This is a genomic window from Streptomyces sp. NBC_00986 (genome assembly GCF_045162565.1).
GTDB lineage: Bacteria > Actinomycetota > Actinomycetes > Streptomycetales > Streptomycetaceae > Streptomyces.
Genome location: NZ_CP108733.1, coordinates 9,377,241 through 9,432,543, shown reverse-complemented (window position 1 = coordinate 9,432,543; position 55,303 = coordinate 9,377,241). Strand labels below are relative to the sequence as shown.

The 55,303-nt window shown below is 70.2% G+C and carries 53 protein-coding genes and 7 tRNA genes (1 of these 60 running past the window's edge); 16 read left to right on the top strand and 44 right to left on the bottom strand.

All coding sequences use genetic code 11. The features are described 5' to 3' along the window. The 10 genes from ruvB to pgsA form a co-directional block, all read right to left on the bottom strand. A protein-coding gene (gene ruvB, locus OG504_RS42425) for a Holliday junction branch migration DNA helicase RuvB (RefSeq protein WP_019059776.1) crosses the window boundary here: on the bottom strand, window positions 1–701 show its 5' portion. 370 nt of this gene lie to the left of the window's left edge; the window shows 701 of its 1,071 coding nt (coding positions 1–701); it begins with the start codon at window positions 699–701; its stop codon lies off the left edge, out of view. A gap of 11 nt (window positions 702–712) precedes the next feature. Beyond that, window positions 713–1,321, bottom strand: a complete 609-nt coding sequence (gene ruvA, locus OG504_RS42420) for a Holliday junction branch migration protein RuvA (protein WP_405994527.1) — start codon at window positions 1,319–1,321, stop codon at window positions 713–715. Continuing rightward, window positions 1,318–1,929: a crossover junction endodeoxyribonuclease RuvC gene (ruvC, locus tag OG504_RS42415; protein WP_366495512.1), complete on the bottom strand. Its 612-nt coding sequence runs from the start codon at window positions 1,927–1,929 to the stop codon at window positions 1,318–1,320. Before ruvC ends, ruvA begins: the two co-directional genes overlap by 4 nt. 126 nt (window positions 1,930–2,055) lie before the next feature. After that, entirely contained in the window at window positions 2,056–2,808 is a 753-nt protein-coding gene (locus OG504_RS42410; RefSeq protein ID WP_200686521.1) for a YebC/PmpR family DNA-binding transcriptional regulator, read from the bottom strand. Between the two features lie 51 nt (window positions 2,809–2,859). Continuing rightward, a complete protein-coding gene (gene pdxT, locus OG504_RS42405; RefSeq protein WP_328684491.1) occupies window positions 2,860–3,474 on the bottom strand; it encodes a pyridoxal 5'-phosphate synthase glutaminase subunit PdxT in 615 nt (204 codons plus the stop codon). 6 nt (window positions 3,475–3,480) lie between these two features. Further along, window positions 3,481–4,392 (bottom strand): pyridoxal 5'-phosphate synthase lyase subunit PdxS, encoded by a 912-nt coding sequence (gene pdxS, locus OG504_RS42400; protein WP_405994526.1) that lies wholly within the window; start codon window positions 4,390–4,392, stop codon window positions 3,481–3,483. Between the two features lie 166 nt (window positions 4,393–4,558). Further along, a complete protein-coding gene (locus tag OG504_RS42395; protein WP_405994525.1) occupies window positions 4,559–5,101 on the bottom strand; it encodes a hypothetical protein in 543 nt (180 codons plus the stop codon). A gap of 173 nt (window positions 5,102–5,274) precedes the next feature. After that, window positions 5,275–6,435 (bottom strand): glycosyltransferase family 4 protein, encoded by a 1,161-nt coding sequence (locus OG504_RS42390; RefSeq protein ID WP_405994524.1) that lies wholly within the window; start codon window positions 6,433–6,435, stop codon window positions 5,275–5,277. After that, entirely contained in the window at window positions 6,432–7,343 is a 912-nt protein-coding gene (locus OG504_RS42385) for a phosphatidylinositol mannoside acyltransferase (RefSeq protein WP_405994523.1), read from the bottom strand. Before OG504_RS42385 ends, OG504_RS42390 begins: the two co-directional genes overlap by 4 nt. After that, the gene (gene pgsA / locus OG504_RS42380) at window positions 7,340–8,077 is read right to left on the bottom strand and encodes a phosphatidylinositol phosphate synthase (protein WP_405996572.1); all 738 of its coding nucleotides are present in this window, start codon (window positions 8,075–8,077) and stop codon (window positions 7,340–7,342) included. Before pgsA ends, OG504_RS42385 begins: the two co-directional genes overlap by 4 nt. 233 nt (window positions 8,078–8,310) lie before the next feature. Between pgsA and OG504_RS42375 the strand changes: the two genes are divergently transcribed. Next, window positions 8,311–10,506 (top strand): elongation factor G-like protein EF-G2, encoded by a 2,196-nt coding sequence (locus tag OG504_RS42375; RefSeq protein ID WP_405994522.1) that lies wholly within the window; start codon window positions 8,311–8,313, stop codon window positions 10,504–10,506. Between the two features lie 208 nt (window positions 10,507–10,714). Beyond that, a complete protein-coding gene (locus OG504_RS42370) occupies window positions 10,715–12,382 on the top strand; it encodes a hypothetical protein (protein WP_405994521.1) in 1,668 nt (555 codons plus the stop codon). 150 nt (window positions 12,383–12,532) lie between these two features. On the opposite strand, the gene OG504_RS42365 is transcribed toward OG504_RS42370, so the two are convergent. Beyond that, a complete protein-coding gene (locus tag OG504_RS42365) occupies window positions 12,533–13,093 on the bottom strand; it encodes an HIT domain-containing protein (protein WP_033282250.1) in 561 nt (186 codons plus the stop codon). Window positions 13,094–13,160: 67 nt separating this feature from the next. On the opposite strand from OG504_RS42365, the gene OG504_RS42360 reads away from it, so the two are divergent. After that, window positions 13,161–13,817 (top strand): potassium channel family protein, encoded by a 657-nt coding sequence (locus OG504_RS42360; protein WP_405994520.1) that lies wholly within the window; start codon window positions 13,161–13,163, stop codon window positions 13,815–13,817. 52 nt (window positions 13,818–13,869) lie between these two features. On the opposite strand, the gene thrS is transcribed toward OG504_RS42360, so the two are convergent. The 3 genes from thrS to OG504_RS42345 form a co-directional block, all read right to left on the bottom strand. Next, window positions 13,870–15,846 carry a threonine--tRNA ligase gene (gene thrS, locus OG504_RS42355; protein ID WP_405994519.1) on the bottom strand — a complete coding sequence of 659 codons (1,977 nt, stop codon included), beginning with the start codon at window positions 15,844–15,846 and terminating at the stop codon, window positions 13,870–13,872. Between the two features lie 147 nt (window positions 15,847–15,993). Next, window positions 15,994–17,226, bottom strand: a complete 1,233-nt coding sequence (locus tag OG504_RS42350) for a hypothetical protein (protein WP_405994518.1) — start codon at window positions 17,224–17,226, stop codon at window positions 15,994–15,996. Continuing rightward, window positions 17,223–17,789, bottom strand: a complete 567-nt coding sequence (locus tag OG504_RS42345) for a DUF4365 domain-containing protein (RefSeq protein ID WP_200689140.1) — start codon at window positions 17,787–17,789, stop codon at window positions 17,223–17,225. Before OG504_RS42345 ends, OG504_RS42350 begins: the two co-directional genes overlap by 4 nt. A gap of 169 nt (window positions 17,790–17,958) precedes the next feature. On the opposite strand from OG504_RS42345, the gene OG504_RS42340 reads away from it, so the two are divergent. Beyond that, a complete protein-coding gene (locus OG504_RS42340) occupies window positions 17,959–18,687 on the top strand; it encodes a 3'-5' exonuclease (RefSeq protein ID WP_405994517.1) in 729 nt (242 codons plus the stop codon). Window positions 18,688–18,747: 60 nt separating this feature from the next. Here OG504_RS42340 and OG504_RS42335 read toward each other — a convergent pair. Together OG504_RS42335 and OG504_RS42330 are read right to left on the bottom strand one after the other, a co-directional pair. Continuing rightward, window positions 18,748–18,819 (bottom strand) — tRNA-Val (locus OG504_RS42335). Between the two features lie 53 nt (window positions 18,820–18,872). Then, window positions 18,873–19,319 (bottom strand): SRPBCC family protein, encoded by a 447-nt coding sequence (locus tag OG504_RS42330; protein WP_405994516.1) that lies wholly within the window; start codon window positions 19,317–19,319, stop codon window positions 18,873–18,875. Between the two features lie 65 nt (window positions 19,320–19,384). Here OG504_RS42330 and OG504_RS42325 point away from each other — a divergent pair, with 65 nt between their 5' ends. Then, a complete protein-coding gene (locus OG504_RS42325) occupies window positions 19,385–21,823 on the top strand; it encodes an SCO7613 C-terminal domain-containing membrane protein (protein WP_405994515.1) in 2,439 nt (812 codons plus the stop codon). A gap of 7 nt (window positions 21,824–21,830) precedes the next feature. Here OG504_RS42325 and OG504_RS42320 read toward each other — a convergent pair whose 3' ends face one another. From OG504_RS42320 to OG504_RS42290, 7 genes are all read right to left on the bottom strand, one after another. Beyond that, window positions 21,831–24,566 (bottom strand): Tat pathway signal sequence domain protein, encoded by a 2,736-nt coding sequence (locus OG504_RS42320; protein WP_405994514.1) that lies wholly within the window; start codon window positions 24,564–24,566, stop codon window positions 21,831–21,833. A gap of 112 nt (window positions 24,567–24,678) precedes the next feature. Then, complete coding sequence (locus tag OG504_RS42315; RefSeq protein WP_405994513.1) at window positions 24,679–25,269, bottom strand: hypothetical protein; 591 nt, start codon at window positions 25,267–25,269, stop codon at window positions 24,679–24,681. 4 nt (window positions 25,270–25,273) lie between these two features. Beyond that, window positions 25,274–26,149 carry a carbohydrate ABC transporter permease gene (locus tag OG504_RS42310; protein WP_405994512.1) on the bottom strand — a complete coding sequence of 292 codons (876 nt, stop codon included), beginning with the start codon at window positions 26,147–26,149 and terminating at the stop codon, window positions 25,274–25,276. Next, window positions 26,146–27,114 (bottom strand): carbohydrate ABC transporter permease, encoded by a 969-nt coding sequence (locus OG504_RS42305; protein WP_405994511.1) that lies wholly within the window; start codon window positions 27,112–27,114, stop codon window positions 26,146–26,148. Before OG504_RS42305 ends, OG504_RS42310 begins: the two co-directional genes overlap by 4 nt. Next, on the bottom strand, window positions 27,114–28,400 hold the full coding sequence (locus OG504_RS42300) for an ABC transporter substrate-binding protein (protein WP_405994510.1): 1,287 nt from the start codon (window positions 28,398–28,400) through the stop codon (window positions 27,114–27,116). The genes OG504_RS42305 and OG504_RS42300 overlap by 1 nt, the downstream gene beginning before the upstream one ends. Before the next feature lie 344 nt (window positions 28,401–28,744). Continuing rightward, window positions 28,745–28,816 (bottom strand) — tRNA-Val (locus OG504_RS42295). A 77-nt stretch (window positions 28,817–28,893) separates the two neighbouring features. After that, window positions 28,894–29,358 (bottom strand): TIGR02611 family protein, encoded by a 465-nt coding sequence (locus OG504_RS42290; RefSeq protein WP_405994509.1) that lies wholly within the window; start codon window positions 29,356–29,358, stop codon window positions 28,894–28,896. A 191-nt stretch (window positions 29,359–29,549) separates the two neighbouring features. Between OG504_RS42290 and OG504_RS42285 the strand changes: the two genes are divergently transcribed. Continuing rightward, entirely contained in the window at window positions 29,550–29,963 is a 414-nt protein-coding gene (locus OG504_RS42285) for an SsgA family sporulation/cell division regulator (protein WP_004002642.1), read from the top strand. A 277-nt stretch (window positions 29,964–30,240) separates the two neighbouring features. After that, entirely contained in the window at window positions 30,241–30,801 is a 561-nt protein-coding gene (locus OG504_RS42280; RefSeq protein WP_033282237.1) for a CGNR zinc finger domain-containing protein, read from the top strand. 73 nt (window positions 30,802–30,874) lie between these two features. On the opposite strand, the gene OG504_RS42275 is transcribed toward OG504_RS42280, so the two are convergent. Together OG504_RS42275 and OG504_RS42270 are read right to left on the bottom strand one after the other, a co-directional pair. Beyond that, window positions 30,875–31,027 carry a hypothetical protein gene (locus OG504_RS42275; protein ID WP_019059824.1) on the bottom strand — a complete coding sequence of 51 codons (153 nt, stop codon included), beginning with the start codon at window positions 31,025–31,027 and terminating at the stop codon, window positions 30,875–30,877. Between the two features lie 169 nt (window positions 31,028–31,196). Further along, the gene (locus OG504_RS42270) at window positions 31,197–31,646 is read right to left on the bottom strand and encodes a hypothetical protein (RefSeq protein ID WP_405994508.1); all 450 of its coding nucleotides are present in this window, start codon (window positions 31,644–31,646) and stop codon (window positions 31,197–31,199) included. 465 nt (window positions 31,647–32,111) lie between these two features. Between OG504_RS42270 and OG504_RS42265 the strand changes: the two genes are divergently transcribed. Next, window positions 32,112–32,627, top strand: coding sequence for a DsbA family protein (locus tag OG504_RS42265; RefSeq protein ID WP_405994507.1), 516 nt, complete (start codon window positions 32,112–32,114; stop codon window positions 32,625–32,627). A 15-nt stretch (window positions 32,628–32,642) separates the two neighbouring features. Here OG504_RS42265 and OG504_RS42260 read toward each other — a convergent pair whose 3' ends face one another. The 3 genes from OG504_RS42260 to OG504_RS42250 are packed head-to-tail and all read right to left on the bottom strand — an operon-like array spanning window position 32,643 to window position 35,382. Further along, window positions 32,643–33,467, bottom strand: a complete 825-nt coding sequence (locus OG504_RS42260; protein ID WP_405994506.1) for a GNAT family N-acetyltransferase — start codon at window positions 33,465–33,467, stop codon at window positions 32,643–32,645. Window positions 33,468–33,520: 53 nt separating this feature from the next. Beyond that, entirely contained in the window at window positions 33,521–34,342 is an 822-nt protein-coding gene (locus OG504_RS42255; RefSeq protein WP_405994505.1) for an aminotransferase class IV, read from the bottom strand. Further along, window positions 34,339–35,382: a chorismate-binding protein gene (locus OG504_RS42250; protein ID WP_405994504.1), complete on the bottom strand. Its 1,044-nt coding sequence runs from the start codon at window positions 35,380–35,382 to the stop codon at window positions 34,339–34,341. Before OG504_RS42250 ends, OG504_RS42255 begins: the two co-directional genes overlap by 4 nt. A 179-nt stretch (window positions 35,383–35,561) precedes the next feature. On the opposite strand from OG504_RS42250, the gene OG504_RS42245 reads away from it, so the two are divergent. From OG504_RS42245 to OG504_RS42225, 5 genes are all read left to right on the top strand, one after another. Then, window positions 35,562–35,634 (top strand) — tRNA-Gly (locus tag OG504_RS42245). A 40-nt stretch (window positions 35,635–35,674) separates the two neighbouring features. Further along, window positions 35,675–35,748, top strand: a tRNA-Cys gene (locus OG504_RS42240). Between the two features lies 1 nt (window position 35,749). Beyond that, window positions 35,750–35,821: transfer RNA gene (locus OG504_RS42235), tRNA-Val, on the top strand. Between the two features lie 19 nt (window positions 35,822–35,840). Then, window positions 35,841–35,912 (top strand) — tRNA-Val (locus OG504_RS42230). Between the two features lie 34 nt (window positions 35,913–35,946). Next, window positions 35,947–36,018, top strand: a tRNA-Val gene (locus tag OG504_RS42225). A 53-nt stretch (window positions 36,019–36,071) separates the two neighbouring features. Here the strand turns inward: OG504_RS42225 and OG504_RS42220 are convergent. From OG504_RS42220 to OG504_RS42205, 4 genes are all read right to left on the bottom strand, one after another. Further along, window positions 36,072–36,371 (bottom strand): zf-TFIIB domain-containing protein, encoded by a 300-nt coding sequence (locus tag OG504_RS42220; RefSeq protein ID WP_078652509.1) that lies wholly within the window; start codon window positions 36,369–36,371, stop codon window positions 36,072–36,074. An 80-nt stretch (window positions 36,372–36,451) separates the two neighbouring features. Further along, complete coding sequence (locus tag OG504_RS42215) at window positions 36,452–37,390, bottom strand: phosphotransferase family protein (RefSeq protein WP_405994503.1); 939 nt, start codon at window positions 37,388–37,390, stop codon at window positions 36,452–36,454. A gap of 526 nt (window positions 37,391–37,916) precedes the next feature. Further along, window positions 37,917–38,126, bottom strand: coding sequence for a hypothetical protein (locus OG504_RS42210; RefSeq protein WP_317888187.1), 210 nt, complete (start codon window positions 38,124–38,126; stop codon window positions 37,917–37,919). Between the two features lie 212 nt (window positions 38,127–38,338). Beyond that, on the bottom strand, window positions 38,339–38,614 hold the full coding sequence (locus tag OG504_RS42205) for a hypothetical protein (RefSeq protein WP_405994502.1): 276 nt from the start codon (window positions 38,612–38,614) through the stop codon (window positions 38,339–38,341). Window positions 38,615–38,810: 196 nt separating this feature from the next. Here OG504_RS42205 and OG504_RS42200 point away from each other — a divergent pair, with 196 nt between their 5' ends. Beyond that, window positions 38,811–40,199 (top strand): protein kinase domain-containing protein, encoded by a 1,389-nt coding sequence (locus OG504_RS42200; protein WP_405994501.1) that lies wholly within the window; start codon window positions 38,811–38,813, stop codon window positions 40,197–40,199. Window positions 40,200–40,387: 188 nt separating this feature from the next. Here OG504_RS42200 and OG504_RS42195 read toward each other — a convergent pair whose 3' ends face one another. The 11 genes from OG504_RS42195 to OG504_RS42145 form a co-directional block, all read right to left on the bottom strand. After that, window positions 40,388–40,783, bottom strand: coding sequence for an NUDIX domain-containing protein (locus OG504_RS42195; protein ID WP_405994500.1), 396 nt, complete (start codon window positions 40,781–40,783; stop codon window positions 40,388–40,390). 8 nt (window positions 40,784–40,791) lie between these two features. Next, window positions 40,792–41,610 (bottom strand): RNA methyltransferase, encoded by an 819-nt coding sequence (locus OG504_RS42190; RefSeq protein ID WP_019059837.1) that lies wholly within the window; start codon window positions 41,608–41,610, stop codon window positions 40,792–40,794. A gap of 64 nt (window positions 41,611–41,674) precedes the next feature. Then, entirely contained in the window at window positions 41,675–42,907 is a 1,233-nt protein-coding gene (cobA, locus tag OG504_RS42185; protein WP_405994499.1) for a uroporphyrinogen-III C-methyltransferase, read from the bottom strand. A gap of 277 nt (window positions 42,908–43,184) precedes the next feature. Next, a complete protein-coding gene (gene cobT / locus OG504_RS42180) occupies window positions 43,185–46,925 on the bottom strand; it encodes a nicotinate-nucleotide--dimethylbenzimidazole phosphoribosyltransferase (protein WP_405994498.1) in 3,741 nt (1,246 codons plus the stop codon). A gap of 384 nt (window positions 46,926–47,309) precedes the next feature. Next, window positions 47,310–48,533: a precorrin-6y C5,15-methyltransferase (decarboxylating) subunit CbiE gene (cbiE, locus tag OG504_RS42175; RefSeq protein WP_405994497.1), complete on the bottom strand. Its 1,224-nt coding sequence runs from the start codon at window positions 48,531–48,533 to the stop codon at window positions 47,310–47,312. Between the two features lie 116 nt (window positions 48,534–48,649). After that, a complete protein-coding gene (locus OG504_RS42170; RefSeq protein ID WP_405994496.1) occupies window positions 48,650–49,288 on the bottom strand; it encodes a GNAT family N-acetyltransferase in 639 nt (212 codons plus the stop codon). Between the two features lie 143 nt (window positions 49,289–49,431). After that, window positions 49,432–50,265 (bottom strand): MetQ/NlpA family ABC transporter substrate-binding protein, encoded by an 834-nt coding sequence (locus OG504_RS42165; RefSeq protein ID WP_405994495.1) that lies wholly within the window; start codon window positions 50,263–50,265, stop codon window positions 49,432–49,434. A gap of 32 nt (window positions 50,266–50,297) precedes the next feature. After that, window positions 50,298–51,134, bottom strand: a complete 837-nt coding sequence (locus OG504_RS42160) for a MetQ/NlpA family ABC transporter substrate-binding protein (RefSeq protein WP_405994494.1) — start codon at window positions 51,132–51,134, stop codon at window positions 50,298–50,300. A 79-nt stretch (window positions 51,135–51,213) separates the two neighbouring features. Then, window positions 51,214–51,918, bottom strand: coding sequence for a methionine ABC transporter permease (locus OG504_RS42155; protein WP_393765462.1), 705 nt, complete (start codon window positions 51,916–51,918; stop codon window positions 51,214–51,216). Next, the gene (locus OG504_RS42150) at window positions 51,915–52,949 is read right to left on the bottom strand and encodes an ATP-binding cassette domain-containing protein (RefSeq protein ID WP_365308052.1); all 1,035 of its coding nucleotides are present in this window, start codon (window positions 52,947–52,949) and stop codon (window positions 51,915–51,917) included. Before OG504_RS42150 ends, OG504_RS42155 begins: the two co-directional genes overlap by 4 nt. Before the next feature lie 319 nt (window positions 52,950–53,268). Continuing rightward, window positions 53,269–53,919, bottom strand: a complete 651-nt coding sequence (locus OG504_RS42145; RefSeq protein ID WP_405994493.1) for an HAD family hydrolase — start codon at window positions 53,917–53,919, stop codon at window positions 53,269–53,271. 50 nt (window positions 53,920–53,969) lie between these two features. Here OG504_RS42145 and OG504_RS42140 point away from each other — a divergent pair, with 50 nt between their 5' ends. Beyond that, a complete protein-coding gene (locus tag OG504_RS42140) occupies window positions 53,970–54,329 on the top strand; it encodes a hypothetical protein (protein ID WP_393765456.1) in 360 nt (119 codons plus the stop codon). A 1-nt stretch (window position 54,330) separates the two neighbouring features. Next, window positions 54,331–54,780: a hypothetical protein gene (locus tag OG504_RS42135; protein ID WP_405994492.1), complete on the top strand. Its 450-nt coding sequence runs from the start codon at window positions 54,331–54,333 to the stop codon at window positions 54,778–54,780. On the opposite strand, the gene OG504_RS42130 is transcribed toward OG504_RS42135, so the two are convergent. Then, the gene (locus OG504_RS42130) at window positions 54,770–55,267 is read right to left on the bottom strand and encodes a GNAT family N-acetyltransferase (protein WP_405994491.1); all 498 of its coding nucleotides are present in this window, start codon (window positions 55,265–55,267) and stop codon (window positions 54,770–54,772) included. The genes OG504_RS42135 and OG504_RS42130 overlap by 11 nt on opposite strands. Window positions 55,268–55,303: the final 36 nt, after the last annotated feature.

Genomic DNA, 55,303 nt, shown 5'->3' with positions numbered 1-55,303 from the left:
AGCCGGTTGGCGATGCGGGGGGTGCCGCGGGAGCGGCCGGCGATCTCGGCGGCGCCGGCGGGGTCGATCTCCACGTCGAGGAGGTTCGCCGAGCGGTGGATGACGCGCTCCAGCTCGGTGGGCTCGTAGAACTCCATGTGCGCGGTGAAGCCGAAGCGGTCGCGCAGCGGGGGTGGCAGCAGTCCCGCGCGCGTGGTGGCGCCGACCAGGGTGAACGGCGGCAGTTCGAGCGGGATCGCGGTGGCGCCGGGGCCCTTGCCGACGATGACGTCGACGCGGAAGTCCTCCATCGCCATGTAGAGCATCTCTTCGGCGGGCCGTGACATGCGGTGGATCTCGTCGAGGAAGAGGACCTCGCCCTCCTGGAGGGAGGAGAGGATCGCGGCGAGGTCGCCGGCGTGCTGGATGGCGGGCCCGCTGGTGATGCGGATCGGGGCCTCCATCTCGGCCGCGATGATCATCGACAGGGTGGTCTTGCCGAGGCCGGGGGCACCGGAGAGCAGCACGTGGTCGGCGGTGGCGCCACGCGCGCGTGCGGCGCGCAGCACCAGGTCGAGCTGTTCGCGGACCTTCTCCTGGCCGATGAACTCGCCCAGGTCCTTGGGGCGCAGGGCGGCCTCGACGGCCTGGTCCTCGCGGTCGGCGACCGAGCCCACCAACCGCTCGGCGGCGGTCTCGTCGGTCGTGTCGTCCCAGTTCACTGACGGTTCTCCTAGCGGGCGCGGTTCAGGGTCTGCAGGGCCGCCTTCAGCAACTGCCCGACCTGCGGCGTGCCTTCGGCGGCCTCGGCCTGCGGTGCTACGGCGGCCACGGCCTCGTCGGCCTCGCGGGTGGCGTACCCGAGGCCGATGAGGGCGGCGTGCAGCTGATCGCGCCAGCCGCTGGTGACCGGGGCGCCGATCGCCGGGGCGGACCCCACCGGTGCGCCGAGCCGGTCCTTGAACTCCAGCAGCAGCTTCTGGGCGCCCTTCTTGCCGATGCCCGGAACGGCCATCAGCGCCTTCTCGTCCCCGGCGGCCACCGCTCGGCGCAGCGCGTCCGGGGTGTGCACCGCGAGCATCGCCTGCGCGAGCCGGGGGCCGACGCCCGTCGCGGTCTGGAGCAGTTCGAAGATCTGGCGTTCGTCGTCGTCCACGAAGCCGTACAGGGTGAGCGAGTCCTCGCGGACGACGAGCGAGGTGGCGAGCTTGGCGGGCTTGCCGAGGCGGAGCGTGGACAGCGTGTTCGGCGTGCACTGGACGGCCATGCCGACACCGCCGATCTCGACGACCGCGGTGTCCGGGGCGAGAGCGGCGACCGTGCCACTGACGAAGGCGATCATGCGGTACGGCCTTTCGATGCGTGCGGGGTCTTGGGTGCTTGCGGGGCTTGCGGTGCTTTGCGCGCGCCGGCCGCGTGTTGGGCGACCGCCTGTTGCAACCGGTTCTGGGCGACGGCCTGTTGGAGACGGTTGGTCGCGGGCCCGCGCCAGATGTGACAGATGGCCAGCGCGAGGGCGTCGGCCGCGTCGGCGGGCTTCGGGGGCGCGTCGAGCCGCAACAGCCGGGTGACCATCGCCCCGACCTGGGCCTTGTCGGCGCGACCGCTTCCGGTGACGGCGGCCTTGACCTCGCTCGGGGTGTGCAGGGCGACGGGGATGCCGCGGCGGGCTGCGCACAGCATGGCTACGGCGCTGGCCTGGGCGGTGCCCATCACCGTACGGACGTTGTGCTGGCTGAACACCCGCTCCACGGCGACGAATTCGGGCCGGTGTTCGTCCAGCCAGGCCTCGATGCCCTGCTCGATGGCAACGAGGCGCAGCCCCAACTCGGCGTCCGCCGGGGTCCGTACGACACCGACGCCGACCATGGTGAGCGGCCGGCCCGCGACGCCTTCGACGACGCCGACACCGCATCGGGTCAGTCCGGGGTCGACACCCAGTACCCGCACTCCAACCCCCCTCGTTCGATCGCCTGTTTGTGCAGGCTATCGGGTGTCACTGACAAAGCGACGGGCCGACGGGGTGTGTCCCGTCGGCCCGTTGAACCGCTTGTTCGACTTCAGCTCGCGGCAGCGCTACGCGTCGACCTTCTCCATGACCTCGTCGCTGACGTCGAAGTTGGCGAAGACGTTCTGCACGTCGTCGCTGTCCTCCAGGGCGTCGATCAGCTTGAAGATCTTGCGGGCACCGTCCTCGTCGAGCTCGACCTGCATGGTCGGGACGAAGTTGGCGTCGGCGGAGTCGTAGTCGATGCCGGCTTCCTGGAGCGCGGTGCGGACCGCGACCAGGTCGGTGGCCTCGGAGATGACCTCGAAGGTGTCACCCAGGTCGTTGACCTCTTCGGCACCGGCGTCGAGCACGGCACCGAGGACATCGTCCTCACCCAGCTCGCCCTTGGGGACGATGACGACGCCCTTGCGGTTGAAGAGGTACGAGACGGAACCGGGGTCGGCCATGTTCCCGCCGTTGCGGGTCATGGCGACACGCACGTCCGAGGCGGCGCGGTTGCGGTTGTCGGTGAGGCACTCGATGAGCACCGCGACACCGTTCGGGCCGTAACCCTCGTACATGATCGTCTCGTAGTCGGCGCCACCGGCCTCGAGACCGGCGCCGCGCTTGACCGCGGAGTCGATGTTCTTGTTCGGGACCGAGCTCTTCTTGGCCTTCTGGATGGCGTCGAACAGCGTCGGGTTGCCGGACACATCGGCACCACCGGTACGGGCCGCGACCTCGATGTTCTTGATCATCTTCGCGAAGAGCTTGCCGCGCTTGGCATCGATCACGGCCTTCTTGTGCTTCGTCGTAGCCCATTTAGAGTGGCCGGACATCTGCCTGTCTCCTTCGCGTAACCCAACTCTTTACGAACCCCAGAGATCCTACTAGGACCCCGGAGCCAGGTTCGCGCGCACCATGTCGACGAACAGGGAGTGCACGCGGTGGTCGCCGGTCAGTTCCGGGTGGAACGACGTGGCGAGCGCGTTGCCCTGGCGGACCGCGACGATGTGGCCCTCGTGTTCGGCGAGGACCTCGGTCTCGGCACCGACGGACTCGACCCAGGGGGCGCGGATGAAGACGCCCTCCACAGGATCGCCCTCAATGCCCCGGACGTCGACAGCTGCTTCGAAGGACTCGTTCTGACGTCCGAAGGCGTTGCGGCGCACGATCATGTCGATGCCGCCGATCGTCTCCTGGCCCGAGCGCGGGTCGAGGATCTTGTCGGCGAGCATGATCAGGCCGGCGCAGGTGCCGTAGACAGGCATTCCGGCACGCACGCGTGCGCGCAGCGGATCCATCACTCCGAAGAGGACGGCCAGCTTGGAGATGGTGGTCGACTCACCCCCGGGGATGACGAGACCGTCCACCTCGGCGAGTTCCTCGGGGCGCCTGACCTGCCTGGCCACGGCGTCGGCCGCGGCCAGGGCGATCAGGTGCTCCCGTACGTCGCCCTGGAGAGCGAGGACGCCGATGACAGGGGCTGAAGAAACATCCGCCATGGGTGGTTACCAGCCGCGGTTGGCGTAGCGCTCGGTCTCGGGGAGGGTGTCGCAGTTGATGCCGACCATGGCCTCGCCGAGGTTGCGGGACGCGTCCGCGATGATCTTCGGGTCGTCGTAGAAGGTGGTCGCCTTCACGATGGCGGCGGCGCGCTTGGCCGGGTCGCCGGACTTGAAGATGCCGGAGCCGACGAAGACGCCCTCGGCACCGAGCTGGCGCATCAGCGCGGCGTCGGCGGGGGTGGCGACGCCACCGGCGGAGAACAGCACGACCGGGAGCTTGCCCAGTTCGGCGACCTCGCGGACGATCTCGTACGGGGCGCGCAGCTCCTTGGCGGCCGCGTACAGCTCGTTGTTGTCGAAGCCGCGCAGCTTGGCGATCTCGTTCTTGATCTGGCGCAGGTGACGGACCGCCTCGACGACGTTGCCGGTGCCGGCCTCGCCCTTGGAGCGGATCATCGCGGCGCCCTCGGCGATCCGGCGCAGGGCCTCGCCCAGGTTGGTGGCACCGCAGACGAAGGGGGTCGTGAAGGCCCACTTGTCGGAGTGGTTGGCCTCGTCGGCCGGGGTGAGGACCTCGGACTCGTCGATGTAGTCGACGCCGAGGGACTGCAGGACCTGGGCCTCGACGAAGTGGCCGATGCGGGACTTGGCCATGACCGGGATGGAGACCGCCTCGATGATCTCCTCGATCATCGTCGGGTCGGACATCCGGGCCACGCCGCCGTCCTTGCGGATGTCGGCGGGGACCCGCTCCAGGGCCATGACGGCCACGGCACCGGCGTCCTCGGCGATCTTCGCCTGCTCGGCGTTGACCACGTCCATGATCACACCGCCCTTGAGCTGCTCGGCCATCCCGCGCTTCACGCGCGCGGTGCCGGTCTCGGGAGTCTGGGCGGAGCTGGGGGTGCTGGACACGGGGTGACCTCACTCGGTGAAAGAGGGTTTCTGCAGTACCGAGCAAACGCGAGAGGTGCAGGCCACAGCAAGGGCCAATGGGGAGGCGGTGGATCGTTTTCGAACCCCCGTGCCTTACGGCTGTGCCCTACGCCGGTCTTCTACGGCTGTGCTGCACCGCTGGTTTCTATGCGGCCCGGTCCACCAGCGCCGCCGGTGGCTCGTCGTCCATCTCGAAGGCCATCGGGAAGGGCGCGTGTCCGGCCAGCCGGAACCAGCGGACCTTGCGGTGCCGGCGCAGGGCGCGGGCCGCGCGTACGGAGTCATTGTGGAAACGCCGGGCCATGGGCACCCGCCGTACCGCCTCGGTGAGTTCGTGGGCCGCCGACTCTCCCCCGGGTGCCTCGCGGACGCCCTCGACCTGCGGGGCCTCGGCGAAGACGGCGCGCAGGGCCTGGCTCAACTCGCTCTCGGCGACCTCCCGTTGCTCCTCCTCGGCCTGCCGGGCAGCGTGCGCGGCTTCGTAGAGGACGATCGAGGCGGCCGGGTCGAGGACGCCAGAGGTGGCCAGTTCCTGGGTCACCGAGGCGCGGCGCAGGAGTTGGGCGTCGAGTGCCGCGCGGGCCGCGTCGATCCGGGCGTGCAGCCGGTCGAGCCGTCCCGCGGTCCAGCTCAGGTACAGGCCGATCGCCACGACGGCGACGAGGATCCAGATCAGGGTTGCGGTCACGGGCGGCAAGCCTACGGGGCCGTTCCACTTGGGTTGACCGGGATTCGTGCGGGGGGTTGGTGTGGGCGTTGGGGGGGCTGCCGCCCCCACGCCCCCGCTTCGGCCTGGACGGCCTCGTCCTCAAACGCCGGACGGGCTGGATATACCGGCCCGCATCAAGAAGTTGCCGCTCCTCAGTCCCGCGCCAAGCCGAACCTTGCCCGGAGTCCGGTGCGTTCGTCGGTGGCGACCGCCGCCGCCCCCGCTGTCACCGTCTCGTACACCGACAGGATGTCCGCCCCGACCGTCGACCAGTCGAAGCGGCGTACATGGGAACTCCCGCTCCGGCGCAGCTCCGCCAGGCGCTTGGGGTCCCCCAGTAGTCGTACGGCGGCCTCGGCCAGGGCGTCCGCGTCCTCGTTGGGGAACAGTTCGCCGGCGACGCCCTGGTCGAGGACCTGGGCGAAGGCGGGGAGGTCGGAGGCGAGGACCGGGGCGCCTGCCGACATGGCCTCCACGAGGATGATGCCGAAGCTCTCGCCGCCGGTGTTGGGCGCTACGTAGAGGTCGATGCTGCGCAGGAAGCGGGCCTTGTCGTCGTCGCTGATCATGCCGAGGAACTCGACGCGTGAACGCAGTTCCTTGGGGAGCGATTCGACGGCTTCCTCCTCGTCGCCGCGGCCGGCGACCAGGAGTCGGGCGTTCGGGCGCTCGGCGAGGATCTTCGGGAGGGCGTTCATCAGCACCGGGAGGCCCTTGCGGGGCTCGTCGATGCGCCCTATGAAGCCGATGGTCTCGCCCTGCCATTCCGGCTTGGGTTCGGCTCGGGCGAAGAAGTCGACGTCGACGCCGTTGGGGATCACCACCGCGTCGCCGCCCAGGTGTTCGACGAGCGTGCGGCGCGCGTATTCGCTCACGGCGATCCGCGCACTGATCTTCTCCAGGGCGGCCTGGAGGATGGCGTACGCGGCGATCATCGCCCGGGAGCGCGGGTTCGAGGTGTGGAAGGTGGCGACGATCGGGCCCTGTGCGGCCCAGCAGGCGAGCAGGCCGAGGGACGGCGAGGTCGGTTCGTGGATGTGGATGACGTCGAACTCGCCGTCGTGCAGCCAGCGTCGGACCCGGGCGGCGGAGAGGAAGCCGAAGTTCAGCCGGGCCACCGAGCCGTTGTACGGCACCGGGACGGCGCGGCCGGCCGAGACGACGTACGGCGGCAGCGGGGTGTCGTCGTCGGCCGGGGCCAGGACGGAGACCTCGTGGCCGAGCCGGATGAAGTACTCGGCGAGGTCCCTGATGTGGAACTGGACGCCGCCCGGCACGTCCCAGGAGTAGGGGCAGACGATGCCGATCCTCACGAGGGCCCCTTGGTCGGATCCAGGTCCGCGAGCCACAAGCGCTGGAGCATGTGCCAGTCCTCCGGGTGGTCGGCGATGCCGGTGGCGAAAGCGTCTGCCAGCGCCTGTGTGATGACAGACGTCTTCTCGGCCCGGTCACCTGACTCGGGCACCTCGACCGGTGGATGGACCCGGCCCTTCATGACCGGAGAGTCGTCGTACCAGAGCGTCACGGGGAGCAGGAGTGCGCCGGTCTGCTGGGCCAGGAGGGCCGGTCCCGCGGGCATGCGGGTGGTCTCGCCGAAGAACTTGACCTCGACGCCTGAGGCGGACAGGTCGCGTTCGGCGACCAGGCAGACCAGGCCGCCGTCACGCAGGCGGCGGGCGAGCGTGCCGAAGGCGGTGCCGCCGCTGTGCGGGAGGACCTCCATGCCGAGGCCCTCGCGGTAGGCGACGAAGCGGTCGTAGAGCGTCTCCGGCTTGAGGCGTTCGGCCACCGTGGTGAACGGGGTCTCCAGCTTGGTGGTGACCCAGGCGCCGGCGAGGTCCCAGTTGGCCATGTGGGGCAGCGCGAGGATGACACCGCGGTCGGAGGCGATGCCGTCGGTCAGGTGGTGGACGTCCTTGGGCTCGAAGCCGGTGCGGATCCGTTCGGCGCTCCAGGCGGGGAGCCGGAAGGACTCCATCCAGTAGCGCAGGTACGACCGCATTCCCGCGCGCGAGAGCTCGGCGAGCCGCTCGGGGCTCGCGTCGGGCACCACGCGCGCGTAATTGCTCTCCAGCCGTCGCACACCCTTGCCGCGCCGCTTCCAGGCGAGGTCGGCGACGGTGCGGCCGAGCCGGACGGCGGCCGGCTCGGGGAGCTTCTTGACGGCGCCCCAGCCCAGGCCGTAGAGCGCGTCCGTCAGCCGCTCCTGGGCACTGCTCACGGAGTCGCCCCGCTGCTGTGCTGTTCCGGGGCCTCCTGGGCCGCCGCGGCGTCCGCCTCGGCGGCCTCCCGGCGGACCGTGACGACGCGCTGGATCAGCGTGACCAGACTGCCGACGGCGACGATCCACAGCGCGATGGGCAGCAGCCACTGGATGCCCGGGACGCCGAACTTGTGCAGACCGGCGAGACCGCAGGCGACGAGGGAGATCACCAGTCGCTCGGCGCGCTCGACCAGGCCGTTGACGGCGACCGGCAGGCCGATCGACTCGCCGCGTGCCTTGGTGTACGACACCACCTGGCCGCTGGCCAGGCAGAAGATCGAGACGGCGCACAGGGCGATGTTGTCGCCGCCGCCCGCGTACCAGAGGGCCAGGCCGCCGAAGACCGCGCTGTCGGCGACCCGGTCCAGCGTGGAGTCCAGGAAGGCACCCCAGCGGCTGGAGCGGCCCAGCTGGCGGGCCATGTTGCCGTCGACGAGGTCGGAGAACACGAACAGCGTGATCACGACCGTGCCCCAGAAGAACTCGCCCATGGGGTAGAAGACCAGCGCGCCCGCGACCACTCCGGCGGTGCCGAGGAGGGTGACCGTGTCGGGGCTGACGCCCCGGCGGATCAGAAACGCGGCGAACGGCGTGAGGACACGCGTGAAGAATGCACGCGCGTACTTGTTCAGCATGGCCTTCCCGAGGGTCGGTGTCGCCGCGCGGCCCCTGCTGGCCACCGGCTGGCCCATCGTAGCCACGCGCGCGCGTGGGCGACGGCCGGGCACCCGTGCGCCCATGATTTGAATGGCTGCAGCACGACTCGATGGCATCGGTGCCGGCGGCCGGATCGCGTCCGCTGTATGGACGCACCGTGACCGGAGTGGAAAGCTCGAACCACCGCGGGCGTCATCGGAGCCGCCACCGCACGCGGCTGCGTGTGTCCGCGCCCACAGTGACCTCACCGTGTACGGGAGGCAAGGCCATGGGCGACAAGGCGAACGCACACCCCGGAGCCGCCGGCAGGGCTACAGCGGCCGACCAACCCGCGTCCGTACGGAATGTGGTGCTGGTCGGCCACTCCGGATCGGGCAAGACGACTCTGGTGGAGGCCCTCGCACTGACCGCGGGAGCGGTGAACCGGGCGGGCCGCGTGGAGGACGGCGGCACCGTCTCCGACTACGACGAGATCGAGCACCGGCAGCAGCGCTCGGTGCAGCTCTCCCTGGTGCCCGTCGACTGGGACGGGTACAAGGTCAATCTTCTCGACACCCCCGGGTACGCCGATTTCGTCGGCGAGTTGAGGGCCGGTCTGCGTGCGGCGGACGCGGCCCTCTTCGTCGTCTCGGCCTCCGACGGCGTGGACGGCTCGACCCGCATGGTGTGGGAGGAGTGCGCGGCGGTCGGTATGCCGCGCGCCATCGTCGTCACACATCTGGAGTCCGCCCGCGCGGACTTCGAGTCGATGACCCGCACCTGCGCGGGGGCCTTCGGCGCGGACGACCCCGACGCCGTACTCCCGCTGTATCTGCCGTTGCACGGCGCGCCGGGGCCGGACGGGCACGCGCCCGTGACGGGTCTTGTCGGGCTGCTGTCGCAGAAGCTGTTCGACTACGCGTCCGGGGAGCGCAAGGAGTCCGAGCCCGGGGCCGAGCAACTGCCCGGGATCGAGGAGGCGCGCAACCGGCTCATCGAGGGGATCATCGCGGAGAGCGAGGACGAGACCCTCATGGACCGCTATCTCGGCGGCGAGGAGATCGACGTCAAGACGCTGATCGGGGACCTGGAGCGGGCCGTGGCGCGCGGGGTCTTCTTTCCCGTTCTGGCGGCCGCTCCGGCCGCCGAGGGAGCCCGGCAGGGTCTCGGCACCGTCGAGCTCCTGGAGCTGATCACAGGCGGCTTCCCGACACCGCTGGAGCGCGCGGCGCCCGGGGTCACCACGGTCGACGGCAGGGCGCGGGAGCTCAAGCCGTGCGACCCGAACGGTCCGCTGGTCGCCGAGGTCGTGAAGACCGCCTCCGACCCGTACGTCGGCCGGGTCTCCCTGGTGCGCGTGTTCTCCGGGACGCTGCGGCCCGACGCGACCGTCCATGTCTCCGGGCACGGCCTCGCCGACCGCGGGCACGAGGACCACGACGTCGACGAACGCGTCGGCGCCCTCTCCGCGCCCTTCGGCAAACAGCAACGCGCGCTCACGCACTGCATCGCGGGCGACCTCGCGTGCGTGGCGAAGCTGGGCCGCGCGGAGACCGGGGACACCCTTTCGGCCAAGGACGACCCGCTCCTCATGGAGCCCTGGGAGATGCCCGACCCCCTGCTGCCGCTCGCCATCCAGGCGCACAGCAAGGCGGACGAGGACAAGCTCTCGCAGGGCCTGAGCAGGCTCGTCGCCGAGGACCCCACCATGTGCCTGGAACAGAACCAGGACACCCACCAGGTCGTCCTGTGGTGCCTCGGCGAGGCCCACGCGGACGTGGCCCTGGAACGGCTGCGCAGCCGCTACGGCGTCCAGGTCGACCTCGTGCCGCACAAGGTCTCCCTACGGGAGACGTTCGCCGCCAAGGCGCAGGGACGCGGCCGGCACGTCAAACAGTCCGGCGGGCACGGGCAGTTCGCGATCTGCGAGATCGAGGTCGAGCCGCTGCCGGGCGGCACGGGCATCGAGTTCGTGGACAAGGTCATCGGTGGCGCGGTGCCGCGGCAGTTCATCCCGTCGGTGGAGAAGGGCGTAAGGGCCCAGGCGGCAAGGGGAGTTGCGGCCGGGCATCCGCTTCTCGACGTACGGATCACGCTCCTGGACGGCAAGGCGCACTCGGTGGACTCCTCGGACGCCGCGTTCCAGACGGCCGGCGCGCTGGCCCTGCGGGAGGCCGCGATCGACGCGAAGATCCATCTCCTGGAACCGGTGGCCGAGGTGACCGTGCTGGTCGGCGACGACTACGTGGGCGCCGTGATGAGCGACCTGTCCGGGCGGCGGGGCCGCGTGCTCGGCACCGAGCAGACGACCGGCGGGCGCACCCTGATCCGCGCCGAGGTGCCGGAGATAGAGATCGGCCGCTACGCCGTGGACCTCCGCTCCCTCTCCCACGGCACCGCGCGCTTCAACCGCGCCTACGCCCGCCACGAACCGATGCCTCCACAGATCGCCGAACGGATCCGCGAAGAGGCGGGCGACGCCTAGGAGTTGATGCCGAGAGGCTCACTTGTGGCGTGCGACGACCCACAAGTGACTTAAACGGAACGCTTTCCTCCGGGTCAGCGGGCGGCTTCGGTCGTCCGCTGACGAATGTCAGTGGCTGCCGATACGCTGATGACCTGATCAACAGGTGTGCGGAGCACGGAAGTCGGGAAAGCCGCAGAAGCGGGAACAGCGGCGATCGGGGGCGGGAATGACCGTTGACAGCGGTTACGCGGACATCTTCGGACCACAGGTGCCGCGTACCGGCGACGAGGGGCAGACGGCGACCTTCGCGCTGGCCTCGGCGGCCTACCGGGACAACCCGGTCGCCGACATCAAGAAGGCCGACAACGAATGGCACCAGACGGCCGTCAACGCTGGCCGCAAGTGGGCGACGATCTTCCGCCCCAACCTCGGTGAGGCGTTCTCCGGCGCCCTGGTGGCCCGCATGCTCGGCCCCGGACGCAAGCCGCTCATCCAGTCGTTCGGCACCGAACCGCAGTCCGTCGTCGAGCACGCCCTGGCGGCCAACAACATCCGCCGCGCGCGGGACAACAGGCTGTCCATGATCATGGTGCTGTGCGGCCTGCTCTTCCTGCCCGGGCTCGTCGTCTGGCTGCTGGTCTTCCAGCTGCGCAGCCTGGTCGACAAGCGCACCCAGACCAACAAGAGGGCCGGCGCGATCGCCACGACCCTGCTCGTCGCGGTGGGCGCCGTCGCCGTGATCTTCCTGATCAAGATGCCGTTCCACGGCTTCTGGTCCTGGTACGCACGCGCGTGCGTCATCCTGCCCGTGGTCGGCTGGCTGTGGGCGAAGCAGGTCTGCGAGAACACCGCGAAGGACCTGCGCGGGCGCTGGGACAGCCTGCTGTCCGGGAGCAGCGTCGGCGCCAAGGTCCCGGAGGCGGTGCCGACCAGCCCCGGCGAGACGCAGGCCGAGCAGCTCCGCCAGTCCCTGGCCACGCTCAGCGCCGAGCAGCAGTCCAACTCCATCTTCTACGCAGGTCCCAAGGGCATCCTCGGCATGGGCACCCGCTGGGGCAGCTGGCAGCTCGCCGAGGACCTGATCGCTCGGGACGCCTCCCGGGAGATCCACCCCTTCCGCAGCTGGGACGTCATCCGCAACATCCATGACGACCTGCGCATGCTGGAGCGGAACACGATCAACACCGGCGGCTTCCCGAAGGCGTCCATACGCCACTGGGTCGTCACGCCGATCGGCGAGGGCGCCAAGGCCGTGTCCCGGCCCGGGGGCACGGACGTCGACGCGTACCAGGTCAAGACGCACGCGATACAGGACATCTGCAACAAGCAGCAGTTCGGCGCCGGCGACCGCCACTACCTGGGCGTCCAATGGACGCTCTGGGAAGGGCAGTTGGTCATCACGATGATGATCACGGTCACCGTGCTGCACAAGACGCTGCGCATCGAGATCACCGGACACGCCCTGGGACCCGTGAACTCCCTGTTCACCGGAAAGCCCGAGGCCCCCTCGAAGGACGTCCAGAAGACCCTCAAGCCGTGGGAGACCCGCAAGGTCAAGCTCCCGCTCGTGCCCGCCGACGAGGTGGTACGCCTCGCGGTCCGCGCCCCGATCACCTGGTACCCGCCACTGCTGAACTGGCTCGGCGGTTCCATATCCCTGCCCGAGCCCTTCGGCCTGCGGCACGCCTGGGCCGACCAACCCTGGCGCCACCGCTTCATGGCGGACGACGCGCTGCGCGCCGCGACCCCGGTCCTGCGCGTGGTCCACACCGCGGCGATCCGCGTCCTGGAGGAGAACGGCGTGGACACGGAGAAGTTCGGCAACCGCTCGTCGTTCCTCAGCACGAGCGTGCAGGACGCGTCACCGAGGAAGGCCGACCTGTACGACGCGTAGGCCTCCGGCGGTTGAGCAGGTCGCGTGCGGGTACGTCGGGGCCGGCCTCTGGGGGCTGCGCCCCCGGCCCCCCGGTGTCGGCCTGAACGGCCTCGTCCTCAATCGCCGGACAGGCTGGATGATGCCGACCCGAGGGTCAAGCCCCTTGGCTCACGCCGTGGGCCACGCATCGGCGAGCATCTTCCGCGTGTCCGCGAGGAGTTGGGGCAGCACCTTCGTGTGGCCGACCACCGGCATGAAGTTCGTGTCGCCGCCCCAGCGCGGGACGATGTGCTGGTGCAGGTGGGCGGCGATACCCGCGCCCGCCACGCTCCCCTGGTTCATGCCGATGTTGAAGCCGTGGGCGCCGGACGCGGTGCGCAGGGCCGTCATCGCCTGCTTGGTGAGAGCCGCCAGTTCCACGGTCTCCGCGTCCGTCAGGTCGGTGTAGTCCGCGACGTGACGGTACGGCACGACCATCAGATGGCCGCCGTTGTACGGGTACAGATTGAGCACCCCGTACACCAGCTCACCGCGCCTGACGATCAGCCCGTCCTCGTCCGATTTCGCCGGAATCGAGCAGAAGGGGCAACCGTCGTCGGCACCGGGGCCGGTCGGCTTGTTCTCGCCCTGGATGTAGGCCATCCGGTGGGGCGTCCAGAGGCGCTGGAACGCGTCCGGCGTGCCCACTCCGATCTGCTGCTCCGGCTCACTCGTCATGCAGGGAAGCATATGGCTTCGCCCGTTCGCGGCGTGTCGCCGGGGTTGCGCGAAACCCCTCCCGCGCCAAGCTGGGCCGATGGACGACGACAGCCGCAAGGCCCGCTGGGAGCAGCGCACGGAGGTCCCCCTCGCCGTGGCGTCGCTGGTCTTCCTCGCCGCGTACGCGGTGCGCATCCTGGCCCACGGCCTGCCGGACACCTGGCAGGACCTCTGCCTCGCCGTGCTGTTCGCCGCCTGGGCGCTCTTCGCCGTGGACTACGCGGTCCGCTGGCGACTGAGTCGCCAGCACCTCCGCTTCGTCCGCACGCACTGGCTGGACACCCTGGTCCTGCTCCTGCCCCTCCTCCGACCGCTGCGCGTCGTCAGGGTGTACGAGGCCGTCCAGCGACGGCACGGACAGCCCCGACTCGCCCTGCACGCGCGCGTGATCGTCTACGCCGGCCTGTCCACCGTCCTGCTCGGTTTCGCGGGCGCCCTCTCCGTCTACCACGAGGAACACGCGGCCCCGGGCGCGACGATAAAGACGTTCGGCGACGCCGTGTGGTGGACCTGCGCGACCTTCGCGACCGTCGGCTACGGCGACGTGGCCCCCGTCACCCCACTCGGCCGGCTGATCGCCGTAGGCATGATGGCCATCGGTCTGGCCCTGCTCGGCGCGGTCACCGGAACCTTCGCCTCCTGGCTGCTCCAGGTCTTCACGCGGGAGGACGACGAGAGGCCCCCGGGGATCTGAACTCCCCGAGGGCCTCCCGAACAACAGCGGACTCAGACCCGCGACAGCGGACTCAGACCTGCGCCCGGTCCGCCACGACCTGCTCGATCTTCGCGATGGCGTCGTCGAACGCGATGCCGTTCTCCTGCGAGCCGTCGCGGTAACGGAAGGACACCGTCCCGCCGTTCATGTCCTCGTCGCCGACGATGACCATGAACGGGACCTTCTGCTTCTGCGCGTTGCGGATCTTCTTCTGCATCCGGTCCGAGGACGAGTCGACCTCGACGCGCAGCCCCTTCTTCTTCGCCGCCACGGCGAACTTCTCCAGGTACTCGACGTGCCCGTCCCCGATCGGGATGCCGACCGCCTGCACGGGCGCCAGCCACGCCGGGAACGCACCCGCGTAGTGCTCAAGCAGTACCGCGAAGAACCGCTCGATGGAACCGAACAGCGCCCGGTGGATCATGACCGGCCGCTGCTTGGAACCGTCAGGACCGGTGTACTCCAGGTCGAAGCGCTCCGGCAGGTTGAAGTCCAGCTGGACCGTGGACATCTGCCAGGTCCGGCCGATCGCGTCCTTCGTCTGGACGGAGATCTTCGGGCCGTAGAAGGCAGCACCACCCGGGTCCGGAACGAGCGGCAGGCCCTGCTTCTCGGCAACCTGGCGCAGCGTCTCCGTGGCCTCTTCCCAGACCTCGTCCGAGCCGACGAACTTCTCCGGGTCCTTGGTCGACAGCTCCAGGTAGAAGTCCGTCAGGCCGTAGTCCCGCAGCAGGTTGAGGACGAACGTGAGCGTCTTGTCGAGCTCGTCGGCCATCTGCTCGCGTGTGCAGTAGATGTGCGCGTCGTCCTGCGTGAAGCCCCGCGCGCGGGTCAGACCGTGCACGACGCCCGACTTCTCGTACCGGTACACGGTCCCGAACTCGAAGAGCCGCAGCGGCAGTTCACGGTACGAGCGGCCGCGCGCGTCGAAGATCAGGTTGTGCATCGGGCAGTTCATGGGCTTGAGGTAGTAGTCCACGCCCTCGTCGAGCTGCATGGGCGGGTACATGCCGTCGGCGTACCAGTCCAGGTGCCCGGACGTCTCGAAGAGCTTCCCCTTCGTCGCGTGCGGGGTGTAGACGAACTCGTAGCCCTCCTCCTCGTGCCGGCGCCGCGAGTAGTCCTCCATGACCCGGCGGACGACACCGCCCTTGGGGTGGAAGACGGCCAGGCCCGAGCCGATCTGCTCCGGGATGGAGAACAGGTCCAGCTCGCTGCCCAGCTTGCGGTGGTCGCGCTTCTCGGCCTCGACCAGGAAGTCGAGGTGCGCCTTCAGCTCCTCCTTGGAGGGCCATGCAGTGCCGTAGATGCGCTGGAGCATGGGGTTCTTCTCGCTGCCGCGCCAGTAGGCGGCCGCGTTGCGCATCAGCTTGAACGCCGGGATGTTGCGCGTGGTGGGCAGGTGCGGACCGCGGCAGAGGTCCTTCCAGCACAGGTCGCCGGTCTTGGCGTCGAGGTTGTCGTAGATCGTCAGCTCGCCGCCGCCGACCTCGACGTCCGCGCCGTCGTCCGTGGACGCGGAGCCCTTGATGCCGATGAGTTCGAGCTTGTACGGCTCGCCCGCCAGCTCCTCGCGGGCGTCCTCGTCGGTGACGACGCGGCGCGAGAACCTCTGCCCCCGCTTCTGGATCTCCTGCATCTTCTTCTCGATGGCCTTGAGATCCTCGGGCGTGAACGGCCGCTCGACGTCGAAGTCGTAGTAGAAGCCGTCCTTGACCGGCGGGCCGATACCGAGCTTGGCCTCGGGGAACAGCTCCTGCACGGCCTGCGCCATGACGTGCGCGGTGGAGTGGCGCAGGATGTTCAGGCCGTCGGTGGAGGAGATCTCGACGGGCTCGACCTCTTCCCCCTCGGAGACGACATACGCCAGGTCCTTGAGCTCCCCGGCCACACGCGCGGCGATGATCGAGCGCTCGCCGGCGAAGAGCTCCGCGGCCGTGGTGCCCGTCGTCACCGTGCGCTCTTCCCGCTCGGAATCGCGTTGGATGATCACACGGACGTCTGACACGGGTCTCTCCTGACTACAGGGTGGGTGCGGCGCCATACCGTGAGCGCGCGCAATAGGGGATCGTACCGACCCTAAGGGGCCCACCGCGAAACGGTTGCCCCGGGCCCGAGCCCAGGACCGGCCCGGCCCCCACTCCCCTCCGCTCCCTCAGTCCTCCTCCCCGCTGCACGCCTCCTCGAAGAAGTCGAGGTTCTCCTGGAGGGACTTCATCAGCCGGTCCCGCTCCGCCTCGTCCACCTGCACGGGTACGACCCCGGAGGCACCGGTCAGCCGACGGAAGCCGCCCCGGCTCTCCAGCCGCCCGTGCACGCGCACCGGCAACCCGACGAGATGAGCGTGCCCGGCTATGCGGTACGACTCCTCGTCCAGGGTCATCCGGACGTGCCCGACCTCGGCACCGGCGATCACCTGCATCCGCACGGTGCCCTCGCCGCGCGGCCCCGACCGGCGCATCCGCACCACCGAGCCGGTGATCCGGACGGGCATGGACGGTTCCTCGCGCAGATAGCGGGCCCCGGCCGCGCGCAGCACGGGCAGGTCGCCGGGCGAGAACTCGACGGCCTCGGCGGGCGCGGCACAGCCCTCGGGGACACCCGCGCCGGGTGCCCACTCGACGGCGATCCGGGCGCCCTCGGTGCCACGCACGAGCGCGACGACGGCTTCGGTCAACTCCCGGCTGACGCCCGCCTCCACGGCCCCGTCGAAGGCGTCCATGCCGCCGGTGGCCCGCTCGTAGTCGATGGCCTCGCGGGTGGCGTACAGGGCCTGGTGGAGGCGTACGGCGAGGGCGCGGCCGGTGTCGACGGGGACGAACGCGGTGAGCTGGCGGCCGCCGGGTGCGGAGCCGACGAGGACGTGTTCCAGGGACGCGGCGGCGGGGCGGCGGTGGCGGGCGCCGTAGTAGCCGGCACGCGCGCGTGTGGCGAGTGCGGCGGCGAGCAGCATCTGGCGGGCGGCGGCGCGGAGTTGCTCTTCGACCGTCCAGGAGGCGGCGCCTGCCGGTCCGGTCGGGATGTCGCGCCACCAGCGGATCTCGTCGCTCGGTACGGCGAGGCCGACGAGGACCTCGCGGGCGGAGGGGGTGTTGCTGCGGGCGAGTGCGATGAGCGCCTCGCCGAGGAGGTCGTCGCTGTCGGGGAAGGCCCGGCTCTCGGGGACCAGCAGGCTGGTGCCCGAGCCGCCGGGCCCGGGTGGGGTCCAGCGGCCGTACCGTCCGGCGGCGCCGCCGCGCCGCTGCCAGCCGTGCCGGCGCAGCAGGGCACCGAGGACGGCGGGGTCCACCTCGTCGGGTTGGGGCGCGCGGTCCCAGGACGTGTCGGCCCGGTCCTCGGGATGGGGTCGTACCGTCCGCAGGTGTTCCTCGACCGAGCGGTGCCTCATGGCCTGCCTCCCGTCCCGACCCGCGTCATGATCTCGCACAGCGCCCGGTCGTCGAAGATGCGCGAGGTCGGTATTCGCACGGTGGTCCGGGTCCGGCCGGTGATCGCGTGACCGGCGAGGTTGACCCAGTAGCAGCAGTGCCGCAGATCGAGCCGGTCGTGGCTGGCGCGCAGCCAGTCGTCCTGGGAACGCGGGACGAGCATCACGACCAGGATCTTGTGCACCGAGACCGGTGTGCGGGCGAGCTTGCGCAGATGGTCGTTGTCGAGCGTGAAGGAGAAGGAACGTCCCGGCGGATTCGGCGGGATCTGGTAAGTGCACTTGAGCTGCACTTTTATCGTGACCTCGTCGTCCACCGTGTGCCCGGGCGAGCCGTGACTGACGTGCCAGTCGATGCCGTTGTCCGGAAAGGGTTGCGACAGCGAGCAGCCGGCCGCAGCGGCGACGGCGTGCAGATAGCCCACCTGCAGTGTCTCCATGCAGGCGGTGGTGGCGAGCGATCCGCGATGGGGTGCCGTCCGTTCGGGCAGCAGCCCGCCCCGCTCGGGCTGCGCTATCACCATGGCCAACAGCCTTCCAAGTTCAGGTGTATCCCGGTGCCGGGTCGCTGAACTGCAAAGACCCGTACTCCTGTTGTCTCCTTCCGGCGTACGGCGCAAACAGCCCGGGTATCACCAAACAGGCAGAAGACGGTACGTCAGCTGCCGTGGGTGAACGAGGAGTTGTGTACGTATGACGTGCTGGTACGAGGGCCCGTTGGCCGCGTTCGACACGGAGACCACGGGCGTGGATGTGGAGACCGACCGGATCGTGTCGGCCGCGATCGTCGTCCAGGACGCCCCTGGTACCCGGCCCCGGGTGGCCCGGTGGCTGGTGAACCCGGGGGTGCCGGTGCCCGCCGGGGCGACGGCGATCCATGGACTGACGGATGAGCATCTTCAGCGCAACGGCCGCTGGCCTGCGCCGGTGATGCACGAGATAGCCGACGAGCTGGCCGAACAGGCCGCGATGGGACGCCCGTTGGTGGTCATGAACGCACCGTTCGACCTGACCCTGCTGGACCGCGAACTGCGCCGCCACCGCGCGTGCTCGCTGGACCGGTGGTTCGAGTCGACGCCCCTACAGGTCCTGGATCCCCGGGTCCTCGACAAACACCTGGACCGCTACCGCAAGGGCCGCCGCACCCTCACCGACCTGTGCGCGCACTACGGCGTCGAGTTGGAGGGCGCGCACGACGCGGGCGCGGACGCGCTGGCCTCCCTGGAGGTCGTCCGCGCCCTGGGCCGCCGCTTCGCGACCCGCCTGGAACGCCTGTCCCCCACCGAGCTGCACACCCTGCAGTCGACGTGGCACGCGGCCCAAGCACGCGGCCTCCAGGCGTGGTTCGCGCGCAGCGGCACCCCGGAGCCGGTGGACCAGTCGTGGCCACTGCGCCCGAACCTGACGGCGGAGGCCGCATAAGCGGTCGCCACCTCGGCGCACAAAAAAGCCGGTCCGCTGCTGCGGACCGGCCTTTCCCGGTGGGCGATACTGGGTTCGAACCAGTGACCTCTTCGGTGTGAACGAAGCGCTCTCCCACTGAGCTAATCGCCCGGGAACGCACCGAACAATACAGGCCCCCGCCGGTTTCCTTCAAACCGCTTCCGTCAGACCGCTTCCAGGTGTGCGAGGAGCCCGCGCCGTCCGGCCCGCATCATCAGCGCGTGGTTGAGGCGGAACACCGGCCGCCCGAGTACGGCGAACCGCCTGAGCGACGGCCGGTTCAGGTCGACCTCCTGGTCGTAGCGGGCGAGCGTGCCGGAACCGTCGGCCGTGAGGGTCCAGCGCGCCCAGCCCACGAGATCACCGGTCATGGCGATCTCCAGGACCCCCGCGACCGGGTCGCGCCGCACTTCGCGCGCGGTGAAGGTCAGGACATACGGCAGGCTCGCGCGGATGCGGATGACGCCGGTCGTGTCGTCGATCCGGTCGACCGCGCGCACCTGCGGCCACCAGCGGGGATAGTCCTCGGCCCGTTCCAGGAACGGGTACACGACGGCGGGCGGCGCGGGCAGGGACCACTGGGCGCGGAAGCGGTAACGGTTCCAGTCCATGGCGGGAGTCTGCCCGGTCCCGGGCCCGTCTCCCGGCCACCAGGCGCGTTTGAGTACCCGTACTCATGTCGTACGACGTGACGGGCACCACACTCCGAGTCATGACGCACATTCCGCCCCCGGCCGTGGAGCTGGGGCTTCTGGACACCGAGCTGCGCCAACTGGACGCCCGCCGGGCCCAGTTGCTGCACCGGCGAGCCTGGCTGCTGACCGTGCTCCAGCCGGTCCGCCCCGTGCCCGTGCTGTCGCCGCCTCCCGCCGCACCGCCCCGGCGGGAGGCCACCGCGCCGAGCGTGCAGAACGTGCTGCTTCTGCTCGGCGCCACCCTGCTCATCCTCGCCGCGATCGCGTTCACGCTGGTCAGCTGGGGCAGCATGGGGATCGCCGGCCGGGCGCTGGTGCTCGGCGCGGTGACCCTGGCGACGCTCGGCGCACCCGTCGTGCTGCTGCGGCGGGGCCTGCGTTCCACGGCCGAGTCGCTCGCGGGCCTCGGTCTCGCCCTGACGGTGCTGGACGCCTACGCGCTGCACGAGGTCGCGTTCCCGGACGGGGACGGCGTGACGTTCGCGGCAGCGGCGGCGACGGTGCTGACGGCGGTCTGGACGGCGTACGGCATCGGACTCGCCGCACTCCCGGGCCCGACCGTCACCCGCCCCGGTCCGAGCACCGCACCGTCCACCCCACCGACCCTTCTCCTCCCCCTCCCCGCCGCGCTCGCGGTCGCCCAACTCCCCTTGCTTCTCTGGGCGATCGCGGCCGGCGGGGGCCCGCACACGATCACGGCCGCGCTCCTGCTGACCGCCGTGACCGACATGGTTGTCGCGCTCCGGGTCTCCCCGAAGGCCGTTCGTCTCGTCGCCGCCGGCGGGGCGTTCGGCATGGGCGGCTGGGGCGTGCTGGCGGCCGGCGTGATCTCTTTGGACGCGTCCGGTCCGGGCGCCGCCGCCCGTGCGGCGGCGCTCTTCGCTCTCGCGGCGGCGGGCGCGTTCGGCGCCGCGTGGCTGGCGACCGGCCGGGGGCTGAGGACGGGTACGGCCGCGGCGGGCGGCCTGTTCCTGGTCGCCGCGCTGGGTGGCATGCTGCGCGCGTCGCTGCCCGCCGACTGGACGGTTCCCGGGTATCTGGCTTGTGGGGTCGCCCTGTTGGCGCTCGTACGGGGTCGGCTCCCCGAGCCCGTACGTCACGGTCTCGGCTGGGCCTCCGGCGCCGTACAGGCGAGCGCGGTGCTGTGGACGCTGCCGGTCGTCGGGGTCACGCTGCTCGGTCCGGCCGCCTGGTTGTCGCACGCCTGGTCCGGTGCACCGGGCGACGCCCGTGACGCGGCCGCGATGGGAACCTTCTGGCCGCCACACGCCACCACAACTCCCCTGGTGCTCGCGGCGGTTGCGACGGTCCTGGCCCGCACGGTCCGCAACGCCGAGTGGCAGCCCCAGGCACGGACCGCCGCGCTGACCCTGGCCTGGACGGCGGCGATCACCGTCCCGACCGCACTCCGACTGCCGTACAGCGTCAGCCTGTTGACGCAGGAGCTCGCGATCATCGCCCTTCTCGTCCTCGCGCACCGCGCCGCGACACTCCTCGCCCTGCCCGCCTCCCTCAGCCTGGCCGCCCTCTCCCTGGCCACGGAGTCCGCCACGCTCGCCGTACTCGCGTCCCTGACCGCCGTGTTCGCGGTGGCCGCCCGGCGCGGCCGACTCGCACCGGCGTCCGCCGCCGCGTCCCTCGGCTACGCCACGGCCCTCGCCTGCGCCGTCGGCGCCGCCCTCGACTGGCAGCCGCAGCACGTCGCGCTGCTGGTGCTCGCCGTACCGGTGACCGCCGCCCTGCTCGCCGCGCGCCTCGCCGAACCGACGACAACGACGGCCGTCGAGATCACAGGCGCCGTCGCGGCCCTGGTCGCGATCGGCCTCTCCACTCTCGAACCGCCCATGTTCGCCCTGGTGTTGGCTCTGTGCGGAGTGATCGCGGCGGGCACGGCGCTACGGCCCGAGCGCAGGAGCGTCGGCTACGTGGCCGCCGCCCTCTTCGTCCTGGCCACCTGGGTACGGCTGTCCGCGTGGGACGTCGGCAGCCCCGAGGCGTACACGCTGGCGGTGACCGTCCCGGCGCTGCTGGTGGGCGCGTTGCGCAGGCGCCGCGAACCGAACACCTCGTCCTGGACGGCGTACGGCCCCGGGCTCGCCGCCACGCTCGCGCCGAGCCTCCTCGCGGCCTGGGCCGACGCGCACTGGACCCGCCCCCTGCTGCTGGGCACGGCCGCACTGCTGGTCACCCTGATCGGCGCACGGCACCGCCTCCAGGCACCGCTCCTCCTCGGCGGCGCCACCCTCGTGCTGGACACCCTGCACGAACTCGCCCCGTACCTCGCCCAGGCCGTCGGCGCCCTGCCCCGCTGGGCGCCTCCCGCCCTCGCCGGAGCCCTGCTGCTCGCACTCGGCGCGACGTACGAGCAGCGGATCCGGGACGCCCGGCGGGTGCGGGAGGTCCTGGGGAGGATGAACTAGCCCTGCATTAGGGCATCTTGTCGCCGAGCAGCGCCAGGTTCTCGATGGCGGCGAGGCCGTAGAGCGCGGTGTCGTTCGAGGACACCCACGCGGCCTCGCTGCCCGGGACGAGCGTCACAGGCCCGGTCAGCGGCTCCGTCTTCCACGGCGAGGACTCCATATAACCGTCCGAGCCGTAGAACTTCGCCCAGGCCCGCTTGGCGAGCGTCGCGTCGTCGAGTTGTACGGCGGCGTAGGCGTCGAGGCGTGAGTGGCCCTGGAAGAGCAGCAGGGTGCCGAAGTTGGAGCCGTAGCGGGCCGCCTGTTCTGTCTTGGACGCGTTGAAGTAGCGGCAGTAATCCATGTACACCTCCTTGAACTTGGGCATGTCGACCAGGTAAATCAGCTCCGCGCAGAGCTCGTTGAGGCCGAAGACGGCCGAGAGGTGCGAGACGGAGACGACGGGCGCGGAGGCGACGGCGAACCTGCCGGTGTCGAGGTCGTACAGCCCGCTGCCCTGCACAAATCCGTTGGGCTGGGCGGCAATTGTCTCCATGGTCGACAGGACGCGCGCCTTGGCCTTCTCCCACTTGGGCCCCCGGCGTTCCCACTCGGTCAGCCACGCCGACACCAACCCGCTCCAGTCCGTGCCGAATCCGATCGACAGGGCGTGCCGGTCGGGGGTGTACGGCTCGGTGCGGATCTTGCGGATCGGGTCGAGGACGAGGAACGTCTCGTCGGAGTCGACGTTGGCCGCCATGAGGTCGCCGACGCGTTCGTCGGCGGTGAGGAAGTAGTAGTAGCGCCGGTAGGTGGTGTTGGCGATGCGCTGCTGCTTGGCGCTGTCGGCGTAGTGCTGGACGCCGTGCCGGGTGCCCAGACCGGCCCATTCGCCGAGGTGGTAGACGTCGACCTCGCCGGTGTGCCGGGTGAGCGCCTCGGCGAAGCGGAAGATGTCCGAGCGGCCCGAGCGGATGTACGCGAACCAGAGCCAGATGTCCGGCGACAGCTCGGAGTTGTCCCAGGCGTAGCCGCCGATGTCGTACCGCCACTGGTGGCGCACGGTGTCGTACGAGTGCATGAAGTCGCCGTAGTCCCAGAAGCCGTACCAACGGCGTTGCGCCACCTGGCCCTTGTAGTAGGTGAAGAGGAAGTCGAGGTGGTCCTCGATCTTCGCCTTGGCGGTGGTGGAGCGGTCGGGCTCGGAGTAGAGGCCCGGGCCGAACACTTTGGACTTGATCAACTGCGCGGGCGGGGCGGCGAGTTGGGGCAACACCCTTACGGCGTCCACCTGTTGGGCCAGGGTCTCGGGTGTCGGGGTGAACTCGTTTGCCCAGAAGAGGAGTTCGGAGGTGCGGGCGATGCCGTACGGCGTGCCGAACTCGGGCTCGTAGTCCTCGTAGGTGATCTCCAGGCCTTCGAGCTGCTTGGCGTACGTGTCCTGGCCCATGCCGTCGTGGTAGAAGCGCAGGTCCATCGGCTGGGCCTCGGGCGACCAGAGCCAGAGGGTGACCTCGGCCTCGTCGGTGTGGGCGTCGCGGATGTCGAGCTGCGCGGGGAACTTCTCCCAGAAGTCCCGCAGCCCGAAGGAGAATCCACCGCTCGCCCCGCCGACGTACCCGAACCCGGAGGCGTGCCCGCCGCCGCCCGCGGGGATCCAGCCGTAGCCCTTCGTGGTGCGCTTGCGGAGGGTGAAGCCGTCGGCGGAGAGCTGGGAGAGGGTGTAGTCGCCCCACTTGGGGATGTACTGGAGGCGGCTCGTGACGCGTTGGTCCCAGGTGGACGGGTCGGCGAGCTTCTGGCCGGCGTACTGGGCCGCCTGGACGGTCGCGCCCGGGTCGCGGCGCAGGCCGGTGACGCCCTGAACCGCCTCCCGCAGCAGGCCGGTTCCCTCGCCGCCGATGCGGATGTGACGGTCGTAGGCCGCGTCCCGCATCGGAACAGTGAAGCGAACCCCCAGCCCGCGGATGAAGTCGCCGCTCGCCTTGCCCGGTTCCACCGTGCCGTCGAAGGTGATCGTGTGCACCATGCGGAAGGAGTCGGCGCCCGCGTAGAAGTAGAGGCGGATCGAGAACGGCAGCCAACTCCGGCCGCCCTTGCGGTGTTTGCCGTCGATGCGGACGACGGCACGGACCGGCCCGTCCTGTTCGACGGTGACCTCGCCGATCACCCCGTCGAAGCGCTCGGTCTTGACCGCGCCCTGGTCCTCGTCCTCGATCTCTGGCTGGCGGATGAGGACGAGGCGGCCGTTCTTGGCGATCTCCGTGCCTCCCCGGGTGACCGACTTGATGAGGGTGGAGCCGTTCTTGCCGATCTTCGCGGTGATGACCCCGGTGGACACGTCGATGGTGCCGCCGCGCTGGTCGACGGTGACCTTCTTGTCGGGGGCGGCCGTGTCCCCGGCGGTGAGGGTGAGCTTGCCGGAGCCCGAACTCACCGCGTGGGCCGTCCACTTGAGGGAACCGTCGGGCCAGTAGGCGATCGGCCAGGACTGCACCGGCACAGCTGTGCCCTCGGCGTCCGTCAGCGCGAAGGTCTGGTCCTCCTGGTAGGTGCCCATCGGCCACGGCACACCCAACGTCGAACCGGGCGCGGCACCGAGACCGCCGTCCTCCAGCCAGTCGAGGATCACCGGGCCGTCGTCGGCCGCCGCGGCTCTGGGCGCGGCCTGGGCGTCCTTCGCCCCTAGCGCCCAGCTGAATTGCGCGGCGGCTCCGGCGACGGCCGCCGCCTTGAGCAGGGACCTGCGGGGAATGGGAGACATGCCTTTCCTTTCCGTGCGGGAAGCGTTCGTCATGTGCGAATAGTCAGGGGCATGACAGGTAGAGGTGCGGCGCCCCGAACGCGCCGACCTCGTGCAGGGCACCGTCCGCCCGTCAGCGGCGCCGGTACCGCTCCTCCACGGCGACGGCCGCCGCGGCGACGGCCCCCAGCACGGGAACCGCCAACGGTGCGATGAGCAGGGCGGAACAGCCGACGAGGACCAGCCCGCCGACGAGGAGGAAGGAGCCGGCCGGGTCGAGGACCGTACGCCGACCGGCCTCGGCGAGCAGCGCCCGCCAGGCGTCCCCCGGCGCCCAGACCGCCGCCGCGCGCATCCCGGCGACGACGATCCCGAGCAACGCGAACACGCCGACGGCACCGACGAGTTGCCCACCGGGCAGCCCCGCGCGCACGGCCTGGACGTCCACCCATACGGCGGCCACCGCGCCCCACCCGGCAACCCCGACGACCCACCCACCGCGCGCCGACACCCGGAAGTCCGCGACGAACTCCCGCCAGCCACCACCCACATGACCCGTACGGCGCCTCAAGTGCCGCGCCCCGGCGGCGAATGCGGCGGGATACGTGACAACTCCCGCCGACGCGACGGCGATCCACACCCCGGTGAGCAGACATTCGGCGAAGACCCCGAACCGCTCGGCGAAGACCGACTCCCTGCGTGCCTTCACGCGTGCTCCGGCCACCGTCTCAGCCCTTCAGTCCGGAGGTCGCCATGCCGTCGATCAGGTACCGCTGGAAGGCGAGGAAGAACAGCAGCACCGGCAACAGGGCGACGAGCGACATCGCGATCATGCCGCCGTAGTTCGCGGCCACTCCGTCGGAGTCGCGGAACATCATCAGACCCAGTGAAACCGTGTATTTCCCGGGCTCGTTGAGGTAGATCAGCGGGCCCATGAAGTCGTTCCAGGCGTTGATGAAGGTGAAGATCGCGCTGGTGATGAGCGCGGGCCGGCACAGCGGCAGCACGATCGACCAGTAGATCCGCAGGTGCCCGCAGCCGTCGAGGCGGGCGGCCTCGTCCAGTTCCTTCGGCAGGTTGCGCATGAACTGCACCATGAGGAAGACGAAGAAGGCCTCGGTCGCCAGGTACTTGCCGATGAGCAACGGGACGTAGGTGTTGACCAGTTGGAGCTTCTGGAACAGCACGTACTGCGGGATCAGCAGCACGTGGTACGGCAGCAGGAGCGTGCCGATCATCAGCGAGAAGAGCAGGTTGCGGCCCGCGAACCGGATACGGGCGAAGGCGTAGGCCGTCAGGGAGCAGGAGATGAGGATGCCGACGACCGAACCGAGGGCGTAGAAGAGGGAGTTCTGGAAGAAGGTCCAGATCGAGATGTCGGCGATGCCCTTGGCCAGGCCCTTGAAGTTGGCGAGGATCGGGTGCCCGGGGAAGAGCTGCAGGCTGTTGATGACGTCCTTGCTCGGCTTGAACGAGGCGCCGATGACCCAGACGACCGGGTAGAGGACGACGGCGAGGACGGCCAGCGCCCCGACGTGCCAGACGAGCGAGCCGGTGCGCTTGCGCCCCAGCCCCGGGGACTTCGGGGCAGTCGTAGCACTCATCGGGCGTCCTCCTCGTAGTGCACCCACTTCTTCTGCGACCAGAAGAGGACGGCCGTCACGAGCGCCACGGCGAGCAGCAGCATCCAGGCCATCGCGGACGCGAAGCCCATCTGGGCGTTCTTGAAGCCCTGTTGGTAGAGGTAACAGGTGTAGACGAGCGTGGCGTCGGCCGGTCCGCACTGGGAGTTGGAGACGACGTACGCGGAGCCGAAGATCTGGAAGGAGTGGATGGTCTCCAGCAGCACGTTGAAGAACAGCACCGGGGAGATCATCGGCAGCGTGATGTTCCAGAAGCGGCGGAAGGGCCCGGCCCCGTCCATCGCGGCGGCCTCGTACAGCTCCCTCGGCACCTGCTTGAGCCCGGCGAGGAAGATGACCATCGGTGCGCCGAACTGCCAGACGGTGAGCGCGACCAGGGAGTAGAGGATCCAGTCGGGGTCGCCGACCCAGCCGCCGACATGGGAGCCGAACAACGACTGCGTACGGTCCACGACGGCGCCGTCGGAGAAGAGCGTCCGCCAGACGAAGCCGATCGAGACGCTCGCGCCGATGAGCGAGGGGGCGTAGAAGGCGGCCCGGTAGAGGGCCTGGCCGCGGCGGCTCTGGGCGAGCAGCATGGCGACGCCGAGCGCGAGGAGGAGTTTCAGCGGGGTGCCGATGACGACGTATTTCGCCGTCACCTCGACCGACTTCTGCCACCTCGGGTCGTCGAACATCCGGGTGAAGTTGTCGAAGCCGATCCACTTCGGGCTGTCGAAGAGGTTGTAGTCGGTGAACGCGAAGTAGAGGGAGGCGACCATGGGCCCGGCGGTCAGCAGCAGGAAGCCCGCGATCCACGGGGACATGAAGAGGTAGCCGGCGACGTTCTCGCGGCGCCCCCGCCGCTTCTTGGCGGCGGGGGCGGCGGAGCGGGTCTGCCGGGTGTCGGGCGGAGCGTCGTCGACGAGCGTCACGGCGGTTCCCATCAGGCGGAGAAGGCGGCCTGCGCCTCGGAGAAGAACTGCTTCACCGCGTCGGCGACCTTGGTCTTGCCCAGCGCCATGTCCCCGCCGATGCGGAGGAAGGCGGACTCGGCGGTGTCGGCGCCGGACGGGTGCGGGGTGATCGTCCCGAGGACACCGGCCTTGGCGGTGTCCACCTCGTACTGGGCGATCTCCTTCTGGACGACGTCGGTCGGCTTGAAGGCGTCGTACTGGTCGGTCGTCGCGAGGATGCCCCGGTCGTAGCCCATGATCTTTCCGACCGCGGGGTCGTGGACCATGAAGTCGATGAACTGGGCGACCTCCTTCGGGTGCTTGGTGCGCGCGGAGCCGCTGAGCATCAGGGACGCGAGGTACTGGCCGGTGTCCTTGCCGTCGGTGGTGGGGATCGGCGCGAGGCCGTAGTCGCTGGCGCCCTCCGCCGTGTAGCGGACGGTGAAGTTGTCCCAGGTGAATTCCGAGGCGCCGTGGCCCGCCGAGAGCGAGGACTTGGGGGTGTCCTGGGCGACGACCTTCGGGGAGGTGACGATGCCGGCCTTCACCCGGCCGTACCCGTCCGTCCACCACTCCGTCAGGTCCGACTCCTCGAAACCGAGTCCGTCCTTGGTGAAGAACGCCTTGCCGTTCTGCCGGAGGTAGAGGTCGTACAGGTACATGATGCTGAAGTAGCCCGTGTCCCCTGGCACTTCGGTCTTGTCGTGGATCGTCTTGAGGGCCTTGAAGTACTCGTCCCAGGTCCAGCCCGCCGTGGGGTCGACGCCCGCCTTCGCGTAGACCTTCTTGTCGATGACCAGCGCCATGGTGTTCGAACCGACCGGGACGCCGAGCTGCTTGCCGTCGACCTGACCCACCGCGGTGACACCCGCGCGGAAGTGATCCAGGCTCAGATTTCCCGCGTCGATCTGCGATCTGAGATCGAGCAGGACGCCTCTCTTGTCGTACTTCCGAAGAAATCCGACGGCGTTCTGGAATACGTCCGGCGGATTTCCGCCGGCGGCCTGCGTCTGGAACTTCTCCCAGAAAGAGGGATAGTCCTGAAAGTCCGTCTTCACCTTGATCTTCGGATACTTCTTTTCGAAGAGCGCGATGGACTGATTGATCTTTTTCGCCCGCTCCTCGGCACCCCACCACGAGTAACGGATCGTCACATTCCCGTTCGCGGACGTGCCGTCGTTCCCGCCGCATCCCGTCGCCGCCAGCCCCAGTGTCGCCGCCGAGACCCCGGCGGCCTTCAGGACGGTACGCCTCTCCACATTCGTGCGGGTTCCCATGATGGGCCCTCCCCGTAGCGTCGTTGCCACCTGCATGAATCGTTTCAAGTAAGCGCTTGCTGGCACAAGGTACGGAGGCCCTCGGGGTGCGTCAATGATTCGGACAGGATTTTCTTGTGAACCGGCTGAGCGCTACGACGGCGCCGCCGGGCGCGTTGCCGGAGCGACGGGACGGACACCGCAGGTGAGGCGCGCGTGGCCGGTCGGCCGAACAGGAAGCGGCCTGCCGCACTCCGCCGGCGACCGGCCGAAAAACGCCTGGGCGGTGGGGAGTTGACCACGCCGTGCTCGGTGCGCGAACGCCGACGGCCCGCCTGTGATCACAGGCGGGCCGTCGGTCCGGGTGGGCGATACTGGGTTCGAACCAGTGACCTCTTCGGTGTGAACGAAGCGCTCTCCCACTGAGCTAATCGCCCGGGCGCACGGAGAACATTACCCCATGTCAGCGGGTGCCCCGACCAGCACCGGAAGGCCCCCGGAGGCCGTCAGCGGGTCACTGGTCCTTGATCTTCCAGGGCATCACGACGCCGAACTTCCAGACGTAGACGCCGACCAGGGCAACCACGATCACCAGACCGATCGAGGTCAGGACGATGTTGCGGCGGCGTACGGCGGGGTCGAGCGCGCGCTGTGCCGCCTCGGTCACCTTGCGCTTCGTCCAGCGGAGCACCAGCTGGGCCCAGACGAACTCGGTCGCCCAGATCGCCATGCCACCGAAGATCACGACCCAGCCGGGTCCCGGCAGCGGCAGCATGATGATGCCGGCGACCACGACCGCGAGGCCGATGACGAAGACGCCGACCTGCCAGCTCAGATGCAGCGCACGGCGTGCCTTGATGAATTCCGGCGCCTTGGAACCGAGCCCCTGCCCGTCCCGCGCCCCGTCCGTCCGCTTCTCGTCGGCCGCCCCGTCCGACGCCACGACAACCTCACCCGGCTCGTCACTCCCCGTATTCATACGGACAAACCCTACCCGAGGGAAACCAGTCACCGGAATGGCCCCACGGAGCGATCGAGCCCTCGGCCGGAAGAGTTACGTAAAGGCACGCAAAACACTCAGAGGGGTTTACAACGGCACCGTAGGTGGCATGTCGATTTCGCCGACGTGCGAATCCCCGAGCGCACACTGAGCGAAAGGCCCTGGCGCTTATGAACACCACGGTCAGCTGCGAGCTGCACCTGCGCCTCGTTGTGTCGAGCGAGTCATCCCTGCCTGTCCCCGCAGGCCTGCGGTACGACACGGCCGACCCCTACGCCGTGCACGCCACCTTCCACACCGGAGCCGAGGAGACCGTCGAGTGGGTGTTCGCCCGCGACCTTCTCGCTGAGGGCCTCCACCGGCCCACCGGTACCGGCGACGTCCGAGTCTGGCCATCCCGTAGTCACGGTCAGGGCGTCGTCTGCATCGCACTGAGCTCTCCCGAGGGCGAAGCCCTGCTGGAGGCTCCCGCGCGGGCTCTGGAGTCCTTCCTGAAGCGGACGGACGCCGCCGTGCCACCCGGCACGGAGCACCGGCACTTCGACCTGGATCAGGAGCTGTCGCACATCCTGGCGGAGAGCTAGAGCGAGGTCCCAACCAAGCCGCCCGGCGCCGTCCGAACTCGGGGAGACGGCTCGGGCTCAGACAACCGCATAAGGCACACACCGGCGCCGTCGCCGCGATTCGTCGCGGGGGCGGCGCCGGTGCGCGTGGAGCCCGGTCGCGCGACTCTCCGTGATCCGGGGAACCGCGGGGTACACCGTCCCGTTCTAAGAGACAGGGGGCCGCCCTCCGGGAAGCCACTACCATCGGCCAGCATCGGCGGGCGCCCGCCCGACCCCCCAGGCCAGGGAGCGAAACGTGCTGATCACCCACGACACCCGGTGCGCCCTCGACACCGTGGTCGATCTGGTGAACACCGCACCGGAAGACGCCGCGGCGCCGGACGGACTGCAGGATGTCGCGCTGCTCGCGGACTTCGTACGAAACCACGAGATCAGCGATGTCGGGGTGCTGTCGGAGTTCGACCTCTCCGCCGTGCGCAAGATCCGCGGCCGGTTCACCGCGGTCTTCTCGGCCCCGGACCCCCGGACCGCCGCCGGGCTGATCAACGACCTGGTCGCCGCCGCGGGCACCACACCCCGGCTCACCGATCACGACGGCTACGACTGGCATGTGCACTACTTCGCGCCGGGCGCCTCGGTCGCCGACCATCTCGCCGCCGACTGCGGGATGGCGCTCGCGTTCTTCGTGGTGGCCGGCGAGCAGGAGCGGCTGCGCCGCTGCGAGGCCCCCGACTGCCGGCGCGCCTTCGTCGACCTCTCCCGGAACCGCTCCCGGAGGTACTGCGACAGCCGGACCTGCGGGAACAGGCTGCACGTGGCCGCGTACCGGGCGCGGCGCAAGGAAGCGGCGGGCTGACGCCGATCGCGTCTCTCGCACAGGGATGAGGTCGCGGCCCCCGACGGGTGACGTCGGGGACCACGAGTACGGCTCACAGCATCAGCAGGTCGTGCAGCGAGGCCATGAGCAGCAGACACCCGATCACCGCTAGGAAGATCATCAGCGGTGGCTGGGAAAGGGCGAAAAGGCACCCGCGCGGCTCGTCCTTCGGCGGCGCGGCGTCGCTCTGTGTCGTGTCCAGCATCTCGCGGCGATGATGACGCAGCGGAGACCCCTGGCGCGATCAACACGCCCGTTATGAGAGGGAGTTCGCCGAATTCCGTGATGTCCGTTTCGAGTCGCGACGACTCCTGAACGCTTACCGGCGGAGCTGGCTCACTCTGTGTCGTTTCAGTCGCGGTCCCGTCCGACCGTCATATGCCGTGCTTCTTCAGGATGGCCTCGATGTCGCTGAAGTCGTCCCCGCCCTGTGCGCGGGGCGCGCCCGCCGGCCGGGTCGCCGGGCGCTTGGCCGGACCCAGGGAGGGGGCGGAGGCCGCCGGGGCCACCGCGTCGGACTGCACCGATGCCCGGGCCGCCTTGCGTTCCTTGCGGGTGCCACCACCGCCACGGCGGCGTTCCACGGCTCGGGTGCCCATGAAGAGCAGCCAGGCGCCACCCAACACCACGAAGCCCGCCCAGGCCGTAGGACTGAACGCGGTGTCGGCCACCCAGCCGACGACCCCGGTCATCACCAGGCCGACCGGCACCAGCGAATAGGCGGCGATACGGGCGGCGGAGAGAAATCGCTTGCGGTACGCCGTGACCGCCGCGATGCCCAGGCCGGCCGCGGAGACGGCGGAACAGACGGTCTCGGCAATCATCCGGTCCTCCAGGCAGATCCGTCGGGCAGGCTTCGATGGGGCACGCTCAGGTCGGGCACGCTCCGGTCACGCGGGTGCCGGTCGGGGCGTCCCCGTCGGGCAGGCACGTCCCGGTCGATTGGACACGTGCCGGCCGGCAGGGCATATCCCGGTCAGCCGGAGCGCTCCCGTCGGCCGGAGCAGCCCCGTCGGTCGAGGTGTCCCCTCGGGCAGGTCGTACTTCGTCCCTTCCATCCTGCACCGTCGGGTCCCCGGGAGGCCATGCCCCGGTAGGACATCAGGGACATCTCCGGGTCGCATCCTCCCCAGGTGCCGGTCGGCGTCGTACGGCTGCGGCCCCTAGGTGACGGTCGGTGTCGTCCGCGTGAGTCCCGTATGAGCTCTGTCCGCGCCCGGTCGGTGTCGTCCGCGTGCGGACCGTGGTCCCGGTTGGGAGCGGTGCGGCCGGGCTGGGAGACTGGGACCATGAGTGACCTCCCCTCCGTGCGCACCCCCGTCCTCGACGTCTGGTGCGAGCTCCAGTGCCCGGACTGCGACACCGCCCTGGACGATGTACGCGCCCTGCGGGCCCGCTACGGCGACCGGCTGGAGGTGCGGCTGCGGCACTTCCCGCTGGAGAAGCACAAGCACGCGTTCGCCGCCGCGCAGGCCGCCGAGGAAGCCGTGGAACAGGGGCGGGGCTGGGACTACGTCGAGGCCGTCCTCGGCCGGGTCGAGGAGCTGGACCGTAAGGGAGAACCCTTCCTGGTCGAGGTGGCCGGTGAACTCGGTCTGGACGCCGAGGAGTTCGACACCGCCCTGATCGACGGCCGGCACATCCTGATCGTCGACGCCGACCAGGCCGAGGGCAAGGCCATCGGCGTGACCGGCACCCCGACATACGTCATCGACGGCGAGCTTCTCGACGGCGGCAAGAGCCAGGAAGGGCTCCGCGCCCGTATCGAGGAGATCGCCGACCGGTTGCTCGCCGGGGGCGAGTGAGCCTCGGAGAGAGGCTCAGAGCAGGCTTTTGTACAGGTGGTGGGTGACCGTCTCGTAGCCGAGTGACTCGTAGAGACGCTCGGCCGGGGTGTTGCCCGCGAAGACGTTCAGCCGGATGATCGGCAGACCGGTCGCGATGCCCTGCGCCTCGGCCAGGAGCATCAGAGTGCGGCCGTGACCCCTGCCCCGATGGCGCGCGTCGGCCTCGACCTTGTAGACGAAGGCCTTGCCGTTACCGGGGCCCGTCCAGAGCGTGCCGACCGCGGTCCCCTCGTGCTCCAGGACGCTGAAGACCATGTTCGCGGTGTCCACTCCGTCTGGCAGCAGAGCGGCGTTGCCCTGCAGAGCCTTGGTCCGGGCCTCCGCCTCGGGCACCCCGCGCTCGGTCCAGCTCCGGATGAAGGACTCCGTGTCGAGCACCTGCCAGGGGCCGAACTCCTCCCGGGTCATCGGCCGGCCCCGGCTCCCCGCGGGCAGTTCCGGCGCGGCGTCGCCGAGGGGCTTCTCCATGTGGCGGTTGCGGACGACGTATCCGAGGTTGGTCGCCAACTTGAGCGCCACCTCCGCCTCCGCGGGCACGGACGCCTCGATCCGCTCGCAGCCCCACCCCCGCACCACCTCCTCGGCGGCGAGCGCGGCCACCGTGCCCCGGCCGCGCCGACGGTCCGGCTCCTCGATGCGCAGGTCCCGGATCTGGGCCACCGCATCGCCGAAGAAGGGACTCGTGCCGAGGTGTATCGCGCCGACGGGGCGACTGTTCACGCACACCTGATAGCGGCGCGAGCGGGTCCCGTCGGCCTCTTGCTGAAGCGGCTCGGTCGGCCGCAGGGTCGTAGTCATCAAAGGAGTTCTACCCGGACCGGAGCCCCAGGTCAGCCCATTAACTACTGCCCCTACGGATCAAGGTCGTCGCCCGACCGCTCGTCGAACACGCGCATGGCCTTGGCGGTCACCGGCCCGGCCACGCCCGGGAGTTGACGCTCGTCGACCAGGTGGACGGCCTGGACGTCCCGCAGTGAGGACGTGAGGAACACCTCGTCGGCGCGTTCCAGGATGTCCAGCGGCAGGTCGGTCTCCTTGGCGCCGGTCCATTCGACGGTCAGGGCGCGGGTGATGCCGGCGAGGCAGCCGGAGGCGACGGGCGGGGTGTGGATCTCGCCGTCCAGGACGACGAAGACGTTCGACCCCGTGCCCTCGCAGAGTTGGCCGACCGTGTTGGCGAACAGGGCCTCGGAGGCGCCGTGTTGGTGGGCGCGGGCGAGGGCGACGACGTTCTCGGCGTACGACGTCGTCTTGAGGCCGGTGAGGGCGCCGCGCTCGTTGCGGGTCCAGGGGACCGTGACGGCGGCCGTGGAGTCGGGGCGGCGCTTCGACTCGCCGAGGGCGACGACGAGGGTCGGGCCGTGCTCGCCGCGGTCGGAGCCGAGCGGACCGTGGCCGCCGGTGTACGTGATGCGGAGCCGGCCGAGCGGCATCGGGTTGGCGTCGAGGACGGCCGCGCAGCCGCGGCGGACCTCGTCCAGGTCGGGGTCGGGCAGGCCGAGGCCGCGCGCGGAACGGGTCAGCCGGTCGAGATGCCGGGTCAGCGCGAACGTCTTGCCGTCCGTCGCCTTCACCGTCTCGAAAACGCCGTCGCCCACGGTCAGTCCGTGGTCGAAGACGGAGACACGGGCGGACTCGATGTCCTGCAGCCCGCCGTCGAGCCAGATCTTCATGAAAGAGCCTCTCCGCTCACCTCGTACGCGCCCGACGCTATCGCGAGCAGCCGTGACGCCTTCAGCTCGGTCTCCCGCCACTCCCCCTCGGGGTCCGAACCCCAGGTGATGCCCGCGCCGGTGCCGAAGCGCAGCATGCCGTCGACGCGGTCGATCCAGAACGTGCGGATGCCTACGGCCAGTTCGCCGGTCCCCCGGTCCGCGTCGACCCAGCCGACGCCCCCGCAGTAGGGACCACGGGGCGCGGTCTCCAGGGCGTCGATGATGCGCAGGGCACTGGACTTGGGGGCGCCGGTGACGCTCCCGGGCGGGAACGCGGCGGCCAGCAGCTCCGGCCAACCGGCGTCCGCGGGCAGCTCGCCCCGCACCGTCGACACGAGGTGGACCAGGCCGGGGTGCTTCTCGACGACGCACAGGTCCGGCACCGTCACGGTCCCCGTGGCGCACACGCGGCCGAGGTCGTTGCGGACCAGGTCCACGATCATCACGTTCTCGGCGTAGTCCTTCTGCAGCAGGTCCGCCTCCGTGCGCCCGGTGCCCTTGATCGGGCCCGACTCGACGACCTCGCCGCTGCGGCGGAGGAAGAGCTCGGGAGAGGCCGTGGCTATCTCCACGCCGTGATCGGGCAAGCGGATCGTTCCTGCGTACGGCGCCGGGTTGCCGCGCGCGAGCAGGGCGGTGAGGGCGTCGACGTCCACGTCGGGGGCTACCGGTGCGGAGAGGACGCGGCAGAGGTTCGCCTGGTAGACCTCGCCGGCCGCGATGTGCTCCCGGATGCGGCGGACGCCGGAGGTGTAGGCGGCGCGGTCGAGGGAGGAGGTCCAGGCCTCGGTCGCGGGGCCGTGCCAGGCGCCGGGGGCGGGCGCCGGGACCGGTTCGTGTCGTACGTCGCGGAAGCGCGCGCAGGTCAGACGGCCCTCGAAGTCGGCCGCGACCGCCCAGAAGCCGGTGGAGTCCAGGGCCGCGGGATCGCTGGTGACATCGAGGAGACCGGTGGCGACACGGCCGCCGAAACGGACGAGAGGGGCGAGGCGGGACACGCCGTCGAGTCTATGGCGGGTGTCTTCCAGGTTGCCCGGCCGTGTCCCCATGGCCGCCCTGACCATGTGTTCCCGTAGTCGCAGGCCAGCACGCTGCACAAACGCGTTTTTGTGCTGGCCCCGGAATCCGCTAGAGTTCAACTCGTCGCCGCGACGCGCAAGCCGAGCGGAAACGACAAGCGGACGTAGCTCAGTTGGTAGAGCGCAACCTTGCCAAGGTTGAGGTCGCCAGTTCGAACCTGGTCGTCCGCTCGCAGGAAAGTGGGGGATCTTCCCGAACCCCCGCGCTCCTGGTGGAGTGGCCGAGAGGCGAGGCAACGGCCTGCAAAGCCGTCTACACGGGTTCAAATCCCGTCTCCACCTCCAAGGACGATTAGCTCAGCGGGAGAGCGCTTCCCTGACACGGAAGAGGTCACTGGTTCAATCCCAGTATCGTCCACTGGTCCGCAAGGATCCCCGCGCGATTAGCTCAGCGGGAGAGCGCTTCCCTGACACGGAAGAGGTCACTGGTTCAATCCCAGTATCGCGCACGCACCGCCCATGATCTTCGGATCGTGGTCCCGAGGACGATTAGCTCAGCGGGAGAGCGCTTCCCTGACACGGAAGAGGTCACTGGTTCAATCCCAGTATCGTCCACACACCGAAGCCCCCGACCGTCTCGTACGGTCGGGGGCTTCTTCGTGTGCCGGTCAGCTGGAGAACAGCATGTGGCCGAAGCTCTTGTGCCGGTGGTGGCCGCCGTGACCGCCGTAGTGCCCACCGCCGTGACCGCCGCCGTGCGGGGCGCCCCAGGCGGGCGCGGACGGGGCGGGGTAGGCCTGCGGGCCCGGGGGCGGCGGGGCGGGCTGCTGCCACTGGGACTCCACGCGGGTCAGCGCCTCCAGCTCGCCATAGTCGAGAAAGATCCCCCGGCAGTTGCTGCACTGCTCGATCTGGACACCGTTGCGGTTGTACGTGTGCATCGGCGCATGGCACTTCGGACACTGCATGCTCGGCTCAACTCCTCGCCCGTCGGTACATCTTGGTGTTTCCCCAGGACAGACTCCGTCCGACCCCGGTCGGTTGCACCCTACTTCGCGGATCCGGGCGCCAACTCGGCCGGTACGGAACCCATTCGGTCACACGCGTCCACGACCGCCAGCTCCACCTCGTCCAACGGGCGGTCCGCGGCGACCGCCTTGACGATGGCCAGGGCCGCGGTCTGCACGGTGAGGGTGCGGGCCGGGACGTCCAGTGCGGGCCAGGGGTCGCCGGTGGTGGGGACCGCCGGGCCGCCCGCCGCGCGGTACGCGTTCAGGAAGCGGGCCCATTCGTCGGGTGGGAGCAGGCCACAGGCGTACCAGGCTGCGGGGCGGGCCAGGTCCCAGGCGGGGACTCCTACGCCCAGGTCGTCGACGTCGATCAGGAGCCACGGGCCGTCGGGGGCCGGGTGGCGGACGAGTTGGCCTAGGTGCAGGTCGCCGTGGCAGAGGGTGGTGGTGTCGGGCTGGGGGGCCTCCGCGCGGGCCCAGGCGGGGAGCCGGGTCCAGGCGTGCAGAACGGGGGCGGCTGCGGGGTGCGGGCCGGCCTCGCGGAGCCGGGTGATCGCTCGGACCGCCTTGAGGGGGCCTCGCATGGGTGGGAGCGGGGTGGGGGCCGGGGTGCGGTGGAGGCGGGCGAGGAGGGTGGCCGCCGCCTCCCAGGGGGCCGCGTCCGGGTCGTCCGGGTCCACGGGGGTGCCGTACGGCCAGCACGTCACCAGGCGGTCGTGCAGGTGGAGGGGGGTGGGGTCGAGTGGGGGCAGGAGGATGCCGGGGAGGTGGGCGGCCGTGGTGAGGCGGGCGGTGAGGTCGGTGGGGTCCGTGTGCGGAGCGTGGGCCTTCGCGACGGTGTCCTCGTGGCGGACGACCGTGCCGTCGGGGCGGTCGGTGAGGGTGGTGGTCGCTCCGCAGGGGCAGGGGCGGGTGCGCGCGTGGGCCGTGGTCCTGGCTCGGGCGGTGAGGTCGGAGAGCAAGGGGGTGCGGGGCATCGCGCTTCCTGGGGGCGGGGGGTGGGGAGTTCGTCGCGAGCGTACGTCGTGGTGGGTTGTGGGGTTCTACGGCGGGTTCGGGCGGCCTGTGCCGGTGGGCGGGCCCAGGGGTTTTCGCCCCCGCCGCCCCTACCCTTCCCATCCTCCAGGGGCTGCCGCCCCTTCGGCCCCGCCTGGGGCTGCGCCCCAGACCCCCTTCGGCCTGAACGGCCTCGTCCTCAAACGCCGGACGGGCTGAATAGTGCCGGCCTGTGTTGTGAGGTACCGGGCGGGCTGAATAGTGCCGGCCCGTGCTGTGAGGTACCGGGCGGGCTGAATAGTGCCGGCCCGTGTTGTGAGGTACCGGACGGGCCGGAAATTGCCGGCCTGCGTCCAAGAGAGCGCCAACAGGAAAAGGGCAAAGCAAAGCCGGCGCAGCTCCCCAGCTGCGCCGGCTTTTTTTGCCGTCCGCCGCACCCCCGTCCCCACGGGGTTTCATGGGTTGATGTCCCCGCCCGGACCGCTCTTCCGGGCCTGGGGTCGCCGCTCAGCGCCCCAGCATCACTCCCACGGACGACGCCTGTGTGGCCACGGTCTCCCAGCCGTCGAAGACGACGAGGAGCAGGACCGCCAGGGGAAGTGCCATCAAGGTCGCCACCAGTGGGTGGCGACGGCCCGTGCGGCGGGTGTGGAAGGCCGCGTTGTACGCCTTGCGTCCCTCTTCGCGGATCAATGCCCGCGGTGCCGTGTGGGCCATGGTCCCTCTCCTGACCGTGCTCCGTTGACCAAACTCGGTTGTCGTTGGCAGCGGCGGGTGTCTGACCTCGGGGGACGAGTGCTGCACCCGCCGCTTGACCTCAAATCTAGGCGTGCGGCGGGTGCGGGTCGTCATGCCCTCGTACCGATTGGCGGGCCTCCCGGAGGATGAGCGATGACCTGCGAACTACTCCCCTGGGTGGAGACCGGCTCCTACGTCTCGGGGTCTTCCCGGAGGGGGAGTCCGGTGTGCACCGCTTTCTCTGAGCTGTCCTCGCGCGGGACCGGCTGCTCGACCAGGGCGAGGACCCTGGTCGCCATGAAGCGGGCGGTGCGGACGACGGAGCCACTGCGGGTGACTTCGCTCACTTCCACGACACCTCGTCGTACCGCCGTCTCCACCCGACGGCCCGCCCTGCTCGCCACCACCTCGTAGGTACGTGTTGTGTCGCCGGCGTCCACCACTATCTCGACGCGATCACCCTTCACGCGCTCAATCCCCCTTCTGCGATGGTTGGTTGGGGTCCGAGGCGGTATGAAGTCCTGCTGCTCGCAACGCCTCTGACCACTCTTCAAGTTTCCCACCCGGCACTGACAATCCGTCGGTTCGAGAGGGCGCGGCCTTTGCGCGCGGGCGCCCGTGGAAACGTAAGCTGTCGCTCGTCACACGGACCGGGCAGCGGGGATGAACATGGCGATGATGCGCCTGAGGCGCGAGGACCCGCGCGTCGTCGGCTCGTTCAGGCTTCACAGACGGCTCGGCGCGGGCGGAATGGGTGTCGTCTATCTGGGCTCCGACCGCAAGGGCCAGCGGGTTGCGCTGAAGGTCATCCGGCCGGATCTGGCGGAGGACCAGGAGTTCCGTTCGCGGTTCGCGCGCGAGGTCTCGGCCGCTCGGCGGATTCGTGGAGGGTGCACCGCCCGGCTGGTTGCGGCGGATCTTGAGGCCGATCGGCCTTGGTTCGCCACTCAGTACGTGCCCGGGCCATCCCTGCACGACAAGGTCGCCGACGAGGGGGCGCTGGGCGCGGCCGAGGTAGCCGCTATCGGGGCCGCCCTGTCCGAGGGGCTAGTCGCGGTGCACGAGGCCGGGGTCGTCCACCGGGATCTCAAGCCGTCGAACATCCTCCTCTCCCCCAAGGGTCCGCGGATCATCGACTTCGGTATCGCCTGGGCTACCGGTGCGTCGACGCTCACGCATGTCGGTACGGCGGTGGGTTCGCCCGGGTTCCTCGCGCCTGAGCAGGTGCGGGGGGCCGCCGTTACTCCGGCCACCGATGTGTTCTCGCTCGGGGCCACGCTCGCGTACGCGTCGACCTCCGACTCGCCCTTCGGGCACGGTAGTTCCGAGGTGATGCTGTACCGCGTGGTGCACGAGGAAGCGCAGCTGCACGGGGTGCCGGACGCGCTCGCGCCGCTCGTCCGCGCGTGCCTCGCGAAGGATCCCGAGGAGCGGCCCAGCACGCTTCAACTGTCCTTGCGGCTCAAGGAGATCGCCGCGCGCGAGGCTCAGGGAATGGCCGATGTGCGGCCGCCCGGGCCGCGGGCCGCGGAGGCGGATCGGCCTACCGGGCGGCTCACCGACAGTTATCCGGAGCAGCAGCGCACTCAGAGTCAGCGGCGGCCGCAGAATCCTCAGGGTCCTCAGGGGACGCCGGCGCCTCGTGGTGCCGCTTCGCCGTCCCGGGGTGGCGGTGGTCCCTCTCGTGGGGGTGGCAGTGGCAGTGGGGTGCCGTCGCGCGGGAATGGGGTGCCGTCCCGGCCGGGTTCTCCGCGGCCCACTCCGTCGGGGCGTAACACCACCCGGTCCGGGTCCGGTAGCGGGAGTCGTCCCGCGCCTCGTAGTGGGGCCGGGCGGCCTGGGCCTCGGACCACGGGGACCGGGCGGCGGCCTGCGAATCCGCGGTTGCTGCGGCAGCGGTTGTTCGTGTTCGTGGTGGTGACTCTGCTGGTCGCGCTGGGGATCGCGGTGGCTCAGGGGTGTTCGGGGCCGGCTCATGGGCTTGGGCGTACGGGGGATGGTGTGCGGCAGGGGCATGGGAGTGTCGTGCGGGCGGACGGGTTCGCCGAGTAGTGGGGGCCGGTGGTGGTTTTCGCCCCCGCCGCCCCTACCCGGCCCATCCCCAGGGGCTGCCGCCCCTTCCGCCCCGCCCGGGGGCTTCGCCCCCAGACCCCCATCGACCCTGAAGGGGCCTCGTCCTCAAACGCCGGACGGGCTGAAATTTGCCGGCCTGCGTTCAGCCCCCTCCGCCAGCCTCGCGCCTACAACCCCGGCAACACGTCTTCGAAAAACTCCCTGTCCGCATCGAACGCCGGGCTCATCGTCAGGAACTCCGCCGGTGTCACCCAGCGGACCTCCGACACCTCGCCGGGGTCCGGGACGATCACGCCGTTGCCTGTTTCTGTGGCGGTCCACCAGTGGAGGCGGAAGGTGCCGTCGGCCGCGTCGGACTGCCAGACCTTGGAGAGGGGGGAGACCGTGAGGCCCACCTCCTCCTTGACCTCTCTGACCAGGGCCTCTTCCTGGGTTTCGCCTGGTTCCAGTTTGCCGCTCAGGGGTGCCCAGTAGCCGGCGCGGGCCGAGTCGGGGCCGCGGCGGATGACCAGGACGCGGTCTGCGCGTCGGAGTACGGCGACGATCGCCTCGCGCTGGGCCAAGCGGGCTCCTAGAGTTCGGGGCGGCCGGTGGCCACCGCGTAGAAGGCGACCGCGGCCGCGGCGCCCACGTTGAGGGAGTCGACGCCGTGGGCCATGGGGATGCGGACCCATTCGTCGGCCGCCACCAGGGCCTGCGTCGACAGGCCGTCGCCCTCCGCGCCCAGCATCAGGGCCACCCGGTCCATCCGGTGCGGGGCCGCCTCGTCCAGGCTCTTCGCCTTTTCGTCGGGGGTCAACGCCAGGAGCGTGAAGCCCGCCTCGCGGACCGACTCCAGGCCCTTGGGCCAGCTGTCCAGGCGGGCGTACGGGACGGAGAAGACCGCGCCCATCGAGACCTTCACGCTGCGGCGGTACAGAGGGTCCGCGCAGTCGGGAGACAGCAGTACCGCGTCCATGCCCAGTGCCGCCGCCGAGCGGAAGATCGCGCCGATGTTGGTGTGGTCGTTCACCGACTCCATGACCACGACGCGGCGGGTGGTCTGGAGCAGTTCGTCCGCCGTGGGGAGCGGTTTGCGCTGCATGGAGGCCAGGGCGCCTCTGTGGACGTGGTAGCCGGTTACGCGTTCGGCCAGTTCCGGGCTCACCGCGTACACCGGGGCCGGGAGTTCGTCGATGACGTCCCGCATGACGTCGACCCACTTCGCGGACAGCAGCATCGAACGCATCTCGTAGCCCGCGTCCTTGGCCCGTCTGATGACCTTCTCGCCCTCGGCGATGAACAGGCCCTCGGCCGGTTCACGCTTGCGGCGCAGCTCTACGTCGGTCAGGCCCGTGTAATCACGCAGGCGCGGGTCGTCGGGATCCTCAACGGTGATGAGATCGGCCACAGGGTGATACTGCCTTGTCCTGGGTGTGGTGCCAACGGCTGGGAACGGGTTGTGTTACCCGGGGTTACGCGAGTTCCTTCGGGCCTACGGTGACCACCGCGCCGATGACGATCACCGCGGGCGGTTTCACGTCCTCGGCGCGTGCCGTCTCGCCGACCGTCGCCAGGGTCGCGTCCACCCGGCGCTGCGCGGCCGTCGTGCCCTCCTGGATCAGGGCGACGGGGGTGTCGGCCGGCTTGCCGTGCGCGATCAGGGTTTCGGCGATCTTGCCGATCTTGTCCACGCCCATGAGGACGACGAGGGTGCCGGTCAGCTTGGCCAGCGATGGCCAGTCCACCAGGGAGCGCTCGTCGTCAGGGGCCACATGGCCGCTGACCACTGTGAACTCGTGTGCGACACCCCTGTGGGTGACCGGGATGCCTGCCGCTCCCGGTACCGAGATCGAGCTGGAGATGCCCGGCACGACCGTGCACGGGATGCCTGCCTCCGCCAGCGCCTGGACCTCCTCCATGCCACGGCCGTAGACGAACGGGTCGCCGCCCTTGAGGCGGACCACCGACTTGCCCTGTTCGGCGTGTTCGATCAGGGCGTTGTTGATGGCCTCCTGGGCCATGTAACGGCCGTACGGGATCTTCGCCGCGTCGATGACCTCGACGTGCGGGGGGAGTTCGGCGAGGAGGTCGCGGGGGCCGAGGCGGTCGGCGATGACGACGTCGGCCTCGGCGAGGAGGCGGCGGCCGCGGACCGTGATCAGGTCCGGGTCGCCGGGGCCGCCGCCGACGAGAGCGACGCCCGGGGTGCGGGTGCGGTGGTGGGGGGCGACGAGGGTGCCGTCACGCAGGCCCGCGACGACCGCGTCGCGGATCGCGGCGGTGTGGCGGGGGTCGCGGCCGCGCGCGTCGGTCGTGAGGACGGCGACCGTCACGCCCTCGCTGTGGCCCGTCGCCGGGGTCCATGCGGTGGCCTGGTCGGCGTCGTCGGAGCGGACGCACCAGACGCGGTTCGCCTCCGCCTCGGTGGAGGCCCGGTTGTTCGCTTCCGGGTCCGTGGTCGCGATCAGGGCGTACCAGGCGTTCGCCAGGTCTCCTTCCGCGTACGGGCGGTGCTCCCAGGTGATCTCGCCCGCGTCCGCCATCGCCTCCACGGAGGGGGTCGCCTCGGGGGACACGAGGGTGATGTCCGCGCCCGCCGCGATCAGCGCGGGGAGGCGACGCTGGGCAACCTGGCCGCCGCCGAGGACGACGACCCTGCGGCCGGTGAGGCGGAGGCCTACGGGGTAGGCGGGGTTTTCGGCCATGAGGGTGCGGCTCCTCTTTTGCGGCGGGTCTCCCCCGCGTGCTTTCACGGCGTGCGGTGGCCCTGACGTGCAGATTTTAAGGGCAGGGCGGCAGGGCGGCGCAGCCGGTCCGGTGGCTGAGCAGCGTCGACGACTGCGGGTGCGTGGTCCGTGCCCGCCCTCCCCGACTCTCGGCTTCGCTCGAGCGTGGCCCCCATCGCCCTGCGGAACGTCTGCCCACGGACCACACGGGCACGACGAAGGCGCCCGGAACCGCAGTACCGGAACGCCCTCGCCCCTACTTCTCGGTTACCCCCGCCGAGTCGAACGTCGCCACCTCGTGCATCGCCCGCGCCGTGCTCTGCACCAGCGGCAGGGCCAGCAGCGCGCCCGTGCCCTCGCCGAGGCGGAGGTCCAGGTCGACCAGGGGGCGCAGGCCGAGCTTGTTCAGCGCCGCCACGTGACCCGGTTCCGCGCTGCGGTGGCCCGCGATGCAGGCCGCGAGGACCTCGGGCGCGATCGCGCGGGCCACGAGAGCCGCGGCGCCGGCGCTCACGCCGTCCAGGATCACCGGCGTGCGCAAAGACGCGCCGCCGAGCAACAGGCCGACCATCGCCGCGTGTTCGAAGCCGCCGACCGCCGCGAGGACGCCGATGGGGTCGGCCGGGTCCGGCTGGTGGAGGTCGATCGCGCGGCGCACGACCTCCGTCTTGCGGGCGAGGGTCTCGTCGTTGATGCCGGTGCCGCGACCGGTGACCTCGGCGGGGTCGGTGTCCGTGAACACCGAGATCAGGGCGGCGGACGCGGTGGTGTTCGCGATGCCCATCTCGCCGGTGAGCAGCGCCTTGTTGCCGGCCGCCACCAGGTCGCGGGCGGTCTCGATGCCCACCTCGATGGCCTGCTTGGCCTCCTCGCGGGACATCGCGGGACCGGTCGTCATGTCGGACGTGCCCGCGCGGATCTTGCGAGGCAACAGGCCGGGCGTGGCCGGGAGTTCGGACGCCACGCCGACATCCACCACGCACACCTCGGCGCCCACCTGGCTCGCGAAGGCGTTGCAAACCGCCCCGCCGCCAAGGAAGTTGGCGACCATCTGGGCCGTGACCTCCTGCGGCCAGGGGGTGACGCCCTGCGCGTGCACGCCGTGGTCGCCGGCGAAGATCGCGACGGCCGCGGGCTCCGGGATCGGCGGCGGGCACTGCCGGGAAAGGCCGGACAGCTGCGCGGAGATGATCTCCAGCATGCCGAGCGAGCCCGGCGGCTTCGTCATCCGCTTCTGCCGCTCCCACGCCTCGCCGAGCGCCTTCGCGTCCAGCGGGCGGATACCGGCGACGGTCTCGGCGAGCAGGTCGTGCGGGTCCTCGCCGGGCAGCGCCCGACGGCCGTAGGTCTCCTCGTGCACGACCCACGACAGCGGGCGGCGCTTGGACCAGCCGGCCTGCATCAGCTCGGGCTCGTCCGGGAACTCGTCGACGTAGCCGACGCAGAGGTACGCGATGACCTCCAGGTGCTCGGGCAGGCCGAGTGCGCGGACCATCTCGCGCTCGTCGAAGAAGCTGACCCAGCCGACGCCGAGGCCCTCGGCACGGGCGGCGAGCCAGAGGTTCTCGACGGCGAGCGCGGCGGAGTACGGCGCCATCTGCGGCTGTGTGTGCCGGCCCAGGGTGTGGCGGCCGCCGCGGGTCGGATCGGCGGTGACGACGATGTTCACCGGGGTGTCGAGGATGGCCTCGATCTTCAGTTCCTTGAACTGCTTCGCCCTGCCCTTCGGCAGCGACTTCGCGTACGCCTCGCGCTGGCTCTGGGCGAGTTCGTGCATGTTCCGGCGCGTGTCGGCGGAACGGATGACCACGAAGTCCCACGGCTGCGAGTGACCGACGGACGGCGCCGTATGCGCCGCTTCCAGCACCCGCAACAGCACGTCGTGCGGGATCGGGTCGCTGCGGAAGCCGTTCCGGATGTCCCGACGCTCGCGCATCACCTTGAGCACGGCCTCGCGCTCGGCGTCGTCGTAGGCGGGAGCGGCCGGGCCGGTGGACTCTCGTACGTCTTCCACTACGGCCGTGCTCTCTTCTTCCTGATCGGCGGCCCGGGTGTCCAGGTCGTCCACGTGCTGTACGAGTTCCGGGTCTGCCTCACGGGGGGCGGGGACGGCGGCGAAGGGTTCCTCCACGACGCCCGGCTGCTCCTCCGCGGGGAGGACGAGCGGGTGCGGCGGGGTCGGTGCGAGGTGCGGGGTGGTGGGCACGGAGCCCTCCACCGGGACGAACCTGCCGAGGGAGTCGTCCGGGTGGGGCTGCGGCTGGGGCTGCAACTCCGGCTGCGGCAAGGGCTGCACCTCCGGCTGCGGCTCGGGCTCCGGCGGGGCCGTCTCCGTCACGTGGGATTCGGCTACGACGGGCTCGGGGGCCGGGGTGACTTCGGCCCCGGTGTCGGCGACGGGCGCCGCTTCGGGGGCGAGCGGTGTCTCAACCTCCGGGAAAACGGCCGGAGTCGGCTCGGCTTCCTGGATGACCGCGGTCTCGTCGACCGGAGTGATCTCGGGGCCCGGAGAGGCTTCCAGGACCTGCTCCGGAGCGGGGGCGTACACGACGTCCTCCGCCTGGATCGGCTCCGGAACCGCTACGGCCTCGGGCTCCTGCACGACGTCCTGAGCCACCACGGGCTCGGGGGCGACATCCTGCGCGAGTACCTCTTCGGGAGCCTGAGCGAATACGGGGGGCTGGGCAACCGGCTCGTCGGCACCGGCGAACCCGGCGTCGAAGCCCTCTGCGGCTCCTGCCACGTCAACGGCCTCCGGCAACACCGCGCCCTCGGAAGCGAACGCCTCCTGGGACACCTGCACGGCCTCAGGCTCCGGCACGACCTCGGCGCCCGGCGCGGGAACCGCGGCAGCAATCTGCTCCGGTTCCTGCTCGGCAGCCACGCCAAGCTCGTTCTCGGGAACCGGCACAGCCTCGAAGGCGCCCGCACCCTCGGGCAGTTGACCTGCCTCGGCGACACCGGCGCTTCCGGAGCCCTCCGTACTCACGTGGGCGTTCACATGGGCAAAAGCGGCCGCGGGCTCCCCGTCGAACGACTGCCCGTGCCCCTGCCACGCCCCACCGGCGTCGGGAGCCTTCGCCAGGTCGGCGTCCTTGCCGGTGCCCGCACCCGCACCCATGAACGGACCCGGCTCGGGCTCCGGTACGACGACCCCGGCGTCCAGGGCCATGGCGATACCCCCACCGACGGGCTCAGCGACGAGCTCGCTGTCAGGTTTGCCAACCGGAACAACCGTTTCCGCTGTCGGCACCCCCGCGCTCACCGGAGCCTGGGCGCCCCAGGGAGCCGCGCCCTGCGGGGGCAGGTCGCGGAGTTGGGGTGCGTCGAAGTACTCGGGGCCGGTCGTCGCCGGGCCCATCTGCCGTACCGGAGCGCCTGCGGGGCCGCGGTCGGCGAGGGAGCGGACCGGGCTCGCGGAGGTGTCGGGGAGGGGCGGGCCGAGGTGCAGCGGACGGCGCGGCGGAACCGGCGCGGGCGGCGGCGGTGCGGGGAGCCGGACGCCCCCCACATCGACGGAACCGCTGTCACGGCCGGCCGTCTCGTGCGGACCCGGCTCGTGCACAGCTGCCTCGGGCGGCGCGGTCTCCTGCAGAACCGGCTCGTGCGGCGCAACAGCCTCGTGTGCGGCAGCCTCATGCGCGGCCGGCTCGGGCAAGGGAGCCTCGTACGCGACAGCCTCGTGCGGAGCCGGTTGTTGCGGAGCGGCCTCGTACACACCCGGCTCCTGCGCGGCGGCCTCGTGCAGGCCCGGCTCGTACGCCGCCGCTTCCTGCGGAGCCGGCTCGTGGACCGCCTCGAAAACGGGCTCGGGGGCGGGAGGCGGGACCTCGTTGCCCCAGGCACCCTGAGCGCCCGGGAGCAGGAGCAGGTCTTCGTCCTCGGCGGTGGTGTCGGAGAGGTAGGTGTACGCGCCGTGCGCGGGAACGCCTGGCTGTTCCACCATGCCTGCGTTCTCCGGCAGCCCCTCGGCCGGGATCTGGCCGGTGTCGGTCATGCGTACCCCTCGCCCATCGGTTAGTGCTTCTACGACCCGCTCACCGGGAACGGCGCACCGACCGCCCCGCAGTGGAGAACGAGCGTGCCTGTCCAGCGGCACGAACGACCCGACGTCAAAAGGCGACAAAGCCATTTAGACGACAAAGCCATTGACTGGCATTGTCGCGGCCGTTCGGCCGTCGCGACAGGTTGACCCGCGACGGCCCGCTGTGGACTGCGCCACGTTGCGCGTCCTCCGGTTCCGCCGTACCACACTCACCCCAAAACGGGCGGGTTTTCCGGACATTGACGAACGAAGTGCCGGGTCACCCGATGCGGTACAACAGTCCGCCAGCCTACCGCGCGCAGTACGACAACAGGATCACGGGGACGGTACGAGGGGTCAGGAAACGCGCTCCGGAAGGAGGCCGCTGAGCAGGAACGCGACGCTCCGTTCCGTCTCCGTCCAGGCCCTGGTGTCGAGTTCGACGGACTGGAGGAGGGCGCACTCCACGTGGTAGCCGTGCTCCGTGAGGTCGCGGCCGAGGAGTTCGGCCTCGTCGCGGGTGGAGGCGTGCGCCACGATGCGCTGCGGGCGCCGGTCGGCGACCGCGGAGACGACCGCCACTCCCCCGCCGCCGACCCGTACTACGTCAGGTTCGGGCAGGTTCTCCAGGATGTGCGGGGCGTCGCCCTGGACGATCTGGAGGTGCACGCCGAAGCTGCGTGCCGCGGAGTCGGTGCGGGTGCAGGCCTGGGTGTCGCGGTCGACGGCGATGACGGCGGCTCCGGCGCGGGCCGCCTCGATGGCGAAGGCGCCGCTGCCGCAGCCGATGTCCCACACCAGGTCTCCGACGCGCGGGCCGAGGCGGGCGAGTTGGGCGGCCCGGAGCAAGTCCGTTTCCCCTTCGCCCAGTTGTCCGCCGTAGGCCTCGGCGGGGAGGGTCCAGCCGCGGGCGACCGCGGACGGGTCGCGACCGGCGATCCAGCCCTCGGCGGTCGTGCCCGAGACGGTCGGGCCGGCCGGGCCGCCCATGACGATGACGACGTTGGGGTCGCGCCAGGTGCGGTCGGCGGCCTTGTCGGAGGTCAGGACGGTGACCTGCTCGTGCTCGGTGCCCAGTTCCTCGCAGATGACGAAGGTGCGGTGGACGCCCTCCATGAGGAGACCGAGTTCGGCGGGTCCGGCGCCCGGTGAGGTGAGGACGGCGACCTTTGTGTGGGCCCGGCATACGTTCACCGCGCGTCGCAGGGTGCGCCTGTGTGCGACCACCACCTGTGCGTCGTCCCACGGCATCCCGGCCCGGGCGAAGGCGGCGGCCACGGAGGAGACCGCGGGGACGACCTCGACCTCGAGGCCGAACTCCGGGTCGCGCAGGGTCCGTACGACGCCGAAGAAGCCGGGGTCCCCGTCGGCGAACACGACCGCGGTGCCGCGGTGGCCCGCGATGCGGCGGGCGGCGAGGGCGACGCTGCCGAGGCGGATGCGCTCGGCGCGCTGCGACACCTCGGGGAGCGCGAGATGGTGGGGAGCGCCGGCCACCAGCGTGGCGGCGGCGAGGGCGGAGCGTGCCGCGGCGGTCAGCGGAGAGCCGTCCCAGCCGATCACCGTGACGCGGTCGGCCATCGTCGTCAGTCTCCAGGGGTAATTCAGCAGGTCGTCGGGGAAAGCGGCCCGTACGCGGGCACCGTGAGGGTACCTGGTGCGGCTGGGCGGTGCTCCCTGGGCTGTACCCGCCGGACTCAGTTCCAGTCGGCGAGTGACGTGAAACCGTCGACGTCCTCCAGCTGTTCGGCCGTGCCCTCCAAGTCCTCGGGGAGGAGGCTCCACACGATGAAGTCGGTGCGGACGTCGCTCCAGGTGCCGTCGTCGGCGTGGACATGCACTATGCACGCGTTGCGCAGGACGCCCTCGCTGATGCAGCCGATCTTCTGGGCGACCTGCTGGGACGCCGTGTTGTCGGCGGCGGTGCGCAGTTCGATGCGCTCCAACTTCTGGTCCCCGAACAGCCATTGGGCGGTGGCGAGCGCGGCCTCGGAGGCGTAGCCCTCGCCGCGGGCCCAGGGCGCGATGATGTACGACAGCTCGGTGGACCGGACATGCCAGTTCGTCTTGGTCAACTGGACGATGCCGACGAGCCGTTGGGTGAGGAACTCGGTGACGGCGAGGTCGAGGCCGCGGCCCGAAGCGCGTTCGGTGGGCGCGTACTCGGTGATCCAACGGCGGGCCCGGTCCTCGGTGTAGGGCTGGGGGACGTCGGTCCAGGACCCGACCTGTTCGTCGTTCATCATCTCCGTCAGCGCGGGGATGTCGTCCTCGTCGAGGGGCCGCAGCACCAACCGCTCCGTGCTGATGGAGATGTTGGGGAAGGTGCTCGTCATGCGCCGCTCCGTAACCTTCGGAAAATGTTCAGGGCCTACCTGAACTGCCCAGCATGCAGCATGAAAGCGGGGAACCGCACCACGGGGTCCACTCATCGTGAGGGTGTGGACCCCGTGCGTGGTGATACGCCGTATACGCCCGGTCAGCCGGAAGTGACCGGCAGGACGGAGCCCTTGTACTTCTCCGCTATGAACTTCTTCACGTCGGAGGAGACGAGAAGCTTCGCGAGCTTCTCGACGCGGGGGTCGTCCTCGTTGCCGCGTTTGACGGCCAGGAGGTTGGCGTAGGGGTTGTCCTTCGCCGACTCCAGGAGGATCGCGTCCTCGGCGGGGCTGAGGCCCGCGTCCTGGGCGTAGTTGTTGTTGATGACGGCCACGTCCAGGTCGTCGAGCGAGCGCGGCAGTTGGGCCGGGTCCAGCTCCTTGAACTTCAGGTGCTTCGGGTTGGCCGTGACGTCCGCGGGGGACGCGTCCGTGCCCGCCCCCGCCTTGAGCGTGATCAGCCCCTCGGCGGCGAGGAGTTTGAGCGCGCGTCCCTCGTTGGTGGTCTCGTTCGGCACGGCGACGGTGGCTCCGTCGGCGAGCTTCGCGATGTCCTTGACCTTCTTGGAGTACACGCCCATCGGCGGCAGATACGCCTTGACGACCGAGACCAGGTCGGTCCCCTTGGACTTGTTGAACTCGTCCAGGAAGGGCTGGTTCTGGTAGAGGTTCGCGTCCAGCGAACCCTCCTGGAGCGCGGTGTTCGGCAGGACGTAGTCCGTGAACTCCCTTATCTCCAGCTTCAGTCCGGCCTTCTCGGCCAGGTTGTCCTTGACGTACGTCAGGACCTCGCCGGCCGGCACGGCGGTGGCGCCGACGACGAGAGTGCCGTCCTTGCCACCGCTCTTGCCTGAGCCGGAGCCCGAACCGCAGGCCGTGAGGCCGAAGAAGGTCACGGCCAGTCCGGCCGCCGTGACGGCGATGCTCTTGCGCATGGTGATTCCCCCGGCTCTGTTCAGAAGGACGGTCAGAAGGACGGGATGACGGAACCGGCGTACTTGTCCTCGATGAACTTCTTCACCTCGGGCGAAGTGAGCAGCTTGGCAAGCTTCTTGACGCGCGGGTCCTTCTCGTTGCCCTTCTTCACGGCGAGGAAGTTGCCGTACGGGTTGTTCTTCGCCGACTCCAGGATCAGGGCGTCCTTGGCGGGCTTCAGGCCCGAGGAGATCGCGTAGTTGCCGTTGATGACGGCCGCGTCGACGTCGTCCAGGGAGCGCGGGGTCTGGGCCGCCTCCAGCTCCTTGAACTTGAGCTTCTTCGGGTTCTTGGTGATGTCCGAGGGGGTCGCCTCGTTGCCCACACCGGACTTGAGGGTGATCAGCCCGTTCGCCGCGAGCAGCTTGAGGGCGCGGGCCTCGTTGACGCTGTCGTTCGGGACGGCGACGGTCGCGCCGCTCTTGAGGGCGTCGGCGCTCTTGACCTTGTGGGAGTAGAGGCCGAGCGGCTCCAGGTGGACCGTGACGACGGGCACGATGTGGGTGCCGTTCTTCTTGTTGAAGTCGTCGAGGTACGGCTGGTTCTGGAAGTAGTTGGCGCCCACCGAGCCGTCCTCCGTCGCCGTGTTCGGCGTGACGTAGTCGGTGAACTCCTTGACCTCCAGGTCGAGTCCGGCCTTCTTCGCCAGGTGGTCCTTGACGTAGTCGAGGATCTCGGCGTGCGGGGTGGGGCTCGCGGCGACGACCAGCGGTCCGCTGTAGTCGGAGGAGGCCGAGGAGGAGCTGTTGCCCGAGCCGCAGGCCGAGAGCGCGAAGGTGAGCGCTCCGGCGGCGAGGACGGCAGTGGTGAGCTTTGCGGTGTTACGCACGAAAAGTGCCTTTCCTGAAGGGTGTCGCGTACTACGGCCCCGCGTTGGGTGGTGCGGGGAGTCTGGGTGGGGGGTGGGCCTACGCGGCTTTCAGCAGCCGGAGCCTCGGCGCGGGTCCGGACCGTCCGCCGCGCCGGTGCACGGAGCGGGCCGCGTAGTCGCCGGCGAACTGGATGAGGGAGATGACGACCGCGAGGATCGCCACGGTGATCCACATCAGCTGGGTCTCGAAGCGCTGGTACCCGTAGCGGATGGCGATGTCGCCGAGGCCGCCGGCGCCGACCGTGCCCGCCATCGCGGAGTAGCCGATGAGCGCGACGATCGTGGTCGTGGTGCTGGAGATCAGCGAGGGCAGGGACTCCGGTACGAGGACCTTTCGCACGACGGTCCAGGTGTTGCCGCCCATCGACTGCACGGCCTCGACGAGCCCGCCGTCCACTTCCCGGACAGCCGTCTCAACCAGGCGCGCGAAGAAGGGGATTGCCCCGATCGCGAGCGGCACGATGGCGGCTTCACGGCCGATGGTCGTGCCGGTGATGGTCCGCGTGAAGTTCATCAGCGCGACCATGAGGATGATGAACGGCAGCGAGCGGGCGACGTTCACGATCTGCCCGATGACCTTGTTCGCGGCGACGTTCTGCAGCAGTCCGCCGCGGTCGGTCAGGACCAGCAGGATGCCGAGCGGAAGCCCGCCGACGACGGCAATGACCGTGGACCAGCCGACCATGTACAGCGTGTCCCAACACGCCTGGGACAGCAGCGGCTGCATCTCCGACCAGGTCACTTGGCACCTTCCTTCAGCAGTACGGGCTCCTGGCCCAACACGTCGATCTGCAGGCCCTGTTCGCGCAGGAAGCCGATCGGCACGACGTTGTCCTCGTAGCGGCCGGGCAGTTCGATGCGCATGCGGCCGACCTGGAGTCCGCCGACGGTGTCGATGGCGGCGCCGAGGATCGAGATGTCGATGTTGTAGGTGCGCGAGAGCTGGGAGATGACGGGCTGGGTGGCGGCCTCGCCGTGGAAGGTGACGTCGACGACCGTGCGGTCCGCGCCGTGCGCCTCGCCGCTGACCGGGAAGAGCGCGGAGGCCAGTTCGGAGCCCGGGGTGGCGAGCAGTTCGCTCACCGTGCCGGACTCGACGATGCGGCCGTTCTCCATGAGCGCGGCCGAGTCGCACACGTTCTTGACGACGTCCATCTCGTGGGTGATGAGCAGGACGGTCAGGCCCAGCTGCCGGTTCAGGTCGCGCAGCAGCTGGAGGATCGAGCGGGTGGTCTCCGGGTCGAGCGCGCTGGTGGCCTCGTCGGAGAGCAGCACCTTGGGGTCGCCGGCCAGCGCGCGGGCGATGCCGACGCGCTGCTTCTGACCGCCGGAGAGCTGCGCCGGGTAGGACTTCGCCTTGTCGGCGAGCCCGACGAGGTCCAGGAGTTCGAGGGCCTTGGCGGATCGTTCCTTCCCGGACTTGCCGAGGATCTCCAGCGGCAGCTCGATGTTGTCCTGCACGGTCCGCGAGGAGAGCAGGTTGAAGTGCTGGAAGACCATGCCGATACGGCTGCGCGCCTGCCGGAGTTCCCGTCCGGCGCGCGGTCCGCGCCCGGCGAGGGCGGTGAGGTCCTGCCCGGCGACGGTGACCGTGCCGGCGGTGGGCTTCTCCAGCAGGTTGACGCAGCGGATGAGCGAGGACTTGCCGGCGCCGGACTGGCCGATGACGCCGTAGACCTCGCCTTCGCGGACGTGGAGATCGACGCCGTCGAGGGCGGTGACCTCCCGGCCGCGTGAGCGGTAGACCTTGGTCAGGCCCGATGTGGTGATCACTGGGGTTCCATGACTGTCGGGTACGCGGGCGTGGGTGTGCCCTGGGTACGAGGGGGGAAATGTGCGCGGGGCGGCGTCAGTCACACACAACAAAAACTGCATGGACATGCCACAGCGGCTCGCTTCGGGGCGCGAGGCTCGGGGGTGGTGCGGGGGCCCTCTAGAAGGCGCACATTCGACACATACAACGAGCACCGGGCGTCAGGGTCGCCTCGGTCGCAAGGGTGCGGCAGCTCGTCGTGGTCATGGAATCAGTAAAGCAGACGTACGGTCCTGACAAAGGGCCGCCGTCCGCATGCCGGACAGCGGCGGACGCCTGTCAGCCGCGTACGGAGATCTCCACTCCCCCGTCGCTGACCAGCGCGGACACGGCTGACAGGTCACTCACAACAAGGTCGGCGTCCAGCTCGTGGGGCTGGTGCGTTGTGGCCAATGCCACGGTGATCATTCCGGCCGCGCGGCCGGCCTGGAGTCCCGCCGGGGCGTCCTCGAAGACGACACAGCGGGCCGGGTCGACGCCCAACTGGCGGGCGGCGAGCAGGTAGGGCTCGGGGTCGGGCTTGCCGCGGGTGACGTCCTCGGCGACCACGAGGGTCTTGGGGAGGATGCCGGCGTGCGCGAGCCGTGCCTCGGCCAGGCGCCGGGTGGCGGAGGTGACGACGGCCCAGCGGTCGGCGGGCAGCGAGTCGAGGAAGTCCCGGGTGCCGGGCAGCAGGGTCGCGCCGCCGTTGGGCACGTCCTCGACCTCCAGCGCCTCGATCCGCGCGACCGCGGCCGGGACGACATCGGCGGGCAGCAGGTCGGCGGCTATCGCCACGGCGGTCCGCCCGTGCAGTTCGACCCGGGCGAAGTCCTCGGCGGTGATCCCGAACTCCTCCGCCCACCGGGTCCAGCACCGGCGTACGGATTCGAGGGAGGAGACGAGCGTGCCGTCGTTGTCGAACAGGAGGGCCTCAGCGTGGATCTTCATGTTCCCGACCCTACGGTCACCTGCCGTTTGGCCCGTAATAGGGTCACTCCATGCTTGATGCCCTGACGCTGGCGACCGGTGTCGCCGCGCTGCTGCTCGCCGCCTGGTGCGGGTGGGCGGCCTACCGTGATCAGCCGACCAAGGACTGGCACTTCATCGGCATGGCCGTCGTCACCCTGCTGGCCACGGTCCAACTGGTGGTCGGCATCGTGCAGTTGGCGCGCGGCGAGAAGCCGGAGCAGGGCACCGTGATCTTCGTGGCGTATCTGCTGGGCGCGTTCGCGTCGGTCCCGGCGGCAGGCTTCATGTCCCTCACGGAGCGCACCCGCTGGGGTTCGATCACGGCCGCGGCCGGCGGTGTGGTCCTCGCCGTCCTCGAAGTGCGGCTCTACGACATCTGGGGAAGCTGAGATGACCACCGTGGAAGAGAACACCGTGGAAGAGAAGCCCAAGCGGCTCATCAGCGGGCCCGGCATGCTGCTCGTCTGGTTCTACGGCGTGATGGTCGTCGGCGCGGTCTCCCGCTCCGTCTACCAGATCGCCACCGAGTTCGACCGGGCCCCGCTCGCCTACTCCCTGTCGGCCGTGGCGGGCCTGGTGTACGGATTCATCACGTACTCCCTGATCCGCGGCGGCGAGACGGCCCGCAGGGCGGCACAAGTGTGCTGTGCCGCCGAACTCGCGGGTGTGCTCGTCGTCGGGACGCTGACCGTCATCGACAGCTCGGCCTTCCCGGACGCGACGGTCTGGTCGTACTACGGCGCGGGGTACATCTTCATCCCCGTGCTGCTGCCGCTGTCCGCGCTGTACTGGCTGCGGAAGAACCGCACGACCGACACCGCCGACACCGTCACGCCGTAGCGACGTACGCCTCGACCGGCTTCTCCAGGACGATCATCGGTACGCCGTCGTCGCCCTGGGAGGTGCCTACGGTCTCGTAGCCGACGCGGCGGTACAGGCGGAGGTTGCCCTCGCTGCGGTGGCCGGTGTGGAGGCGGAACTTCTTGGCGCCGCGCTCCCCTGCGAGGGCCGACTCCGCCGCGCGGAGGAGGCGGGCGCCGATGCCGTGGCCCTGGAGGCGGGGGTGGACGCAGAGCTTGCCGATGGCCGCCGCGCCGTCCTCGGTCACCGTGCCGCGGACCGATCCGACCACCTCCTCGCCCAGCCGGGCGACGAAGACGCAGTCGGCGCCGACCTCGTCCCGGACCGAGTCGAGGCTCTGGACGAGCGGGTCGATGCGGTAGTTGCCGTACAGCGCCGCCTCGCTCTGGAAGCACAGGTACTGCAGCCTGAAGATCTGCTCTGAGTCCTGCTCGGTCGCCACCGAGATGGTCACGCTCATGCCCATGTGCGCACGCCTCCCGCTCACCTGATCGCCACTTGA

Coding starts and splice junctions, on each gene's coding strand:
- OG504_RS42170 (WP_405994496.1), bottom strand. CDS start 49,288: ATGACGAGCACCTTCCCCAACATCTCCATCAGCACGGAGCGGTTGGTG.
- ruvA (WP_405994527.1), bottom strand. CDS start 1,321: ATGATCGCCTTCGTCAGTGGCACGGTCGCCGCTCTCGCCCCGGACACC.
- OG504_RS42255 (WP_405994505.1), bottom strand. CDS start 34,342: ATGAAGATCTGGCTCGACGGCGGGCTGCAGGACATCGAGTCCGCCCGT.
- OG504_RS42360 (WP_405994520.1), top strand. CDS start 13,161: ATGGACGACGACAGCCGCAAGGCCCGCTGGGAGCAGCGCACGGAGGTC.
- OG504_RS42290 (WP_405994509.1), bottom strand. CDS start 29,358: ATGAATACGGGGAGTGACGAGCCGGGTGAGGTTGTCGTGGCGTCGGAC.
- cbiE (WP_405994497.1), bottom strand. CDS start 48,533: ATGGCCGACCGCGTCACGGTGATCGGCTGGGACGGCTCTCCGCTGACC.
- OG504_RS42210 (WP_317888187.1), bottom strand. CDS start 38,126: ATGGCCCACACGGCACCGCGGGCATTGATCCGCGAAGAGGGACGCAAG.
- pdxT (WP_328684491.1), bottom strand. CDS start 3,474: ATGGCGGATGTTTCTTCAGCCCCTGTCATCGGCGTCCTCGCTCTCCAG.
- cobT (WP_405994498.1), bottom strand. CDS start 46,925: ATGACCGACACCGGCCAGATCCCGGCCGAGGGGCTGCCGGAGAACGCA.
- OG504_RS42270 (WP_405994508.1), bottom strand. CDS start 31,646: ATGATTGCCGAGACCGTCTGTTCCGCCGTCTCCGCGGCCGGCCTGGGC.
- OG504_RS42320 (WP_405994514.1), bottom strand. CDS start 24,566: ATGTCTCCCATTCCCCGCAGGTCCCTGCTCAAGGCGGCGGCCGTCGCC.
- OG504_RS42165 (WP_405994495.1), bottom strand. CDS start 50,265: ATGCGCAAGAGCATCGCCGTCACGGCGGCCGGACTGGCCGTGACCTTC.
- OG504_RS42145 (WP_405994493.1), bottom strand. CDS start 53,919: ATGAAGATCCACGCTGAGGCCCTCCTGTTCGACAACGACGGCACGCTC.
- OG504_RS42340 (WP_405994517.1), top strand. CDS start 17,959: ATGACGTGCTGGTACGAGGGCCCGTTGGCCGCGTTCGACACGGAGACC.
- OG504_RS42330 (WP_405994516.1), bottom strand. CDS start 19,319: ATGGACTGGAACCGTTACCGCTTCCGCGCCCAGTGGTCCCTGCCCGCG.
- OG504_RS42275 (WP_019059824.1), bottom strand. CDS start 31,027: ATGCTGGACACGACACAGAGCGACGCCGCGCCGCCGAAGGACGAGCCG.
- OG504_RS42305 (WP_405994511.1), bottom strand. CDS start 27,114: ATGGGAACCGCCGTGACGCTCGTCGACGACGCTCCGCCCGACACCCGG.
- OG504_RS42345 (WP_200689140.1), bottom strand. CDS start 17,789: ATGGTGATAGCGCAGCCCGAGCGGGGCGGGCTGCTGCCCGAACGGACG.
- OG504_RS42325 (WP_405994515.1), top strand. CDS start 19,385: ATGTCGTACGACGTGACGGGCACCACACTCCGAGTCATGACGCACATT.
- OG504_RS42285 (WP_004002642.1), top strand. CDS start 29,550: ATGAACACCACGGTCAGCTGCGAGCTGCACCTGCGCCTCGTTGTGTCG.
- OG504_RS42140 (WP_393765456.1), top strand. CDS start 53,970: ATGCTTGATGCCCTGACGCTGGCGACCGGTGTCGCCGCGCTGCTGCTC.
- OG504_RS42265 (WP_405994507.1), top strand. CDS start 32,112: ATGAGTGACCTCCCCTCCGTGCGCACCCCCGTCCTCGACGTCTGGTGC.
- pgsA (WP_405996572.1), bottom strand. CDS start 8,077: ATGGGCCAGCCGGTGGCCAGCAGGGGCCGCGCGGCGACACCGACCCTC.
- OG504_RS42350 (WP_405994518.1), bottom strand. CDS start 17,226: ATGAGGCACCGCTCGGTCGAGGAACACCTGCGGACGGTACGACCCCAT.
- OG504_RS42370 (WP_405994521.1), top strand. CDS start 10,715: ATGACCGTTGACAGCGGTTACGCGGACATCTTCGGACCACAGGTGCCG.
- OG504_RS42135 (WP_405994492.1), top strand. CDS start 54,331: ATGACCACCGTGGAAGAGAACACCGTGGAAGAGAAGCCCAAGCGGCTC.
- OG504_RS42300 (WP_405994510.1), bottom strand. CDS start 28,400: ATGGGAACCCGCACGAATGTGGAGAGGCGTACCGTCCTGAAGGCCGCC.
- OG504_RS42200 (WP_405994501.1), top strand. CDS start 38,811: ATGAACATGGCGATGATGCGCCTGAGGCGCGAGGACCCGCGCGTCGTC.
- OG504_RS42310 (WP_405994512.1), bottom strand. CDS start 26,149: ATGAGTGCTACGACTGCCCCGAAGTCCCCGGGGCTGGGGCGCAAGCGC.
- OG504_RS42220 (WP_078652509.1), bottom strand. CDS start 36,371: ATGCAGTGTCCGAAGTGCCATGCGCCGATGCACACGTACAACCGCAAC.
- OG504_RS42260 (WP_405994506.1), bottom strand. CDS start 33,467: ATGACTACGACCCTGCGGCCGACCGAGCCGCTTCAGCAAGAGGCCGAC.
- OG504_RS42375 (WP_405994522.1), top strand. CDS start 8,311: ATGGGCGACAAGGCGAACGCACACCCCGGAGCCGCCGGCAGGGCTACA.
- OG504_RS42365 (WP_033282250.1), bottom strand. CDS start 13,093: ATGCTTCCCTGCATGACGAGTGAGCCGGAGCAGCAGATCGGAGTGGGC.
- OG504_RS42130 (WP_405994491.1), bottom strand. CDS start 55,267: ATGGGCATGAGCGTGACCATCTCGGTGGCGACCGAGCAGGACTCAGAG.
- cobA (WP_405994499.1), bottom strand. CDS start 42,907: ATGGCCGAAAACCCCGCCTACCCCGTAGGCCTCCGCCTCACCGGCCGC.
- OG504_RS42215 (WP_405994503.1), bottom strand. CDS start 37,390: ATGCCCCGCACCCCCTTGCTCTCCGACCTCACCGCCCGAGCCAGGACC.
- OG504_RS42410 (WP_200686521.1), bottom strand. CDS start 2,808: ATGTCCGGCCACTCTAAATGGGCTACGACGAAGCACAAGAAGGCCGTG.